This window comes from Myxococcus sp. AM011, from assembly GCF_013372595.1.
In the GTDB taxonomy this organism is placed as follows: domain Bacteria; phylum Myxococcota; class Myxococcia; order Myxococcales; family Myxococcaceae; genus Myxococcus; species Myxococcus eversor.
The window spans coordinates 1-57,671 of the sequence record NZ_JABXEM010000020.1 but is presented as its reverse complement, the minus strand read 5'-3'; the positions used below and the strand labels follow the sequence as shown (position 1 = coordinate 57,671).

General features: G+C 69.4%; 12 protein-coding genes (1 of these 12 running past the window's edge). 7 read left to right on the top strand and 5 right to left on the bottom strand.

Going from position 1 to position 57,671, the window contains the following annotated elements; translation table 11 throughout:
* From HUW62_RS06505 to HUW62_RS48045, 3 genes are all read left to right on the top strand, one after another.
* Positions 1–1,401, top strand: partial view of a TIGR02266 family protein gene (locus HUW62_RS06505; protein ID WP_176433886.1) — the 3' portion only. 957 nt of this gene lie to the left of the window's left edge; only the last 1,401 of its 2,358 coding nucleotides appear in the window; its start codon lies beyond the left edge, outside the window; the stop codon is at positions 1,399–1,401.
* A gap of 152 nt (positions 1,402–1,553) precedes the next feature.
* The gene (locus tag HUW62_RS06500; RefSeq protein WP_176433885.1) at positions 1,554–44,594 is read left to right on the top strand and encodes a non-ribosomal peptide synthase/polyketide synthase; all 43,041 of its coding nucleotides are present in this window, start codon (positions 1,554–1,556) and stop codon (positions 44,592–44,594) included.
* A gap of 291 nt (positions 44,595–44,885) precedes the next feature.
* Entirely contained in the window at positions 44,886–46,400 is a 1,515-nt protein-coding gene (locus HUW62_RS48045; RefSeq protein WP_217911164.1) for a hypothetical protein, read from the top strand.
* Positions 46,401–46,583: 183 nt separating this feature from the next.
* On the opposite strand, the gene HUW62_RS06490 is transcribed toward HUW62_RS48045, so the two are convergent.
* The 3 genes from HUW62_RS06490 to HUW62_RS06480 all read right to left on the bottom strand — a co-directional run bounded on the left by HUW62_RS06490 (position 46,584) and on the right by HUW62_RS06480 (position 49,277).
* Positions 46,584–47,888, bottom strand: coding sequence for a PQQ-dependent sugar dehydrogenase (locus HUW62_RS06490; protein WP_176433884.1), 1,305 nt, complete (start codon positions 47,886–47,888; stop codon positions 46,584–46,586).
* Positions 47,889–48,081: 193 nt separating this feature from the next.
* Positions 48,082–48,447, bottom strand: coding sequence for a hypothetical protein (locus tag HUW62_RS06485; protein WP_163867349.1), 366 nt, complete (start codon positions 48,445–48,447; stop codon positions 48,082–48,084).
* A gap of 17 nt (positions 48,448–48,464) precedes the next feature.
* Positions 48,465–49,277, bottom strand: coding sequence for a DUF2092 domain-containing protein (locus HUW62_RS06480; RefSeq protein WP_163867348.1), 813 nt, complete (start codon positions 49,275–49,277; stop codon positions 48,465–48,467).
* Between the two features lie 424 nt (positions 49,278–49,701).
* On the opposite strand from HUW62_RS06480, the gene HUW62_RS06475 reads away from it, so the two are divergent.
* The 4 genes from HUW62_RS06475 to HUW62_RS06460 all read left to right on the top strand — a co-directional run bounded on the left by HUW62_RS06475 (position 49,702) and on the right by HUW62_RS06460 (position 55,058).
* A complete protein-coding gene (locus HUW62_RS06475) occupies positions 49,702–49,872 on the top strand; it encodes a hypothetical protein (protein ID WP_163867347.1) in 171 nt (56 codons plus the stop codon).
* 146 nt (positions 49,873–50,018) lie between these two features.
* On the top strand, positions 50,019–51,185 hold the full coding sequence (locus HUW62_RS06470) for an aminopeptidase (protein ID WP_163867346.1): 1,167 nt from the start codon (positions 50,019–50,021) through the stop codon (positions 51,183–51,185).
* Positions 51,182–52,447 carry an MFS transporter gene (locus HUW62_RS06465; RefSeq protein ID WP_255203278.1) on the top strand — a complete coding sequence of 422 codons (1,266 nt, stop codon included), beginning with the start codon at positions 51,182–51,184 and terminating at the stop codon, positions 52,445–52,447. Before HUW62_RS06470 ends, HUW62_RS06465 begins: the two co-directional genes overlap by 4 nt.
* Positions 52,448–52,469: 22 nt before the next feature.
* Entirely contained in the window at positions 52,470–55,058 is a 2,589-nt protein-coding gene (locus tag HUW62_RS06460; RefSeq protein ID WP_163867344.1) for a pitrilysin family protein, read from the top strand.
* Positions 55,059–55,125: 67 nt separating this feature from the next.
* Here the strand turns inward: HUW62_RS06460 and HUW62_RS06455 are convergent, their stop codons facing one another.
* Positions 55,126–56,514: an MATE family efflux transporter gene (locus tag HUW62_RS06455; protein ID WP_163867343.1), complete on the bottom strand. Its 1,389-nt coding sequence runs from the start codon at positions 56,512–56,514 to the stop codon at positions 55,126–55,128.
* A gap of 156 nt (positions 56,515–56,670) precedes the next feature.
* Positions 56,671–57,489 (bottom strand): DedA family protein, encoded by an 819-nt coding sequence (locus HUW62_RS06450; protein ID WP_163867342.1) that lies wholly within the window; start codon positions 57,487–57,489, stop codon positions 56,671–56,673.
* Positions 57,490–57,671 lie beyond the last annotated feature (182 nt).

Here is a 57,671-nt window from a genome sequence, read left to right as displayed (position 1 = left end):
AACCAGCGCCACGCGGTGCGCGAGGCCGGCAAGCTGGCGGGTCTCTACGTCGAGCGCATCCTCAACGAGCCCACCGCCGCGGCACTCGCGTACGGCTACGGCCGCAAGCTCACCCAGCGCGTGCTCGTCTACGACCTGGGCGGCGGCACCTTCGACGCGTCGGTGCTGGAGCTGGCCGACAACGTCTACGAGGTCATCTCCACGGGCGGCGACACGTTCCTGGGTGGCATCGACTTCGACAACGCCATCGTCGCGTACCTGCTGGAGGAGTTTCAGAAGAAGACGGGCCGGGCCTTCCAGGGGGACCGGGTGGCCATGCAGCGCATCAACGACGCGGCGGAGCGCGCGAAGTGCGCGCTGTCGGAGCGCTCGGAGATGCGGGTGCACGTGGCCTTCGTCACGATGATTGAGGACAAGCCGTACGACCTGGACGTCACGCTGACGCGGCAGAAGCTCGTCGAGCTGACCGAGGGCCTCGTCGACCGCACCCTCCAGGTCTGCGAAGAGGTCCTCAAGGTGAAGAACCTGGGGCCCAAGGACATCGACGAGGTCATCCTCGTCGGAGGCCAGAGCCGCTTCCCGCTGGTGCACGAGAAGATTACCCGCCTCTTCAGCAAGCCGCCCAGCAAGGGCGTCCACCCGGACGAAGCGGTGGCCCTGGGCGCGGCGCTGCTGGCGCACAGCCTGGGACAGCTCGAGGGCGTGGTGCTCATCGACGTGCTGCCCATGGCCATTGGCGTGGGGCTGCCCGGCGGACGCTTCAAGGCCGTGCTGGAGCGCAACACCGCGCTGCCCTCCACCAAGAGCTACACGCTCTCCACGCACCGTGATGGCCAGACGGAGCTGGAGCTGACCGTGTTCCAGGGCGACTCCGACAAGGCGTCCGACAACGAGTACCTGGGCACGCTGAAGCTCGCGGGCCTGCCGAAGCTGCCTCGCGGCGCCGTGCAGGTGTCGGTGACCTTCGAGGTGAACAACGAGTCGCTGCTGAAAGTCACGGCGCGCGAGGCGTCCACGGCGCGTGAAGTGACGAGCACCTTCTCCACGCGCGACACACCCGACGCGGTGAAGGCGAAGCTGGCCCAGCTCGACGCGGAAGGGACGGCCGCCACCGCGCCAGGTTCGGCGTCCACGCCGACACGCACCACGAGCGCGACGACGAACCCCACGGCGGGTTCGGCTTCCACGTCGACGCGCACCACGAGCGCGACGGCGAACCCCACCGCGAGTCCGGCGCCAATGAGGGCCTCTGCGGGAGCTGCGACCACCTCGGCTCCTCGCATGGCTCCACCCAAAATCACCGCCGCGCCGCAATCCAACGTCCACGCGGTATCACCCGCGGTGAGCACGAAGACGCGAGGCTTCGTGCGCTGGCTCAAGGGCTTGTTCGGTCGCGCCTGAGTCGTGATTTGTCGCTGAGAGTGGATCAGCTCTTCTTCCACTTTCACGCTGGGAATGAAGCTGGGTGTGGGTAGTCGTTGAGGCCCGCGATTGTCGGCCTCGCCTGTTATTAAGCCGCCGGCCGCCATCAGCCCGACGAGCTCCACACCCCCATGCATGCTCCTTTTCGAATCCTCAATGACGCCCTCCGTGCGCGCGCAGTCGGAGAGTCGTCTCGGCATCCGCTCTACACCTTCCTCGGTGAGTCCGACGGAGACGAAGCCGCGCTGAGCGCGGTGGAGTTGGAGCGCCAGGCACGGAGAATCGCCGCCGCGCTGCAAGCGCGGGGTGCCGTGGGACAGCGGGTGCTGTTGCTCTATCCGCCGGGGCTCGACTACCTCGCGGGTTTCTTTGGCTGTCTGTACGCGGGCGCCGTGGCGGTGCCGGCCTATCCTCCGGACCCGACGCGGCTGGAGCGCACCCTCCCCCGCCTGCGCGCCATCATCGAGGACGCGGAGGCCACGGTGGTGCTCACCACGTCGGGCATCCTCGGGCTGGCGGACTTCGTCTTCGAGCAGGCGCCGGACTTCCGAGCGCTCCAGTGGTTGTCCACGGATGACCTGCCGGTGGGTGGCGAGGACGCGTGGCGCGAGCCCGAGCTGGGGCCAGACACGCTGGCCTTCCTCCAGTACACGTCGGGCTCCACGGGGACGCCCAAGGGCGTGATGCTGTCCCACGCGAACCTGCTGCACAACCTGGGGCTCATCTCCGGAGCGTTCCAGGTGCGCCGCGACAGCGTGGGCGTCATCTGGCTGCCGCCGTACCACGACATGGGGTTGATTGGCGGCATCCTCCAGCCGCTGTTCGGCGGCTTCTCCGTGACGTTGATGTCGCCGATGTCCTTCCTCCAGCGGCCCATGCGCTGGCTGGAGGCCGTGTCCCGCTTCCGGGGCACCGTGAGTGGAGGCCCGAACTTCGCCTTCGAGTTGTGCGCGCGTCGTGCGTCGCCCGAGGAGGTGAAGGCGCTCGACTTGAGCTCATGGGAGGTGGCCTTCTGTGGCGCGGAGCCCATTCGCGCCGCGACGTTGGAGCGCTTCGCGGAGGTGTTCGCTCCCGCGGGCTTCCGTCGTGAGGCGTTCTATCCCTGCTATGGGCTCGCGGAGGGCACGCTCATCGTCACCGGTGAGCAGAAGGGCCGCGAGCCTCGCGTGCACCTGCTCGACGACGCCGCGCTGTCGAAGGGCACGGCCGTGCGAGCGGCCCCCGAGGCGGCGGGTGTCCGTGCGCATGTGAGCTGCGGCGCGACGCTGGCCGAGCAGCGCCTGCTCATCGTCGACCCCGAGACGAAGGTGCCGCGCGCGCCGGGCCAGGTCGGTGAGATCTGGGTGTCCGGTGGGAGCGTGGCACAGGGGTACTGGCGCAAGCCGGAGCAGTCGAAGGAGACCTTCCAGGCACGTCCCGTGGGCGCCGAGGAGGGACCGGCCTACCTGCGCACCGGGGACCTGGGACTGCTGCTCGACGAGGGGCAGCTCGTCGTCACCGGGCGGCGCAAGGACCTCATCATCCTGCGCGGTCGCAACCTGTATCCGCAGGACGTGGAGGCCGTGGTGGAGCGCGCGCACCGGCGCGTGCGGCCCGGTGGTGTGGCGGCCTTCGGCGTCGAGACGCCGGACGGTGAGGCGCTCACGGTGGTCGCGGAGGTGGCGCGCGAGCTGGCCGAGTCGGGAGACACCGAGGCACTGACCGCCGTGGCGGACTCGCTGCGACAGACCATTGCCCGTGAGCTGGAGGTCCAACCCAGGACGGTGGCGTTGCTCCCGCCCGGCTCCATTCCGAAGACGTCGAGCGGGAAGATTCAGCGCTTCGCCTGCCGCGCGGGGCTCGCCTCGGGTGAGCTGACCGTGCTGTGGCGCTCGGACCTGAACCTCGGGGCGGCACCCGGGGCAGCTCGGGACGAGCCCTCTGGAGCCGTGGCGTCCTCTGCCACGCCGGAACCGTCCGCGAGGACTTCGAGCCCTTCCACCGCGGAGCTGGAGCGCGCGCTTCGCGAGGAACTGGCCGCGGTGCTCGGTGCCTCCGCGGGCACCGTGGAAGTGGATGCACCGTTGACCCGACTGGGGCTGGACTCCCTGGGCGCGGCGGACCTCCAGGTGCGCATCGAGAAGCGACTGGGGGCTCGAGTCTCCGCCGCCATGCTGCTCCACGACGTCAGCCTCCAGGGCCTCATCGCCGAGCTGTCGAAGGGCGCCCAGGGTGCGCTCGCCCCAAGCTCCGGGCCCGTGGCCCGTGGCAGTACGAACGTGGGGCCCATGCCGGCCTCCTTCGCGCAGCAGCGGCTCTGGTTCATCCAGCAGCTCGAACCGGCCTCGACCGCCTACCACATCCCCCTGGCCTTCACGCTTCGCGGTCCCTTGGACACGGGGGCGCTGGAGCGCGCGATCAACGAACTGGTCCGCCGTCATGACGTCCTGCGGACCACGCTCGCGTCCAAGGACGGCGAGCTGCTCCAACATGTCCACGCGCCGACCACCGTCGCCATCGAGCGCGTCGTCACGGACGCCGATGACCTGGCGGACCGCGCCTCCGTGCTGGATGCCGTGGCCGTGCGCGACGGCCAGCGTCCCATGGACCCCGCGACGGGGCCGCTCCTTCGCTTCAGCCTCGTGTGCTTCGCGGCCGAGGACCATGCCCTCGTCGTCTCCGTGCACCACCTGATCGCCGATGGATGGACGGTGGGCCTGATGGCCCGTGAGCTGGCGACCCTCTACACGGCGTTCAGCGCGGGACAGCCCTCTCCCCTGCCCGAACCAACTCTTCAGTACGGCGACTTCGCCGCGTGGCAGCGCGAGCACCTCACCCCCCAGGCGCTCCGTCAAGAGCTGACGTGGTGGAAGCAGGCGCTCGCGGAGGCTCCATCGCTGCTCGCCCTCCCCACGGACAGGCCTCGACCTCAGCGTCTCTCGTTCCACGGTGCGCGCCGCTCGCGCCTCCTGCCCGCGGCGCTGATGACGAAGCTCCATGCACTGGGGCGACGTGAAGGGGTCACGCCGTTCATGAGCGTGGTCGCCGCGCTGTCCACCGTCCTTCATCGCTGGAGCGGTCAGGCCGACTTCGTGCTGGGCTCGGCCGTCTCCGGACGTGAGGTCCCTGGCATTCGCGGGCTGCTGGGCGACTGCACCAACTTCATCCCGCTGCGGGTGCGGCTCCCGGCCGAGGCCACCGTGACGGGGCTGCTCGCGGCGGTGAAGCAGAGCACGCTGGGCGCGATGGCCCACGGCCATTGCCCGTTCGACCACGTGCTCGCGGCCGTGCAGCCGGGCTCGCAGCGGCGCGAGCTGTACAACGTCGCCTTCGTCCTGGACGACTACGACATTCCGCGCGACCTGGCCGTGGGCAATGGCCTGACGCTGGGTGTGTCGCTGCTGGACAACCGCACCACCGAGCTGGACCTGACCTTCGAGGCGGCGCACGGGCCCGAGGGCCTGCTCATCGGCTGCAAGTACGCGGCGGACCTCTTCGATGCGGAGACCATCGACCGGCTGCTGAGCCACCTGGAAGTCGTGGTGGGCGGCATGGTGGATGCCCCCGGCCAGCGAATCGCCGAGCTTCCGTTGATGACGGGGGCCGAGCGTCAACACGTGCTGCACGCCTGGAATCCGCGCGCCGTGGCTCCGAGTGATGGCACGTTGGTGGAGCGCTTCGAGGCGCAGGTGGACCGCACGCCGGACGCCATCGCCGTCACGTTCGAGTCCAGTCACCTGACGTACCGGGATTTGGATGCACGCGCCAACGGGCTGGCCCAGGTGCTGCTGCGCCATGGCGTGGGCCCCGATGTCCTCGTCGGCGTGTGCCTGGAGCGCGGCCTGGACCTGGTGGTGGCCCTGCTCGGCATCCTCAAGGCCGGCGGTGCCTACCTGCCGTTGGACCCGTCCTATCCGAAGGAGAACCTCGCGTTCATGCTGGAGGACGCGCAGGCGCCCGTCCTCATCACGCAGACCTCGCTGGAGGACCGCGTGCCCGCGCCCGGCGCCGCCGTGGTGCGCCTGGACGCCGAGCCGTCCATCCCCGCCGCCGCGCCGCGCCCGCCGCGCTGCAATGCCCCGAGCGACCTCGCCTACGTCATCTACACCTCCGGCTCCACGGGACGTCCCAAGGGAGTGATGGTGCGGCACGACAACGTCGTGCGCCTCTTCACCGCGACGGATGCGTGGTTCCACTTCGGGCCCGAGGACGTGTGGACCCTCTTCCACTCCTACGCGTTCGACTTCTCCGTCTGGGAGCTGTGGGGAGCGCTGCTGTATGGCGGACGGCTGGTGGTGGTGCCGTACTGGGTGAGTCGCTCGCCCGAGGCCTTCCATCGCCTGCTCGCGGACGAGCACGTCACCGTCCTCAACCAGACGCCCACCGCGTTCCGTCAGCTCATCCACGCCGAGCAGCAGGCCGCCGCGCGCGGTCCGCTCCCCACGCTGGCCCTGCGCTACGTCGTCTTCGGCGGTGAGGCGCTGGACATGGCCGCGCTGCGCCCGTGGTTCGAACGACACGGAGATGCGCGTCCGACGCTCGTCAACATGTACGGAATCACGGAGACGACGGTCCACGTCACCTACCGTCCCGTGCGGATGGAGGACGTGGAGCGCCCCTGGTCCAGCGTGATTGGCGCGCCGATTCCGGACCTTCAAATCTACCTGCTGGACGCGCTCGGACAGCCCGTGCCGGTGGGTGTCCCAGGAGAGATTCACGTCGGTGGCGCGGGCGTGGCCCGTGGCTATCTGCGGCGTCCCGAGCTGACCTCCGCGCGCTTCGTGGAAGACCGCTTCGGCACGGTGAGGGGACGCCGGCTGTACCGCGCGGGAGACCTGGCGCGCCGGCTGGCCAATGGAGACTTGGAGTACCTGGGCCGCATCGACAACCAGGTGAAGATTCGCGGCTTCCGCATCGAGCTGGGGGAAGTCGAATCGGCGTTGAGCACGCATCCCTCCGTGCGCGAGGCGGTGGTGATGGCGCGCGAGGACTCGCCCGGGGACAAGCGCCTGGCGGCGTACGTCGTCCTGGGGGACCTGGACACCACCGGCACCGTGGAGCAGACGGCGCAGTGGAAGGCCGTCTACGACGAGACCTACGCCCAGGGAGAGCGCAGCGAGGACCCCACCTTCGACATCTCCGGCTGGAACGACAGCTACACCGGAGGACCGCTCCCCGCGCCGCAGATGCGCGAGTGGGTGGACACCACGGTGCGCCAGATTCTGGCCCTGCGTCCTCGCCGGGTGCTGGAGCTGGGCTGCGGCACGGGCCTCCTGCTGTACCGGCTGGCGCCTCGCTGCGAGGCGTACTGGGGCGTCGACTTCGCCCGGCCCGCGTTGGACCGCATCGAGCGACAGAAGGAGCGCCTGGGCGAGTCCCTCCGCTCCGTCTCCCTGCTCCACCGGAGCGTGGATGACCTGTCGGGAATCGAGCCCGCCTCGTTCGACACCGTCATCCTGAACTCCGTCATCCAGTACTTCCCCAGCGGCGACTACCTGCTCCAGGTGTTGCGCGGAGCGGTGGCCGTGTTGAAGCCCGGGGGCCGCATCTTCCTGGGCGACGTGCGCAACCTGGAGCTGCTGGAGTCCTTCCGCGCCTCGGTGCGACTGCACCGCGCTCCGCCGAACCTGCCGACGTCACAGCTCCAGTACCGCGTGCAGCGCGACGTGCTGGCCGAGGAGGAGCTGGTCCTCTCGCCCACGTTCTTCACCTCGCTGCCCGCGCGAGTGCCGGGCATCTCCCGGGTAGAGGTGCTGCCCAAGCACGGGCGCTACGACAACGAGCTGAGCCGCTTCCGCTACGAGGTCATCGTCCACGTGGGCGAGGCCACCTCGGCATCGCGTCCCGAGTGGGTGGACGGTGGTGCCCTGACGCTGGAGACCCTGCGCCAGAAGCTCGAAGCCCAGCCCACGTTGATGGCCGTGCGGGGCCTGCCCAATGCCCGCGTGCTCGATGACACCCGACTGGTCTCCCTGCTGTCCGGCTCCGGCCGACCCCCGAATGTGGGGGCCCTGCGCGAGGTGCTCCGAGACTGGCCCGGCTCACGAGGCGTGGAGCCGGAGGACCTCCATGCCCTGGGCGGAGTGCTGGGCTACGACGTGAGGGTGAGCTGGGCCGGCGCGCATGCGGACGGCTCGCTGGACGTTGTCTTCACCCGGGCCGGTGAGGCCGTGCGGCTCGACCTCACGCCGGAGTCTTCTGGCGAGCTGGCTCCCGTCTCGAAGCTCGCGAACGATCCGCTGCGCGGGGCGCGAAGCGCTCGTGAAGTGGCACGCGTCCGTCAGGCCCTCACCGAGCGCTTGCCTTCGCACATGGTGCCGTCGGCCTTCGTCGTGCTGCCGTCGCTGCCGCTGACCCCCAGCGGCAAGGTGAACCGTGGCGCGCTGCCCGCTCCGGAGGCGGACCGCTCCGTCATCGAAGACGAGTACCTGGCGCCGCGAAATCCCACCGAGGAGGCCATCGCCCGCATCTTCTCCGAGGTGCTGGGCCACTCCCGCGTCGGTGCGCGAGATGACTTCTTCGCGCTCGGCGGACACTCGTTGCTCGCCACGCAGGTGGTGACGCGGTTGCGCGCGCAGCTCGGCGTCTCGCTGTCCCTTCGAGCCCTCTTCGAGGCCCCCACCGTCGAAAGGCTCTCCGAGCGCATCGCTCCACTCCAGGGCGCGACGTCGGTCGAGGCAGTGCCCCTGGAGCGACTGGCTCGCTCTGGAGCGGTGGACACGCTCGCCGTGTCGTTCGCGCAGCAGCGCCTCTGGTTCCTGGAGCAGCTCCAGCCCGGACAGGCCGCGTACAACATCCCCGTGGCGCTGCGGCTGACGGGGCGACTCGACGTCGAGTCCCTGCGTCGGACCTTCGCGGAGGTCGTCCGTCGGCACGAGCCACTGCGAACGACCTTCGCCTCACGCGACGGCCAGCCCGTGCAGCTCGTCCACCCGGCGCCCGCGTCCTGGCCCCTGGCCGTCGAGGACCTGAGCACGCTGGAGGCCGCCGCACGCGAGGCCGCCGTGAAGCGCCGTGTCTCCGAGGAGGCGCACCACGCGTTCGACCTGGAGCACGGTCCCCTGCTGCGCACCGCGCTGCTCCGACTGGGCGCCGAGGAGCACCTGCTCCTCCTGTGCATGCACCACATCGTCTCCGACGGTTGGTCCATGGGCGTGCTCGTGCGCGAGGTCGCCATGCTCTATGCGGCCCTCTCCGCGAATCGCCCGGTGGATCTCCCCACGCTGCCGGTCCAGTACGCGGACTACGCCGCGTGGCAGCGACGCCTGCTGGAGAACGCCGCCGAGAGCACCCAGCTCGAAGCGTGGCGCGCGCACGTCCAGGGGACTCCGGTCCTGGAGCTGCCGACGGACTTCTCGCGTCCCGCCGTGCGCACCTCGCGTGGCGCGACCGAGTTCTTCACGGTGCCAGCCGACCTGGTCGCCAAGCTGGAGAAGCTGGGCCAGGCCGAGGGCTCCACGCTCTTCATGGTGCTGCTCGCGGGCTGGCAGACGCTGCTGGCGCGGTACTCCGGCCAGACGGACTTCTGCGTGGGCACCCCCGTGGCCCATCGCACGCGGCCGGAGCTGGAGGGGCTGATCGGCTTCTTCGTCAACACGCTCGCGCTGCGGGCACGGCTGGATGGCGACCCGACCTTCTTGGACCTGTTGAGCCGGGTGCGCGAAGAGTCCCTCGCGGCCTTCGCACACCAGGACGTGCCGTTTGATCGGCTCGTCGAGGCGCTGGGCGGCGAGCGCGACCTGTCACGCACGCCCGTGTTCCAGTCGGTCTTCGTCCTCCAGAACGCCCCGCTGCGGCCTCCGTCGCTGCCAGGCCTGAGCGTGGACCTCCTGCCCACGGCGACGGACACCTCCAAGTTCGACGTCACCGTCTCGCTGATGGAGCGCGCGGGCACGCTCGTGGGTCAGCTCGAATACAGCCTGGACCTCTTCACCCCGGACACGGCGCGGAGACTGGTCGACCACTTCCAGCGACTGCTGCGCGGCGTGGTGGAGGACGCTCGACGCAGGCTCTCCGCGCTGCCGCTGATGTCCGAGGCCGAGCGGCATCAGGTCATCGTCGCCTGGAATGCTACCCGCGCCGAGTACCCCTCGGAGACGACGCTGCATGAGCGCATCTCCGTGCACGCTCGGGCCACTCCGGACGCCGTCGCCGTGGTGCACCAGGGACAGGTGCTCCGCTACACGGAGCTGGAGGCTCGCTCCAACCAGCTCGCTCGCCACCTGCTGGCCCAGGGCCTGGGGGCGGAGCCTCGCGTGGGCTTGTGCCTGCCGCGAAGCACGGAGCTCGTGATCGCGATGCTCGGTGTCCTGAAGGCCGGTGGCTGCTACGTGCCCCTGGACCCGGCCTGGCCCGAGCAACGACTGGCCTTCGTTGTCGCGGACGCCGGTCTCTCCACCGTGCTCACGCTGGAGTCTCTCGCCTCGGTGCTTCCGGCGGGCTCGCCGTCCCGCGTGTGCCTGGACTCCGAATGGGCGCTGATGGCCCGCCAGTCGACGGACGCGGTGACGCTCCAGACGAGTCCGGACCAACTCGCCTACGTCACCTATACCTCCGGCTCGACGGGCATGCCCAAGGGCGTGGCCATCACCCACCGGGCCGTGCTGCGTCTGGCGTCGGGCTTGAGCCTCGCAACGGGGCCCGAGGACGTCGTCCTCCAGATCTCCTCCCCCACGTTCGACCCGCTCGCATTGGAGGTCTGGACCGCGCTGTTGGCCGGCGCTCGACTCGTCGTGTACCCGGCTCAGACGCCCGAGGTGACGGAGCTCGCACAGCTCCTCGTCGAGCAGCAGGTGACCGCCGCCGTGCTCCCCACGGCGTTGTTCGACGTCATGCAGCAACAACAGCCGGAGGCGCTCGCCCAGGTGCCTCGGCTGATCGTCGGCGGTGACGTGCTACCGGTTCCCAGGGCCCGGGAGCGACTGGCGCGGGGCCGCTCGCTCATCAACGCCTATGGCCCCACCGAAGTCTCTGTCGCCACCACGCGACACGCGCTGAATCCCGGGGACACGCTGGGCGACGCCATTCCCATCGGTCGCCCCCTGGCCAACACCCAGGTCTACGTCGTCGACGCGAGCCTGCGGCCCGTGCCCGTGGGCGTTCCAGGCCAGCTGCTCATCGGCGGCGCGGGACTCGCGCGGGGCTACCAGGGACAGCCCGCGCTCACCGCCGAGCGCTTCGTCCCGAATCCCTTCGCCTCCACGCCCGGTGAGCGGCTGTACCGCTCCGGAGACCGCGTGCGCTGGAGTCAGGACGGGACACTCGAGTTCCTGGGCCGCATCGACTTCCAGGTGAAGGTGCGGGGCTTCCGCATCGAGCTGGGTGAAGTGGAGTCCGCGCTGCGTGCGCACCCCGACGTCGGCGAAGCCATCGCGCTGGTCCGCGAGGACGTACCGGGCGACAAGCGATTGGTGGCCTACGTCTCGCCGGCCACGGTGGACACGGGCTCACTGCGCGCCCACCTGCGCCAGCGCCTCCCCGAATACATGGTGCCGAGCGCCTTCGTGGCACTGGAGGCCTTGCCCCAGACGTCCCATGGCAAGGTGGACCGCAAGGCCCTACCAACTCCGGACTTCGCCTCCGGGGCCTCGGACTTCGAGGCGCCTCGGACAGACCTGGAGCGGCAGCTCGCGGAGGTGTTCCGCGAGGTCCTGCGCGTGGAGCGCGTGGGACGGCACGATGACTTCTTCCTGCTCGGAGGGCACTCGCTGCTGGCCACGCAGGTGGTGACGCGACTGCGCGCGCGGCTGGGTGGCGCACTGTCCCTGCGAGCCTTCTTCGAGGCCCCCACCGTGGCGCGGCTCTCGGAGAAACTCGAAGCCACGCGCGCGGAGACCACCGCCGAGCTGCCGCCCCTGTCCGCCCTGCCCCGTGGCTCCGAGGGAATGGAGCCGTCCTTCGCCCAGCAGCGGCTGTGGTTCCTGGACCAGCTCCAGCCGGGCCTCGTCACGTTCAACATGCCCGCCGCGCTGCGCCTGCGTGGCGCGCTCCAGGTGGACGTGCTGCGCCGTGCCTTCGCGGAAGTCACTCGTCGTCACGAAGCGCTGCGCACCACCTTCTCGTCCCGCGAGGGACAGCCCGTGCAGCACATCCATCCGGCGCCCGAGGCCTGGAGCCTGGAGGTCGAGGACCTGAGCGCGCTGGAGCCCTCCGCGCGTGAGGCCACCACCGCGCGTCGCATCAGCGAAGAGGCCCACCGGCCCTTCGATCTGGAACACGGCCCGCTGCTGCGCACCGCGCTGCTGAAGCTCGGGGAGCAGGAGCACGTCCTCCTGCTGTGCATGCACCACATCATCGCGGACGGCTGGTCCGTGGACGTGCTGGTGCGCGAGGTCGCCGAGGTCCACTCGGCGCTCCTGGAGAACCGGAGCGCGGCGCTTCCGGAGCTGCCGGTGCAGTACGCCGACTACGCGGCGTGGCAGCGGCGCGTGCTGAAGGACAGCACGGTGAGCGCGCAGGTCGACTGGTGGCGCGAACGACTCCAGGACGCTCCGGTGTTGGAGCTTCCCACGGACCATGCGCGTCCCGCATCGCGCGGCTTCGGGGGGGCCACGCACTCCTTCACCCTCCCCATGGATCTGGTGTCGAGCCTGGAAGCCCTGGGCCGCGAACAGGGCGCCACCCTCTTCATGGTGTTGATGACCGGCTGGCAGGCGTTGCTGGCGCGGTACTCCGGGCAGCGTGACTTCACCACTGGAACCACGGTGGGTCACCGCGAGCGTCCCGAGCTGGAAGGGTTGATCGGCTTCTTCGTCAACACCGTCCCGCTGCGCTTCCAGTGGAACGACGAGGACCCCACCGTCACCACCATGGTGCAGCGGGTGAAGGAGGTCGCCCTGACGGCCTTCTCGCACCAGGACGCGCCGTTCGACCGTGTCGTGGAGGCCCTCGGTGGCGAGCGGGACTTGTCGCGCACGCCGCTGTTCCAGACGCTCTTCGTGCTCCAGAACACACCGATGAGGGCTCCGTCCCTCTCGGGCATGCAGGTGGACCTGCTGCCGTCCGCGACGAAGACCGCACGCTACGACCTCACGCTGTCCCTGATGGAGCGCGAGGGCTCGCTGGAGGGGCAGCTCGAATACAGCACCGAGCTCTTCACCGAAGCCACGATTCGCCGGATGGCGGACCACCTGCGCGTGGTGCTCGACTCGGTGGCTCGAGGGAGCCGGGAGCAGCGCCTCAGCCAGTTGCCCCTGATGACCGAGGCCGAGCGTCATCGGCTCCTCCACGTGTGGAACGACACGCGGGTGGACCTGCCCGCGGTGGCGACGATTCCCGCGCTGTTCTCCGCGCAGGTTGCCCGCACTCCGACGTCTGTGGCCGTGGAGCATGAGGGCCGGACGCTCACGTACGCGCAGCTCGACGAGCGCTCCAACCAGGTCGCGCATCACCTGCGCACGCTGGGCCTGGGCTCGGAGTCGCGCGTCGGCGTGTGCCTCCACCGAAGCCTGGAGATGGTCGTGGGGGTGCTCGGCATCCTCAAGGCCGGTGGGTGCTACGTGCCGTTGGACCCGTCGTACCCGGCCCACCGGCTCTCCTTCCTGTTCGAGGACTCGAGCGTGGCGGCGGTGCTCACGCAGGAGTCGCTGGCGGACGAGCTGCCCGCGGGCTCCCAGCCCCTGGTGTGCCTGGACTCCGAATGGAGCGTCATCGCGCGGCAGCCCACGCACGCGGTGAGCGCGGACATCGGACCGGACCACCTCGCGTACGTCACATACACCTCCGGCTCCACGGGAACGCCCAAGGGCGTGGCCATTCCCCATCGAGGCGTGGTGCGCCTGCTGACCGGCGCGCGCTTCGTCGACCTGGGCCCCAAGGAAGTGGTGCTTCAGCTCGCGCCGCTGGCGTTCGACGCATCCACGCTTGAGCTGTGGGGCGCGCTGCTGCACGGCGGACGGCTGGTCATCTACCCGCACGCGGCGACGGACCTGAAGGAGCTGGGCCAGGTGCTGGTCCAGCACGAGGTATCCCTCCTCTGGTTGACGGCAGCGCTGTTCGACCAGATGCAGCAGCACCAGCCGGAGGCCCTGGCCCGGGTGCCACAGCTCCTCGCGGGAGGCGACGTGCTCTCCGCGCCCCGCGTGCGCGAGCGGCTGGCCAGCGGACGGGGCCTGGTGAACGGCTACGGCCCCACCGAAGGAACCACCTTCACCGCGTGCCATCGGCTGGCACCAGATGACGAGGTGGGCGCGTCCGTCCCCATCGGCCGGCCCATCGGAAACACCCAGGTCTTCGTCCTCGACGAGTCCATGCAGCCCGTGCCCGTGGGCGTGCCGGGTGAGCTGTTCATCGGCGGAGACGGTCTGGCCCGAGGCTATCTGGGTCAGCCCTCGCTCACGGCCGAGCGCTTCGTTCCCCACCCCTTCGCCTCCACGCCGGGCGCGCGGCTGTACCGCTCCGGAGACCGGGTGCGCTGGGCCGAGGACGGCGCCCTCCGCTTCCTGGGCCGCACGGACTTCCAGGTGAAGGTGCGTGGGTTCCGCATCGAACTGGGCGAGGTCGAAGCCTCGCTGCGGGCCCATCCGGGAGTGCTCGAAGCCACCGCGGTGGTGCGCGAGGACTCACCGGGCGACAAGCGACTGGTGGCGTACGTGGTGCCCTCGACGGTGGAGAGCGGCGCACTGCGTGAGCACCTGCGTCGGCAGTTGCCGGAGTACATGGTGCCGACCGCGTTCGTCGCGCTCGACGCCCTGCCCCTGTCGTCCAACGGCAAGGTGGACCGCAAGGCCCTGCCGGCACCGGAAGTGTCCTCTGCTTCACCGGTGTCCGAGGAGGCACTCCCCCTCCTCCAGCAGCAGCTCGCGGCCCTGTTCCGCGAGGTGCTGAAGGTGGACCGGGTGGGACCGGATGATGACTTCTTCGAGCTGGGAGGCCACTCGCTGCTGGCCACACAGCTGGTGACGCGAGTGCGCGCGCGGCTGGATGTGGACCTGCCGCTCCGCGTGCTGTTCGAAGCCCCCACGTTGGCGGGGCTCGCGCAGCGCATCGAAGCCCTCATGCTGCATGCCTCGCGCACGTCGATGCCGCCGCTGCTGACGGTGGCCCGCGACGAGGCGATGCCCTTGTCCTTCGCCCAGCAGCGCATGTGGCTGCTGGACCAACTCCAGCCGGGCCAGGCCGTCTACAACGTGCCCGTGGCGCTGAAGCTGTCGGGCACGCTCGACGTGGACGTGTTGAGGGAAACCTTCGCCGCGCTGGTCCTCCGGCACGAGGTGCTCCGCACCACCTTCGCCGCCCGGGAGGGACTGCCGTTCCAGCGCATCCAACCGGCGCCGACGCGTTGGTCTCTGCCTGTTGAAGACCTGAGCGCGCTGGAGCCGACCCAACGAGAGGCCGCGCTCCGCAAACGAATGGTCGAGGAGGCGCACCACCGCTTCGACCTCCAGCAGGGCCCACTGCTGCGCACGGTGCTCGTGCGCACCGAGCCCGCGGAGCATGTCCTGTTGCTGTGCATGCACCACATCGTCTCGGACGGCTGGTCCATGGGCGTGCTGGTGCGAGAGGTGGCAGCGCTCTACGAGGCCATCGCCGAGGGCCGCGAACCCACCCTGCCCGAGCTGCCCGTGCAGTACGCCGACTTCGCGGCGTGGCAGCGGCAGTGGGTGAAGTCCGAGGGCATCCAGGGCCAGCTCGAAGCCCTGCGCGCTCGCTTCGTCGGAGCTCCCGCGCTGGAGCTGCCAGCGGACACCGTGCGTCCCGCGACTCGGACGATTCGAGGCGGCAGTCACTTCTTCACGCTGCCGCCGGAGCTGGTGGTGGAGCTGGAGAAGCTCGCTCGCGCCGAGGGGGCCACGCTGTTCATGGTCCTGTTGGCCGCGTTCGAGGTGTTGCTGGCGCGCTACTCCGGGCAGCAGGACTTCTGCGTTGGAAGTCCCGTGGCCCAGCGCACCCGGTCCGAGCTGGAGCCGCTCATCGGCTTCTTCGTCAACACGCTGGTGCTGCGCGCCCGCGTCGACGGCAACCCGACCTTCACCGAGCTGGTGGCACGAGTCCGTGAGGAATCGCTGGCCGCCTACGTCCACCAGGACGTGCCGTTCGACCAGCTCGTGGAGTCGCTCGGTGGTGAGCGCGAGGGCCGAAGGTCTCCGCTCGTCCAGGTCATGTTCGCGTTGCAGAACGCGCCCATGCAGCCCCCCGCGCTGCCCGGCGTCCGGGTGGACGTCCTGAAGACCACGACGGACACCGCGCGGCTCGACCTCACGATGTCGCTGATGGAGCAGCAGGACGGCGGACTCGACGGTGCACTGGAGTTCAGCCTCGACCTGTTCTCCGCCGCTTCCGCCGAGCGACTGGGCCGACACTTCCGCGTCCTGTTGGAGACCGTGGTCCGTGATGCCAGCCGGCCCATTGGACAGCTTCCGTTGATGGGCGAGGAGGAGCGGCACCAGGTGCTGGTGGAGTTCCAGGGCCGCGCCGAGGCCTACCCGCGCGACGTGTCCCTGCACTCGCTCATCGAGGCCCAGGTCCTTCGTACTCCTGGCGCGGAGGCTGTCCGCTTCGAGGACTCCGCTCTCTCCTTCGCCCAGCTCGACGCTCGCGCCAATCAGCTCGCGTGGCACCTGCGCTCTCTCGGTGCTCGCCCCGGTGTCCTCGTTGGTGTCTGCCTGGAGCGCTCGCTCGACCTCGTCGTCGCGCTCCTCGCCGTCCTCAAGTCCGGCGCCGCCTACGTCCCCCTGGACCCGGCCTACCCCCGCGAGCGCCTCGCTGGAATGCTGGAGGACGCCGACGCTCCCGTCCTCGTCACCCACGAGCACCTCAAAGCCGTCCTCCCTCCTCACGCCTCTCGCGTGCTGTGCCTCGACTCCGACTCGGCCGCCCTCTCTCGCCAGCCCACCACGACTCCTCCGCCCCTGGCCGGCGCTGACTCCCTCGCCTACGTCATCTTCACCTCGGGCTCCACTGGCCGCCCCAAGGGCGCCATGAATGCCCACTCCGGCATCGTCAACCGCCTGCTGTGGATGCAGCAGCAGTACGAGTTGACGGCTTCAGACACCGTCCTTCAGAAGACTCCCTTCTCCTTCGACGTCTCCGTCTGGGAGTTCTTCTGGCCCCTCATCACTGGGGCGCGACTCGTCCTCGCGAAGCCCGGTGGACACCAGGACCCCGCCTACCTCGTCCGCCTCATCGCCGAGCAGCGCGTCTCCACCGCCCACTTCGTCCCCTCCATGCTCCGCGCCTTCCTGGAGGAGCCGGGCATTGAGAAGCTCTCCGGACTGCGTCGCGTCGTGTGCAGCGGTGAGGCCCTCACCGCCGACCTCGTGACTCGCGCCCACTCGCGCCTGCCGGCTTCCGCCGAGGTCCACAACCTCTACGGCCCCACCGAGGCCGCCGTCGACGTCTCCTTCTTCCACTGCGCTCGCGGCTCCTCCCGCTCCTCCGTCCCCATCGGCGGGCCCGTCGCCAACACCCGCCTCTACGTCCTCGACTCCCACGGACAGCCCACTCCCATTGGCGTCCCAGGGGAGCTCTTCATCGGCGGCGTCCAGGTGGGCCTCGGCTACTGGCGCAGGCCCCAGCTCACCGCCGAGCGCTTCATCCCCGACGCCTTCTCCGACTCGCCCCAGGCGCGCCTCTACCGCACCGGTGACGTCGCTCGCTGGCTCCCCGACGGCACCCTGGAGTACCTCGGCCGCTCCGACTTCCAGGTGAAGCTGCGTGGCTTCCGCATCGAACTCGGTGACATCGAGGCCGCGCTCCTCTCTCACCCCTCCGTCCGTGACGCCGTCGTCCTTGTTCGCGAGGACTCTCCCGGTGACCAGCGCCTCGTCGCCTACGTGGTCCAGCAGTCTTCCTCGTCCGACACGACCGGGTTGAAGGACCACGTCGCGGCCCGCCTGCCCACCTTCATGGTGCCCTCGGCCTTTGTGTCCCTCCCGGCCTTCCCACTGTCCCCGAGTGGGAAGCTGAACCGGAAGGCACTCCCGGCCCCGGTGACACCGACCGCTTCGGGAGGCACGCCCGTGCCCACCGCACCAGAACGACTCACGCCCTTCCAGCAACGCGTCGCGACCGCCTTCCGCGAGCTGCTGCGTGTCGAGCACGTGGGCCTGCATGACGACTTCTTCGCGCTCGGCGGACACTCGCTGCTGGCGACCCAGCTCGTCTCTCGCATCCGCACCACGTTCGGCGTCGAGCTTCCCGTGCACGCCCTGTTCGACGCCCCCACCGTGGCCCGCGTCACGGAGCTGGTTGAAGAGGGAATGCTCTTCCGGTCGACACCCTCCCAGGTGCCGCCGCTGCGTCCCATTCCTCGCGATGGGGAGCTGCCGCTGTCCTTCGCGCAGCAGCGGCTGTGGCTGCTGGACCAGGTCCAGCCCGGAGGCACCCAGTACAACGTCTCCGGCGCGGTTCGGCTCGAAGGCGCGTTGAACCCCGAGGCGCTGCGACAAGCGCTGGACCTCCTCGTCTCCCGTCATGAGCCTCTGCGCGCGACCTTCGCATTGAAGGATGGCCAGCCCACCCAGATCATCCATCCGCACAAGCCCTGGAGCCTGCCGCTCGTCGACCTCACCGACGTCGCTCCGGCGGAGCGCGACGCCGCGGCCCGCAAGTACGCCGCCGAAGAGGCCAGCCAGCCCTTCGACCTGAGCGCGGGGCCGCTCTTGAACACCGTGCTGCTCAAGCTCGACGCGGAGCTGCACGTCCTCGTCCTCGTCATGCACCACATCATCTCGGACGGCTGGTCCCTGTCCGTGATGGTGCGCGAGGTGGCCCTGGCCTACGAGGCCTTCTCCACCCAGAAGGCCCCCGCGCTGTCTCCGCTGCCAGTGCAGTACGTCGACTTCGCGGCGTGGCAGCGCCAGTGGCTCCAGGGCGAGACGCTCGCCAAGGAGGTCTCCTGGTGGAAGCAGCGACTCGAAGGCGCGCCTCACGTCCTCGACCTGCCCACCGACCGACCGCGCCCCGCGCTGCGCACGCCGCGGGGTGCCTCGCACGCCCTCCAGCTTCCACGCGAGCTGGTGAACCGCGTCGTCGCGCTCGGACGACAGGCCGGGGCCACGCCCTTCATGACCTTGCTGGCCGCGTGGCAGACGCTGCTCTCACGCTACAGCCGGCAGGAAGACCTGCTCGTCGGCTCCCCCATCGCGGGCCGCCGCCATGGAGAGCTGGAGGGACTGGTCGGCTTCTTCGTCAACACGTTGGTGCTGCGCGCGCGGGTGCGTCCGGAGGACTCGTTCCGCGCGATGCTCGCCCAGGTGCGTGAGACGACCCTCGCGGCCTACGAGCACCAGGACCTCCCCTTCGAGCGCCTCGTTGAAGAGCTGCAACCTCAACGAGACCTCGGACGCGGTCCCCTCGTGCAGGTGGTCTTCGCGCTCCAGAACACGCCCACTCCGACGATGAGCGTGCCGGGCCTGACGCTGCGTCAGCTCGACGTGGACAACGACACCGCGCGCTTCGACCTCGGCCTCGTCCTGGTGGAGGAGGCGGACGGGCTGCGCGGCGTCATCGAGTACAGCACGGAGCTGTTCAACGCCCCCACCGTGGCTCGGCTCGCGAGCCATCTGCGCAACCTGCTCGAAGCCGTGGTCGCGGCTCCGGACCGCGCGCTCTGGACCCTGGACCTGGTCTCCGCGGAGGAGCGCCGTCAGCTCGTCGTCGAGTGGAATGACACCTCGCGGCCCTACCCGGCGGAGGCCACCTTCGTGGACGGGTTCTCGCGACAGGCGAGCCTGCGTCCGGAGGCCATCGCCCTGGAGTCCGGTGACCAGAGGCTGACATACGCGGAGCTGGAGGCACGGGCCAACCGCCTCGCGCACCTGCTGCGCTCTCGCGGCGTGGGGCCCGAGGTCCTCGTGGCCGTGTGCCTGGAGCGCGGCTTCGACGTCGTCGTGGCCATCCTGGCCATCATGAAGGCCGGCGGCGCCTACGTGCCGCTCGACGCCGCCTACCCCGCCCAGCGCCTGGCCTTCATGGTCGAGGATGCGCGGCCGAAGCTGCTGGTCTCCTCACGCGCGCTCGGACAGCGGCTCTCGCTCCCCGACGCGGGGATGGAGCGCCTGTTCCTGGAGGAGCTGAAGCTGGACTCGTGGCCCGCCACGCCCCCCGGCTCCGGAGCCGGTCCCCGCGACCTCGCGTATGTCATCTTCACGTCTGGCAGCACGGGGCGGCCCAAGGGCGTCGCCATCGAGCACCGGGGCCTGCTGCGCCTGTGCCACGCGGAGCGGTATGCGCGGTACGGCGCTCATGAGACGAGCATCCTGCTGGCACCCATCTCGTTCGATGGCTCGGTGCTGGAGCTGTGCCCGTCGCTGCTGCACGGCGGCCGAGTGGTCATCTACCCGGCCAACGCCGTCCCCAGCGACCTGGACACGCTGGGCGAAGTCATGGCGCGACACGGCGTCACGTTCACCCACCTGCCGTCGGGACTCTTCGCGCAGCTCGTGGAGCACCGTCCCGATATCCTCGCGCGCCTGAAGGAGATTCACGTCGGCGGCGAGGTCCTCTCCGCGCCCCATGCGCATCGCGCGCTGTCGTCGGTGCGTGGGTCGATGACCAACGCCTACGGCCCCACCGAGGTCTCGGTCATCTCCACGACCTACTCCCTCCAGGGCCCCATGCCGGGGGGCGTCTCGTTCCCGATTGGCACGCCGATCGACAACACGCAGGCGTATGTCCTGGATGCCCGGCAGCAACTGGTGCCCGTGGGTGTCCCTGGCGAGCTGTATCTCGGTGGCCCGGGTGTGGCCCGAGGCTACGTGTCGCGTCCGGACCTCACCGCCGAGCGCTTCGTCCCGAATCCCCATGGCGGCGTTCCGGGTGAGCGGCTCTACCGCACCGGAGACGTCGTCCGCTGGCGGAGCGAAGGGGTGCTGGAGTTCATCGGTCGCACGGACCATCAGGTGAAGATCCGTGGCTTCCGTATCGAGCTGTCCGAAGTGGAAGCCGCCCTGGCCGCGCAGCCCGCGGTGCACGAGTTCGCCGCCATCGTTCGCGAGGACGTCGCGGGTGACAGGCGACTGGTGGCCTACGTCTCCGCGCGGGAGGGCCAGACGCTGGACACGGCCGACCTGCGCGCGGGGCTGCGCCAGCGGCTCCCCGAGTACATGGTGCCCTCGGTCATCGTCACGCTGCCCACCCTCCCGCTCAGCTCCACGGGCAAGGTGGACCGCAAGGCGCTGCCGAAACCGGACGCCGCGTCCACCGGGCGACAGGGCCGCTTCGTGGAGCCCGCCAATCCGCTGGAGCAGCGCATCTCCGCCATCTGGGCGAAGGAGCTGGGCACCGAGCGCGTCGGCGTGCATGACCACCTCTTCGAGGAGCTGGGCGGCACGTCGCTCTCCGTGGTGCGCATCGCCGCACGCTTGAGGGAAGAGCTGGGCCAGCCGCTGCCCGTGGTGTGGCTGTTCGAGCACCCCACCGTGCAGGGCCTCGCCCGCGTGCTGGAGAAACAGGGCGCGCAGTCCGAGGCCGCTGCCACGACACCGCAAGCGGAGCCCGAGCCTCGGCGTCCCCTGTCCAGGCCTTCCACCTCCGGGGCCATCGCCATCATCGGCATGGCGGGTCGCTTCCCCGGCGCGAAGTCCGTGGACGAGTTCTGGCGCAACCTGCGCGGAGGCGTGGAGTCCATCTCCTGGTTCAAGCCCGAGGAGCTGGAGCGCATGCCCGGCCTCCCCGAGGGCATCGACCTGAACCAGCACCCGGCGTTCGTCCCGGCTGGAGGAGTGCTCGAAGGCGCGGACCGCTTCGACCATGCGTTCTTCGACATGTCGCTGCGCGAGGCGCAGTGGCTGGACCCGCAGCAGCGCCTGTTCCTCCAGTCGGCCTGGACGGCCCTGGAAGACGCGGGCATCGACCCCGAGCGCTTCCCCGGGGCCATCTCCCTGTACGCGGGGGCCATCGACTCCGGCTACACGGAGGCGGTGCGCGCCACGGTGCCGCTGGATGGCGCCGCGCTCTTCGAGCTCTACGGCACGGCCACCCACGAGAGCCTGGCGACGAAGACGTCCTTCAAGCTGGGCCTCACGGGTGAGAGCGTCCTCATCCACACCGCGTGCTCCACCGGGCTGGTGGCCGTCCACCTGGCCTGCCAGAACCTGCTCGCCGGCATGTCCGACGTGGCCATGGCGGGGGCGACTCGGCTGTCCGTGCCGCAGCGCACGGGCTACGTGTACCAGGAGGGAATGATTCTCTCGCCGGACGGGCACTGCCGCTCGTTCGACGCGGCGGCGCAGGGCACCGTCTCCGGCAACGGCGTGGCCTGCGTCGTCCTCAAGCGCCTGGAGGATGCGCAGCGGGACGGCGATGCCATCCACGCGGTGATTCGCGCGACGGCGACCAACAACGACGGGCGCGACAAGTCGGGCTTCACCGCGCCCAGTGTGCAGGGCCAGTCCGCGGTCATCCGGCAGGCGCTCGCGCGCTCCGGGGTGTCGGCCTCGGACATCGGCTACGTGGAGGCGCACGGCACGGCGACTCCGCTGGGAGACCCGATTGAAGTGACGGCGCTCCAGCGCGCCTACGGCCTGGGGCCCGAGCACCGGGGCACCATCGCCCTGGCCTCGCTCAAGTCGAACGTCGGCCACCTGGATACCGTCGCGGGGCTCGCGGGCCTCATCAAGGTCGCGCTGTCGCTTCGGCACGGGGAGATTCCTCCGAGCCTGCACTTCGAGCGCCCCAATCCGCAGATTGATTTCGACACCACGCCTTTCTTCGTCAACACCACCCTTCGGCCGTGGCCGAGGAGCGAGACCCCGCGGCGCGCCGCGGTCAGCTCCTTCGGCATTGGCGGCACCAACGCCCACGCCGTGCTCGAGGAGTCCACGATGTCTCCGAGCGGCAGCAGCTCCCGCACGCATCACCTGTTCGTCCTGTCCGCGCGCACGCCCGAGGCGCTGGATGCGGCCTCCAAGCAGCTCGCCTCCCACGCGGAGACGCATGCCGAGGCCCTGCCCGTGGCGGATGCGGCCTTCACGCTCGCGGTGGGCCGCAAGGTCTTCGAGCACCGCCGCGTGGTGGTGGCTCGCGACGCGGCCGAGCTGACGCGGCAGCTCCTCAAGCCCTTCACGCCGACGAAGGTGAAGGACCCGGAGGCCGCGCGGCGCCGCCGCATCGCGTTCATCTTCCCGGGCCAGGGGAGCCAGCAACTGGGCATGGGACGTGAGCTGCTCGACACCGAGCCCACGTTCCGCGCGCATGTCGAGGCGTGCCTGGAGCTGCTGACGCCGACGCTGCGCGCCCAGGTCCGCGCGTTGCTGACCTCCGCGCCGGGTCAGGAGGCGGAGCACGCGGGGTTGCTCGCGGATACTCGCGTCGCGTTGCCCGCGCTGTTCACCGTCGAATGCTCACTCGCGCGGATGTGGATGGACTGGGGCATCAAGCCCCACGCCGTCCTGGGACACAGCTTCGGCGAGTACGCCGCGGCCTGCGTCTCCGGCGTGCTGTCGCTGGAAGATGGGTTGAAGCTGGCCGTGGCCCGAGGCGAGTTGATGCACCGGATGCCTCCGGGCGCGATGCTCGCGGTGGCGCTGCCAGAGTCGCAGGTGCAGCCGCTGCTGACGGGGCGGTTGTCGCTGGCGGCGGTCAACGCGGTGGACCGCTGCGTCGTCGCGGGCCCCGTGGCGGAGGTGGAGCAGCTCCAGGAGACACTGAAGCGCCGGGATGTCGGGGTGGTGCGGATGCCCGCGCCCCATGCGTTCCACTCGGCGGACGTGGAGCCGCTGATGCCCGAGATGTCGCGGGTGGTGGCCTCGCTGCGCCGGTCCGAGCCGACGGTGCGCTACGCCTCCAGCGTGACGGGCGCGTGGGCGCGGGCGGGAGCACTGGCCGAGCCTCAGTACTGGGCCGACCAGATGCGCCAGCCCGTGTTGTTCGCCGATGCGGTGGGCGTGTTGCTTGAAGAGGGTTGCAGCGTGTTGCTGGAGGTGGGGCCGGGTCAGGATTTGACGCCGCTGGTGCGCGCGTCGCTGGGCCAGGACAAGGACAGGGTGAAGGCGCTCGCCACGCTTCGACGGGGCAGCTCCACGCCGGAGCACGCGAGCCTCCTTGCGTCAGTGGGTGAGCTGTGGACCCAGGGCGTGGAGGTGGAGTGGTCGGCATGGTTCGCGCACGAGCAGCGCCACCGCCTGCATCTGCCCACGTATCCGTTCCAGGAGAAGCGCGTCTGGGTGGAGGCGAAGCCTGGGACCGCTCCCGTGCAGCCCCTGGTCGTCTCGGAGGCAGTGCAGATGAAGGCCGCTTCCGGGGCACCGACTCCGGTCGCGGGACCTCCGTCTGGAACGGTGATGGCCTCCGGGTTGGAGCCTCGCCATAGCGCGACGACGGCACCGATGCCTCCGCCCGCGTTGGTCACTCCGTCGGAGTCGTCTGCGTACCGGACCACTCACGTGGCTCCGGCAGCGCCACCTCCGCCACCCATCGCGTCCGAACCTGAGCCCGTGTCCGTCACGCCGGCTCGCGAGGATGCGCCGCGCGGTGCCATCGAGGAGCGACTCGCGGGATTGTGGCGCGAGCGTCTGGGCCTGGAGTTCGTGGGTCGCGATGACGACTTCCTGGAGATCGGCGGCAACTCGCTGATGGCCGCGCAGCTCCTCAATCAGGTCCGCGAAGCGTTCGGCGTACAGCTTCCGCTGGCGGCCCTGTTCGAGGCCCCCACCGTGGCCGGCATCGCCCTGCGCCTGGAGCCTCTCCTGCGACAGGCCCCCGTCGCCGCGCCGACGCGAGAGCTGCCCCTGGTCCCGCTGCCCCGCACGGGCGAGCTGCCACTCTCCTTCGTCCAGGAGCGGGTCTGGCGCCTGGAGCAGCACCTCCCCGGCCTCTCCGCGTACAACATCCCCTTCGTCCTCCGGCTCGAAGGAGACCTGGACGCGGCCACGCTGGCACGCGCGGTCCAGGAGGTCGTCCGCCGACACGAAGCCCTGCGCACGACGTACGACGTGGTGGACGGCCGGCCCGTCCAGCGCTTCCACGATGACGTGCGAATCCCCCTCCCCGTCGTCGACGTGCACGGCACCACACCCGAGCTGCGCGAAGCCGAGGCCATGCGCCTGGCTCGCGAGGAGGCGATGCTCCCGTTCGACCTGGTGAACGGTCCCGTCATCCGGACCTCGCTGCTCCGGCTGGAGCCTCGGCACCACCTGCTCTTGGGCAGCATCCACCACGTCGTCTGCGACACCCTCTCCACCGCGCTCTTCATCAACGAGCTGGTGCAGCTCTACGGCGCCTTCAAGCAGGGCCGCCCGTCGCCCCTGCCGCCTCTGCCCATCCAGTACGCGGACTTCGGCGCGTGGCAGCGCGGAGGCATCCGCGAGGGCCGCTTCCCCGAACAGGAACAGTGGTGGCGCCAGCGGCTCGCGGGCATGCCGCGTCAGCTCGAAGTCGCCACGGACCGCAAGCGCCCCGCGAGCTGCCCGCTCACCTCCGTGCGTCTGCCCGTGGAGTTCCCACGCGCCCTCGCCCGCGAGCTGGGCGCGTTCGGCAAGCGCGAGGGTTTCACGTCGTACATGCTGGTGCTCGCCGCGTGGCAGACGCTGCTGCACCGCTACAGCGGGCAGACGGACATCATCGTCGGCACGCCCCTGGGCAACCGCACCCGCCCGGAGCTGCTGCCGCTCATCGGCTACGTGGCACACTCCGCTGCGTTCCGCACCAGCTTCGCGGACGACCCCACGTTCCGCGAGCTGCTCAACCGCGTGCGCCAGGAGCTGAACGAGGTCCAGTCCCGTCCGGACGTGCCCTTCGAGTACCTGGTCGAAGCGCTCGTCCCCGGCAAGGACATCGGGCGTGGACGCATGACGGACACCGTCTTCGTGTTCCACAGCGGCATCGGCGGCGGCGCGGCGGCCCTGGAGATGACCGGGGTGCGCGGCTCCATCGTCGAAGTCCCGGACGGCCCCGTGCAGTGGGGCACCACCCTGTCCGACCTGACGCTCGTGCTCGGTGACGAATCCGGCCGGGTCCACGGCGCCCTCGAGTACGCGACGGAGCTGTTCGACGCGGAGACCGCCGGTCGGATGGTGGCCCATCTCCACGTGTTGCTCGCGTCCGCGATGGCTCGGCCGGATGAGCGCGTCTCGCGGCTGCCCCTGGCCACCGAGGCGGACCGCGCCACCTGGCCCGCGCCGCGTCCCGTGCGCGCCTCCACCTCCATCCCGGCCCAGCTCGCCGAGCGCTCGAAGCAGAACCCGAGCACCGTGGCCGCCATCATCGGCGACCAGTCCTGGTCCTGGGCGGAGCTGACCCGGCGCGCGGACAATGTCGCCGCGCGGCTGCGCGCCACCGGTGTGACTCCGGGCGCCCCCGTCGCCGTCTGCCTGCCTCCCTCCCCCGCGAAGCTGGCGGTCCTCTGGGGCGTCCTCGAAGCGGGAGGCGCGGTGGTGGCCCTCGGCGCCACCGACCTGGGTGGGCTCGCGACCTATGCGCATCAGGGTGCCGGTTCGCCCCTGCTCATCACCTGGCGTGGGGTCGTCACCTCCTCGAAGCTCGATGCCGCGCGCACGCTGTATCTGGAGGACCTCCTCGATGCCTCCGTGCCCGCGAGCACGGGCGCTCGCGGAACCCGCGCGGACGCGGCGGCCTGGCTGCTGCCCTCGGGTGCGGGCCAGCCGGCGTGGACGTTGGACCACCACGCCCTGGCGGAGCTGTTCACGGCGATGGATGAACGCCTGCGTCCGTCGGAAGGCGGCACGTGGCTCGCGGCAGTGGATACGTCGACGGAGCGTCCCGAGCTGGAGCTGTTGTGGGCGCTCTCACGCGGCCTGCGCGTGGCGTTCCCCTCCGAGCAGGTGTCCGCGCGACTGGTGCGACTGCAAGGCGGCGGTCCTCGCACCCAGCCGATGGACATGAGCCTCATCTACTTCGCGAACGATGAGGACTCGATGACGGGTCCCAAGTACGAGCTGCTCGTCGAAGGCGCGAAGTTCGCGGACGCCCATGGCTTCTCCGCGGTCTGGACGCCCGAGCGACACTTCCACTCGTTCGGCGGCCTCTATCCGCAGCCGGCGGTGGTCGCCGCGGCGCTCGCCACCGTCACCAAGCACATACACCTGCGCTCCGGAAGCGTCGTGTTGCCCCTGCACGACCCGATGCAGGTCGCCGAGCAGTGGTCCGTGGTGGACAACCTCTCCGGTGGACGCGTGGGCCTGTCGGTGGCCACGGGCTGGCACGTGGCGGACTTCTCGTTCGCTCCAGGCAACTTCGAGGACCGTCGCAGCATCCTGATGAAGCACCTGGCGACGCTGCGCTCGCTGTGGCGGGGCGAGAAGATGAAGCGGCTGGGTGGCGGCGGAGTCACGGTGGAGGTCGGCCTGCGTCCGAAGCCCGTGCAGAAGGAGCTGCCGGTCTGGCTCACGGCCGTGGGCAATCCGGAGACGTTCCGACTGGCCGGCGAGGTGGGCGCGGGCGTGCTCACCGGCCTGCTCGCGTTGTCCATCGACGAGCTGAAGCAGAGGGTCGCCCTGTACCGTGAGGCCTGGCGTCGCAACGGCCACCCGGGCCGAGGCCACGTCACGGTGATGCTGCACGCCTTCATCGGAGACGATGAACAGGAAGTCCTTCGCACGGTGCGCAAGCCGCTGCTCGGCTACTTCCGCAGCTCGGCGGAGATCACCGCCACGCTGCTCGCGGCCCAGGGGCACCAGGGTGAAATCGACAAGGTCTCCGAGGAGGACATCAACACCCTCCTGGAGCACACCTTCGAGCATCACGCGAAGGGCACGGGCCTCATCGGCACGGTGGAGAGCGGCTTCAAGCGGCTGCTCGACGTGCGCGTGGCGGACGTGGATGAGATCGCCGCGCTCATCGATTTCGGGCTGGAGACGCCCGTGGTGCTCAAGGGGCTGGAGAAGCTCTCCGCCATTCGAGACCGGCTGATAGAGGAAGCCGCGACACGCCAGGAGCAGGTGCTGGTGGAGGGCGACCAGGGCGTGGGCGAAGTGCTGGAGCTGGCGCGCCAGTCCAGTCGCGTCCTCCTGCACACCTCCGCGCGCCTGGCGCGCACGCTGACCGAACTGCCCGGGGCCCGTGAGGCGCTGGGCCCCGTGGGTGCCCTGGTGCTCGATGGGGCGTCCCCCGAGCTGGCCGCGACGCTGCATCAGAGCTCCGGACTCCAGGTCCTGCTCGCGGGCGGCGCACGTGAAGGCGCGCTGGTGCCCCGAGGCCCCGAGGAGCGCATCCCCTCCGGCCTTCGTCCGTGGATTCTCGACGGCGCGGGCCAACCCGTTCCTGTGGGAGTCGTCGGCGAGCTTGCGCTGGAAGGCGCGGGCCTGCCCTCGGGCCTGTGGCGCTCCGAGGACGAGGAGCGTCGCCGGCTGGTGGCGCATCCGTTGGGAGGTGCATCGCAGGTGTTCCGCACGGGCCGCCATGCGCGCCTGCGCGCGGATGGCCGAGTGGAGAACGTCCAGGTCCAGGTGCCCAAGCCACCCGCGCCCGCCGCGAAGTCGCCCGCACCGAAGGCGGAGAGCTCCGCGTCCCGAGCAGCCACGGTGTCCACCCCGTCCACGGGGATTCCGAGGGCACGGCGAGACAGGCCGCTGCCGTTGTCCTTCGCGCAGCAGCGCCTCTGGTACCTCCAGCAGCTCGACCCGACGAGCACCGCGTACAACAACAGCTCCAGCTTCCGCCTCGTGGGCCCCTTGGACACCGACGCGCTCCAGGCCGCGCTGAACACGCTGGTGCAGCGTCACGAGGTGATGCGGACCACGTACCAGCTCACCGAGAACGGCGCGGTGCAGATCATCCATGCCGGCGGTGGCCTGCCCATGCCGTTGGAGGAAGTGGCCGGAGCCACGCCTGAAGAGCGCGAGTCCGAGCTGCTGCGCCGCTGCCAGGAGAACGGCGCGAAGACGTTCGATTTGGACAAGGGCCCGGTCATCCGCGCGGTGTTGCTGCGCATGGGGCCTCAGGACCACGTCCTCAACATGGTCATGCACCACGCCATCTCGGATGCATGGTGCTCGCTGGTGCTCGCGCGAGAGATGTCGGTGCTCTACGCGTGCTTCAGCGCGGGCATCCCCAATCCCCTGCCCGAGCTGCCCGTGCAGTACGCGGACTACGCGGTCTGGCAGCGGGAGTGGCTGGAAGGCGCGATCCTCGATGGTCAAATCCGCTGGTGGAAGGACCAGCTCGTCGGCGTGCCCGCGCTGGAGCTGCCCGTGGACCGGCCGCGTCCGGCGGTGCAGTCCTACGAGGGCGGCAGCCTGCGCTTCGTGTTGAGCCGCGAGGTGGCGGAGCCCCTGCTCGCCCTCGGTCGCAAGGAGGGCGCCACGTCGTTCATGGTGATGCTGGCGCTGTACCAGGCGCTGCTGGGCCGCCACGCGGGCCAGGACGACTTCGCCGTCGGCATCCCCATCGCGGGCCGTACGCAGCCGGAGACGGAGGGCCTCATCGGCTGCTTCGTCAACACGCTGGCCATGCGCTCCCAGCTCGAGGGAGCGCCGACCTTCCGCGAGTTGCTGGGGCGCGTGAAGAAGCAGTCACTGGGCGCCTTCTCGCGCCAGGACGCGCCCTTCGAGCGATTGATTGAAGTGCTCCAGACGCCGAGAGACCAGAGCCGCACGCCGGTCTTCCAGGTCGTCCTCAACGTCATCAACACGCCCCCCGCGGAGACCTCGCACCAGACGCTCAAGCTGAGCCAGCTCGACATCGCCACGGGGACGTCGAAGTTCGACCTGAGCCTGGAGGTCGTCGAAGGCCATGGCGAACTCGCCTGCCGCTTCGAGTACGCCGCGAAGCTCTTCGATGACGCCACGATGGAGCGGCTCGTCGAGCATCTCAACGTGCTCGCGCGCACCGTGGTGGCCTCACCGGACCTGCCGGTGCAGCGCCTCCCGCTGATGGGTGAAGCGGAGCGGCGCCAGGTGCTGGTGGAGTTCCAGGGCCGCGCCGAGGCCTACCCGCGCGACGTGTCCCTGCACTCGCTCATCGAGGCCCAGGTCCTTCGTACTCCTGGCGCGGAGGCTGTCCGCTTCGAGGACTCCGCTCTCTCCTTCGCCCAGCTCGACGCTCGCGCCAATCAGCTCGCGTGGCACCTGCGCTCTCTCGGCGCTCGCCCCGGTGTCCTCGTTGGTGTCTTCCTGGAGCGCTCGCTCGACCTCGTCGTCGCGCTCCTCGCCGTCCTCAAGTCCGGCGCCGCCTACGTCCCCCTGGACCCGGCCTACCCCCGCGAGCGCCTCGCTGGAATGCTGGAGGACGCCGACGCTCCCGTCCTCGTCACCCACGAGCACCTCAAAGCCGTCCTCCCGCCTCACGCCTCTCGCGTGCTGTGCCTCGACTCCGACTCGGCCGCCCTCTCACGCCAGCCCACCACGACTCCTCCGCCCCTGGCCGGCGCTGACTCCCTCGCCTACGTCATCTTCACCTCGGGCTCCACTGGCCGCCCCAAGGGCGCCATCAATGCCCACTCCGGCATCGTCAACCGCCTGCTGTGGATGCAGCAGCAGTACGAGTTGACGGCTTCAGACACCGTCCTTCAGAAGACTCCCTTCTCCTTCGACGTCTCCGTCTGGGAGTTCTTCTGGCCCCTCATCACTGGGGCGCGACTCGTCCTCGCGAAGCCCGGTGGACACCAGGACCCCGCCTACCTCGTCCGCCTCATCGCCGAGCAGCGCGTCTCCACCGCCCACTTCGTCCCCTCCATGCTCCGCGCCTTCCTGGAGGAGCCGGGCATTGAGAAGCTCTCCGGACTGCGTCGCGTCGTGTGCAGTGGTGAGGCCCTCACCGCCGACCTCGTAGCCCGGGCCCACTCGCGCCTGCCGGCTTCCGCCGAGGTCCACAACCTCTACGGCCCCACCGAGGCCGCCGTCGACGTCTCCTTCTTCCACTGCGCTCGCGGCTCCTCCCTCTCCTCCGTCCCCATCGGCAGGCCCGTCGCCAACACCCGCCTCTACGTCCTCGACTCCCACGGACAGCCCACTCCCATTGGCGTCCCAGGGGAGCTCTTCATCGGCGGCGTCCAGGTGGGCCTCGGCTACTGGCGCAGGCCCCAGCTCACCGCCGAGCGCTTCATCCCCGACGCCTTCTCCGACTCGCCCGAGGCGCGCCTCTACCGCACCGGTGACGTCGCTCGCTGGCTCCCCGACGGCACCCTGGAGTACCTCGGCCGCTCCGACTTCCAGGTGAAGCTGCGCGGCTTCCGCATCGAACTCGGTGACATCGAGGCCGCGCTCCTCTCTCACCCCTCCGTCCGTGACGCCGTCGTCCTTATTCGCGAGGACTCTCCCGGTGACCAGCGCCTCGTCGCCTACGTCACTGGAGACGCGGAGCCGCTGAACGCGGCCCTGCTCAAGGCCCACCTCCAGCCGCGCCTGCCCGAGTACATGGTGCCCTCGGCCTTCACGCACCTGGGCGTGTTGCCGCTGTCGCCCAGCGGCAAGGTGGACCGCAAGGCGCTCCCCGCTCCGGAGGCTCCCGTCGCACAGCCCGGCCGGTACGTCGCGCCTCGGACGCCTCTTGAAGAGACCCTCGCCACCCTCTTCGCGCAGGTGCTCGGCATCGAGCGCATCGGGATTCACGAGGGATTCTTCGAGATGGGCGGCCACTCGCTGCTCGCCACGCAGGTGGTCGTCCGCGTCCGGGCCGCGCTCGGTCTGGAACTTCCCCTGCGCACGCTGTTCGAGGCCCCCTCCGTGGCCGCGCTCGCGGCGCGACTGGATGCCCGTTCCCAGGGCTCCAAGCCCGGAGAGGAGCTACCGCCCCTGGTCCGCGTGGACCGCACGGGACGACTCCGGCTCTCCTTCGCGCAGCAGCGCCTCTGGCTCATCAGCCAGTTCGCCGGCGCGGTCAGCGCGTACAACATCCCGCTCGCCCTGAAGCTGGAGGGTGAGCTCGACCTCTCCGCGCTCCAGCGTGGCTTCGACGCGCTGATGGAGCGTCACGAGGCCATGCGCACCACGTTCCGCGTGGACAACGATGAACCCATCCAGGTCATCCACCCGCCCTTCCCGCTCCCGTTCCAGTTCGTCGACCTCACGTCCATCACCGACGCCGAGGCGCGCCAGACGGAGTCCGTGCGACTGGCCCTGGAAGAAGCGCGACGTCCGTTCGACCTGCTCAGCGGCCCCCTGGCCCGCGCGCTCCTGCTGAAGCTGGGCGAGTCCGAGCACGCGCTGGTGCTCAACATGCACCACATCGTCTCCGACGGTTGGTCCACGGGCGTCCTCGTCCGCGAGATGGCCGCGCTCTACGCGGCCTTCCATGCGGAGCGTCCGTCCCCGTTGCCCGAGCTGTCGGTGCAGTACGCCGACTACGCCGCATGGCAGCGCGCCTGGCTCCAGGGGCCGGTACTGGAGAAGCAGGTCGGCTACTGGCGCGAGAAGCTCGCGGGCGCGCCGACGCACCTGGACCTGCCCACGGACAAACCCCGTCCACCGCAGCAGACCTTCCAGGGCGCCGCGGCGCTGATGCACCTGCCCCTCCCGCTCACGGAGGCGCTGGAGTCCTTCGCACGCCAGGAAGGTGCGACTCCGTTCATGGTGTTGCTCGCGGCGTTCCAGCTCGTCCTGCATCGGCACTCCGGTCAGGACGACATCGTGGTCGGCTCGCCCATCGCCGGCCGGCGGCTGACGGAGTCCGAGGACCTCATCGGCTACTTCGCGAACACCCTGGTGCTGCGCACGCGAATCCAGCCCCAGGCCACGTTCCGCGAGCTGCTGAAGCAGGTCCGGGACACGACGTTGGAGGCCTTCGAGCACCAGGACGTCCCCTTCGAGAAGCTGGTGGAGGAGCTTCACCCCGCGCGTGACGCCAGTCGCACGCCGCTGTTCCAGGTCTCCTTCACGCTGCACAACGCGCCCCTGCCGACCCTGTCCCTGCCAGGACTGTCGCTGCGGCCCATGGACCACCACCACGGCGTCATCCGCTTCGACCTGGAGCTGTCCTTCCACCGCGAGGAGACCGGCTTCCGGGGTGGCATCAACTACGCCACCGCCCTGTTCGACCCGGACACCGTGGAGGCGATGGCCAGCCACCTGCGAGTGCTGCTGGAAGAGGTCATCACCGCGCCGGAGTTGCCCCTCACCCAGGTCTCGATGCTCACGGCCGAGGAGCGTCGTCGCGTGTTGGTGGAGTGGAACGACACCGCCGTGCCCACGCCCCGGCCCGCGTCGATTCACGAGGGCTTCGCCCGACAGGTGGCGAGCACACCCGATGCCGTGGCCATCAAGTACGCCGCGGGGCAGCTCACCTATGCGGCGCTGGCCTCGCGAGCCCACCAGCTCGCCCACCATCTCCACGGCATGGGCGTTCGGCCCGGAGCGCGCGTGGGCCTGTGCGTGGAGCGCTCGCCCGAGCTCATCATCGGAATGCTCGGCATCCTTCAGGCTGGCGCGGCCTACGTACCGCTGGACCCCACCTATCCGGCCGAGCGCCTCACGCACATCGTCCGTGAAGCCGGCGTCAGCGTGCTCCTCACCCAGGAGCACATCGCGAACGAACTGCCCGAGCTGGGCTGCCTGCCTGTCCTCCTGGACGCGGAGTGGAGCCACATCGCGACGCGGCCGACGTCCGCGCTCGCGAGCACCGTGGGCGAGGAGCACCTGGCCTACGTGATGTTCACCTCGGGAAGCACGGGCACGCCCAAGGGCGTCTGCGTGCCCCACCGGGGCGTGCTGCGACTGGTGCAAGGCAACACGTTCATGCGCTTCGGTCCCCGGGAGGTCTTCCTCCAGCTCGCGCCCGTGGCGTTCGATGCCTCCACCCTGGAGATCTGGGGCGCGCTGCTCAACGGTGGCCGGCTGGTGCTCGCGCCGCCGAAGGCGCAGTCGCTCGAAGCGCTGGGGGCGCTGCTGAAGGACTCCGGCGTCACCGCGCTGTGGCTGACGGCGGCCCTGTTCGACCAGGTGGTGCAGCATCAGGGCGAGGCCCTGGCGGGCGTGCGACAGGTGCTCGCGGGCGGCGATGTACTGCCAGTGCAGCGAGTGAGAGAGCACCTCGCGCGGCTGTCTCCCGAGGCCGTGCTCATCAATGGCTACGGCCCCACGGAGAACACGACCTTCTCCGCCACGCACACGTTGAGGGCCGGGGACTCACCCGAGCGCTCGGTCCCCATCGGCCGACCCCTGTCGGCTTCGACGACGTACGTGCTGAACGAGACCTTCCAGCCCGTGCCGCCAGGAGTCCCGGGAGAGTTGTTCGTCGGAGGCGACGGCCTCGCCTGGGGTTACCTCAACCGCCCGGACCTGACGGCCGAGCGCTTCGTCCCGCATCCCTTCGCCACCACTCCGGGCGCGCGGCTGTACCGCACCGGAGACAAGGTGCGCTGGCGCGCGGACGGCACGTTGGAGTTCCTGGGCCGCGTCGACTTCCAGGTGAAGATTCGCGGCTTCCGCATCGAGCCCGGCGAGGTGGAGGAGACGCTGCGGCGCTTCGCCGGCATGCGAGAGGTCATCGTCGTGGCTCGCGAGGACGTCCCCGGTGACAAGCGGCTCGTCGCCTACGTCGTGCCGGAGGTCGCGGGCGTGGACCTGGCGGCGCTGAAGACCTTCGTCCAGCGCCAGCTCCCCGAGTACATGGTGCCCTCGGCGTTCGTCGAGCTGGCCGCCCTGCCCCTCTCGGCCAACGGCAAGGTGGACCGCAAGGCCCTGCCCCTGCCGGAGCAGCCCGTCACGACGGCCGAGGACGCGGCGCCGCGAAGCCCGCTGGAGGCGCGGCTCGCGGCCATCTGGGCGGAAGTCCTGCACCTCGACACCGTGGGCATCCACGATGACTTCTTCGAGCTGGGAGGCCACTCGCTCCTGGCGACGCAGGTGGTGTCGCGAATCCGCGCCACGCTGGGCGTGGAGCTCCCGCTGGGCGAGCTGTTCGGCGCGTCCACGGTGGCGACCCTGGCCGCGCGGCTCGGCTCGGCCACGGGAGTGAAGGCCCCCGCCCTCACGCGAGTGCCGCGCACGACGGACCTGCCGCTGTCGTTCGCCCAGCAGCGCCTGTGGTTCATCGACCAGCTCGAGCCCGGGTCCACGCTGTACAACAACCCGTTCCCGCTGCGCCTGGAGGGCACGCTGGATGAGCGCGCCCTCCGGCGCACCTTCGACGAGCTGGTCCGGCGCCACGAGTCGCTGCGCACCACGTTCCGCTCCGAGGCGGGACAGCCCGTCCAGAAGATCCACCCCGCGACCTTCGTGCCCGTGCAGAAGGTGGACCTGTCGCGCATCGACGAGGAGGACCTGCGCACCGCGGAGGCCTACCGGCTGGTGAACGAAGAGGCCCGTCGTCCATTCGACCTGGCCCGGGGCCCGCTGCTGCGGACGCTGCTGCTGAAGCTCCGGCCCCAGGAGCACATCCTGGTGCTCCACGTGCACCACATCGTCTCGGACGGCTGGTCGCTCGGCGTGTTCGTGCGCGAGCTGACGGCGCTGTACGAGGCCTTCCGTCGGGGCCTGCCATCGCCGCTGCCGGAGCTGTCCATCCAGTACGCGGACTACGCCGTGTGGCAGCGCTCGTGGCTGCGAGGCGACACGCTCAAGGCGCAGGTCGGATGGTGGAAGCAGCAGTTGGAGGGCGCGCCCTTCGCGCTGGACATGCCCACGGACAAGCCGCGTCCGGCCGTGTTCAATCACCGGGGCGCCGTCCTCGACGTGCGCATTCCGCTGAAGCTCTCCCAGGCGGTGGAGGCGCTGGCGAACAAGGAAGGCGCCACGCCTTTCATGGTGTTGCTGGCGACGTTCCAGACGTTGCTCTACCGGTACTCGGGGCAGGACGACATCCTCGTCGGCTCGCCCATCGCCAACCGCAACGTGGGAGATACGGAGGGGCTGATCGGCTTCTTCGTGAACACGATGGTGCTGCGCGCGAGCTTCGGTCCGAAGCAGTGCTTCCGCGAGCTGCTGGCGCAGGTGCGCGACAGGACGCTGGGCGCGTACGAGCACCAGGGCGTCCCGTTCGAGAAGGTCGTCGAGGAGCTGACGCCTCAGCGCGACGCGAGCCGCACGCCGCTGTTCCAGGCCATGTTCACGCTCCAGAACGCGCCCCTGCCGGAGATCGTCCTGCCGGAGCTGTCCGTGTCGGCGGCGGACATCGACGACACGGGCCTCGCCATGTTCGAGCTGGGCTTGGACCTGTTCCGCGCCCCCGAGGGCTTCGGCGGAGCGTTCAGCTACAGCACCGACCTCTACGAGCGAGCGACCCTGGAGCGTTTCTCCGCGCACTTCCTGCTGCTGCTGCGCGCCATCATCGCGTCGCCGGAGACGCCGCTGGCGGAGCTGCCGTTGTTGCCACCGGAGGAGCGCCAGCAGTTGATCCTGGAGTGGACGGGAGAGCGCGAGGACCTGCCCGCGGATGCGCGCATCCACGCGCTCATCGAGGCGCAGGTGGCCAGGACGCCGGACGCGACGGCGGTGGTATCGGGCGAGGACTCCGTCACCTATCGCGAGCTGGACGCCCGGGCCTCGCGACTGGCGCGGAGGCTGCGCGAGCTGGGTGTCGGCCTGGAGGCGCGCGTCGCAGTGTGCATGGAGCGCTCGGTGGAGTTGCTGGTGTCGCTGCTGGGGGTGCTCAAGGCCGGCGGCGCCTACGTGCCGTTGGACCCGGAGTACCCGGCGGAGCGACTGGCCTTCATGTTGGAGGACAGCGGCGCGCGAGTCGTGGTGTCGCGCGGACTGGTGCGCGAGAAGCTGGGAGACGCGGCCGGGCGCATCTGGCTGGACGTGGACACGGTGCCTCGTGACGGTGACGTGGCTCCCCTCACCGTGGACGTGCCTCCAGAGGCGGCGGCGTACGTGCTGTACACGTCCGGCTCGACGGGGCGACCCAAGGGCGTGGTGGTGCAGCACCGCTCGCTGGTGAACTTCACGCAAGCGGCGTGGAAGACCTATCCCGTGGAGCCGGGCGACCGGATGCTCCAGTTCGCGTCCATCAGTTGGGACACGAGCGCGGAGGAGATCTACCCCTGCCTCACGCGAGGCGGGACGCTGGTGCTGCGCACCCCGGACATGCTGGACGCGCCGGAGGTGTTCCTCGCGAAGTGCGAGGCGGCGGGCGTGACGCAGCTCAACCTGCCCACGGCCTTCTGGCACGAAATCACCGCGAGCCTGGAGGAAGGCCGCGCCCACCTGCCGATCCAACTCAAGTGGGTGGTGATGGGTGGCGAGCGCGCGGCCCCCGAGCGGGTCGCCGCGTGGCGGCGCACCGTGGGCACGGCCATTCCCCTGCGCAACACCTACGGGTTGACCGAGGTGACGGCGGTGGCCACCGCTGTGGACCTGATGTCCATCGCGTCCTCCCAGGGCGCACAGGAAGTGCCCATCGGTCGGCCGCTGACGAACGTGACGACGTACGTGCTCGACAGTGCCTTCGTGCCCGCACCGACGGGCGTGGTGGGCGAGCTGTACATCGGCGGCGAGGGCGTCGCGCGGGGCTATCTGGGACGCGCGGACCTGACGGCGGAGCGCTTCATCCCCAGTCCCTTCGGACAGGGAGCGCGGCTCTACCGCACGGGCGACAAGGCCCGCTGGAGACGGGACGGAGGCATGGAGTACCTGGGCCGAGGCGACACGCAGGTGAAGCTGCGCGGCGTCCGCATCGAGCTGGGTGAAATCGAGGCCGCGCTCCGCGCTGTCCCGGAGGTCCGGGACGCGGTGGTGCAGGTGCGAGAGGACGTCCCCGGCGACAAGCGCCTGGTGGCGTATGTGGTGCCCGCCGGAGCGACACCGGAGGCGATGCCGGAACTGGACGTGCTGGCCCTGCATGACCACCTCCAGCGACACCTGCCACCGTACATGGTGCCGGCGGCCTTCATGCCGCTCGCGGTGCTGCCGCTCACGCCCAACGGCAAGGTGGACCGCAAGGCCCTGCCCGCGCCGGACGCGAACCTCCATCGCGTCACGCGAGAGTTCGAGCCGCCCGCGACGCCCACGGAGGAGCGACTGGCGGAGCTGTGGCGCGAGCTGCTGCGAGTCCCGACGGTGGGCCGCCGCGACAACTTCTTCGAGCTGGGAGGCCACTCGCTGATGGCCACGCGGCTGGTGGCGCGCGTCCGCGAGGACTTCAACGTGGAGCTGGGGCTGCGAGCGTTCTTCGAGGCCCCCACGCTGGCGGGACTCGCGGAGCGCCTCTCCGGAGCGACGTCGAGCACGTCCCTGCCCGAGCTGGGAAGACATCGCGGACAAGGCCCCGTGCCCCTGTCCTTCGCGCAACAGCGCCTGTGGTTCCTGGACCAGCTCCAGCCGGGCACGTCGCTCTACAACATGCCCGTGGCGCTGCGCCTGTCCGGACGCGTGGAGCACACCGCGTTCGGCCGGGCCGTGGATGAGCTGGTGCGCCGCCATGAGACGCTGCGCACCACGTTCCACGCGGTGGCGGGAGAGCCTCATCAAGTCATCCACCCCGCCCTGCCCGGAAACCTCCGGGTGGTGGACCTCACGAGCAGGTCCGCCGAGCAGCGGTCGGAAGAGACGACGCGGCTCGCGATGGAGGACGCGACGCTTCCGTTCGACCTCGCCTCGGGTCCGCTCATGCGCACCACGCTGGTGGTGCTGGAGCCGGACGAGCACGTGCTGCTCTTGTGCATGCACCACACCATCTCCGACGGCTGGTCCCAGACGGTGCTGGTGCGCGAGCTGGTCCAGCTCTACGAGACGTTCCGCCACGGCCTCCCATCGCCGCTGCCGGAGCTGCCGATGCAGTACGGGGACTACGCCCGCTGGCAGCGCGACTGGCTCCAGGGAGAGACGCTCCAGACGCAGCTCGACTGGTGGAAGGGACAACTGGCGGGAGCGCCCGGAACCATCGACCTGCTCACCGACAAGCCTCGCCCGGCGGTGCTCTCGCACCAGGGCGCGAGCGTTCCCCTGAACATGTCACGCGCGCTCAGCGACGCGCTGGAGGCCCTGGCGCGCCGTGAACGCGTCACGCCCTTCATGTTGTTGATGGCCGGGTTCCAGACGTTGTTGCACCGGTACTCGGGGCAGGACGACATCCTCGTCGGCTCGCCCATCGCGGGGCGACACCACGCCCGGACGGAGGGCCTCATCGGCTTCTTCGTCAACACGCTGGTGCTGCGCGCCCGCTTCGCGCCGGACCTCACGTTCCGGCGCCTGCTGGCCCAGGTCCGCGACATGACGCTCGGGGCCTACGAGCACCAGGACATCCCCTTCGAGCGCCTGGTGGAGGCGCTTCAGCCAACGCGTGACTTGAGCCGCACGCCGCTGTTCCAGGCCCTCTTCGTCTTGCAGAACACGCCGACCGCGGAGATGGCGCTGCCGGAGCTGACGCTGCGGAGCGTGGACGTGGAGCACACCGTGAGCCGCTTCGAGTTGGAGCTGGCCCTGGTCCGGTCGCCAGAGGGCTACATCGGAGGCCTCTCCTACAAGACGGAGCTGTTCGAGCGCTCGACCGTCGAGCGCCTCGGGGCACACCTGCTGCGCTTGCTGGAAGCGGCCGTCGCCGAAGCGGACGCGCCACTGTCCACCCTGTCGTTGATGACGGAGGCGGAGCGCCAGCGAGTCCTCGTCGAGTGGAATGACACCCGCGCGGCCTACCCCTCCGAAGCCACCCTGCCCCAGTTGTTCTCCGAGCAGGTCAAGCGGACGCCCGAGGCCATCGCCCTCCAGTTCGAGGGCCAGCGCCTCACCTACGCGGAGCTCGACGCACGCTCGAACCAGCTCGCTCGGCATCTGCTGTCCCTGGGGCTGGGTCAGGAGCCGCGCCTCGCCGTGTGCATCCCGCGCGGCCTTGAGCTTTACGTGGCGCTGCTTGGCATCCTCAAGGCGGGCGGCTGCTACGTCCCACTCGACGCAACCCATCCGTCGCGGCGAATCGCCTTCATGCTGGAGGACTCCAGCGTCGCCGGGGTCCTCACCGTGAGCGCGGTCCAGGGCGTGCTGCCCTCGGGCGCGTGGCCCGTGGTGGCGCTCGACACCGACGCGGTCCGCATCGCGAGCCAGTCCACGGAGCCGCTCTCCGTTCCGCTCGGCTCGGACAACCTCGCGTACGTCACGTACACGTCGGGCTCCACGGGAACGCCCAAGGGCGTGGCCATCACCCACCGGGGTGTGCTGCGCCTCGTCTTCGGCATGGGCTTCGCGTCCCGCGAACCGGGTGAGGTCATCCTCCAGGTGGCGCCGCTGACGTTCGACCCCACCGCGTTGGAGATCTGGAGCGCGCTGCTCACGGGTGCCCGGCTCGCCGTGTACCCGCCGAGCACCCCAGAGGTGACGGAGCTGGCCCGGGTCATCGACGAGCACCGTGTCACCACCGCGCTGCTGGCGACCGCCCTCTTCGACGTCATGCAGCAGCACGAGCCGGAGGCCCTGTCCCGACTGCCCCGGCTGTGGGTGGGTGGCGACGTGCTGCCCGTCCCCACGGCTCGCGAGCGGTTGGCGCGAGGGCTCGCGCTCACCAACGCGTACGGCCCCACGGAAGTCACCGTGGTGACGACGCAGCAGGCGCTGTCACCCGGCAAGGTCCAGGGCGACTCGGTCCCCATCGGCAGGCCCATTCCGAACACCCAGGTCTACGTCCTGGATGCATCGCTGCGGCCTGTCCCGGTGGGCGTGCCCGGAGAGCTGTTCATCGGAGGCCCTGGCCTCGCGCGAGGCTACCAGGGACGTCCGGCGCTCACCGCCGAGCGCTTCGTTCCGCACCCCTTCGCCACCATGCCGGGCGAGCGCCTCTACCGCACGGGAGACCGCGTGTGCTGGACGGAGGACGGCGCGCTGCGCTTCCTCGGACGCATCGACCTCCAGGTGAAGGTGCGCGGCTTCCGCATCGAGCTGGGAGAAGTCGAGTCCGCGCTGCGCACGCATCCCGAGGTGCGAGAGGCGGCCGTCATCGTCCGGGAAGACATGCCGGGCGACAAGCGCCTGGTCGCCTACGTCGTCACGACTGACGGCAAGGCCCCCACGGGCGAGGACCCGAGAGCGTGGCTGCGGCAGCGGCTGCCCGAGTACATGGTGCCCGCGCACGTCATGTACCTGTCCGCGCTGCCGCAGACGACGCACGGCAAGGTGGACCGCAAGGCCCTCCCGGTGCCGGACGCGTCGGGCTTCGACACGGGGCGGCCCCACGAGGCGCCCGCGACGCCCTTCGAGTCGAAACTGGCCGAGCTGTGGACGGAGCTGATCCAGGTCCCCCGCGTGGGCCGTCACGACAGCTTCTTCGAGTTGGGTGGCCACTCGTTGATGGCGACGCGACTGGTGGCGCGCATCCGCGCGGACCTGGGACTGGAGCTGGGCGTCCGAGCCCTCTTCGAGTCCCCCACCCTGGCGGGCCTCGCGGAGCGGCTCCAGCAAGGGCTGTCCACGGAACACAAGCGGATGGTGCTGCCGCCGCTGGTGCCCGTGCCGCGCGAAGGGCCGCTGCCGCTGTCCTTCGCCCAGCAGCGACTGTGGTTCCTGGACCAGCTCCAGCCGGGACAGGCGCACTACAACATCCCCTGGGCGCTGAAGCTCCAGGGCGCGGTGAACCTGGCCTCGCTCCAGCAGGCCTTCGACGCGCTGGTGCGGCGTCACGAGTCACTGCGCACCACGTTCCGCATGGAAGGCGGCGAGCCACGACAGGTCATCCACCCGGCGGTGAGCCAGTCGTTCCACACGGTGGACCTGACGACGCTGTCTCCCGAGCAGCGTGAAGCCGAGGTGCTCCGCCTCTCCACGGAGGACGCGCTCCGGCCGTTCGATCTGGCCACGGGGCCCCTGCTGCGAGTCACCGTGCTGCACGTCACCGGGACGGAACACGTCCTGCTCGTGTGCATGCACCACATCGTCTCGGACGGCTGGTCCATGGGTGTGCTGGTGCGCGAGCTGACCCAGCTCTACGAGGCCTTCCAGCGAGGAGCCCCGTCGCCGTTGCCTGAGATGCCGGTGCAGTACGCGGACTACGCGGTGTGGCAGCGTGGCTGGCTCAAGGGTGAGGCCATGAGCGAGCAGCTCGGGTGGTGGAAGCGTCACCTCGATGGCGTTGCCCCCGCGCTGGAGCTGCCCACGGACAGGCCCCGTCCAGCGGTCCTCTCGACGCAGGGCGGACTGGCGTCCTTGAGACTGTCTCCCGCGCTGAGCGATGCGGTGGACACGGCGACCCGGCAGGAGAAGGTCACCCCCTTCATGTTGTTGCTGGCCGCGTTCCAGGCCCTGCTCCAGCGGTACTCGGGGCAGGACGACGTGGTGGTCGGCTCGCCCATCGCGGGGCGGCGTCATGCACGGACGGAAGGCCTGCTGGGCGTGTTCATCAACACCCTGGCGCTGCGCGCGCGCTTCACGCCGGAGCTGACGTTCCGAGGCCTGCTGGCCCAGGTGCGTGACACCACACTGGGGGCCTACGAACATCAGGACCTCCCCTTCGAGCGATTGGTGGAGGAGCTGCAGCCCGCCAGGGACTTGGGCCGCACGCCCCTGTTCCAGGCCATGTTCGTGCTGCAGGACACGCCGACTCCGGAGCTCGCGCTGTCGGACCTGACACTCAAGAACGTGGACGTGGAGCACAGCTCGACCAAGTTCGAGCTCAACCTCCACATGACCCGCGCCGCCGACGGCTACCAGGGCGGACTCGCCTTCAGCACGGACTTGTTCGAACCGGCCACGGCCGAGCGACTGCTGCATCACTTCCAGCATCTGCTGGAGCGCGCGCTCGCCACGCCGGATGCACCGCTGGCAACCCTCTCGTTGCTCACGGACGAAGAGCGGAAGCGACTGCTCCCGAATGCCGTCAACGAGACGGCCCGGCCGGGACTGCCCTTCCCTCGACTCTTCGAGCAACAGGCGGCGCGGACGCCCGAGGCCCCAGCGCTTCGTTGCGAGGACCAGGAGTGGAGCTACCGCCAGCTAGACCAGCGCGCCAACCAGCTCGCGCATCACCTGCGTGCGTTGGGCGCCGGGCCGGATGTGCCCGTGGCCCTGTGCCTGGAACGAGGTGTGGAAGTGGTCGCCGCGCTGCTCGCGGTCCACAAGGCGGGAGCGGCCTACGTCCCGCTGGAGCCGTCACAGCCCGCGGCGCGACTGCGCGGGCTGGTGGAGGAAGTGTCGGCGCCCATTGTCGTGACGGAGGCGCGCCACGCGGGCGCCTTCGACGGACTCGCGGTCCGGTGTGTGCGGATGGATGCGGACGCGGCGGTGCTCGCGAACGAGCCCCTTCATGCAACGGGAGTGGAGGTCGGTCCGGAACACCTGGCCTACGTGCTCTTCACGTCGGGCAGCACGGGGCGGCCCAAGGGCGTGGCGGTGCCACATGGCCAGCTCATGAGCTACGTGCACGCGGCCATCGAGCGACTGCGGCTGACCGCGTGCGCGAGCTTCGCGATGGTCTCCACCTTCGCCGCCGACCTGGGCAACACGGTGTTGTTCCCCGCGCTCGTCACGGGTGGGCTGCTGCACGTGTTGACGCAGGAGCGGGCGCGGAGTCCGGAGGGAGTGGCCGAGTACTTCCAGCGCCACGCGGTGGACTGCATGAAGGTCGTCCCGTCGCATCTGGCCGCGCTGCTCACGGCGCCGGAGCCCCGATGCGTGCTGCCACGCAAGCGACTGGTGCTGGGCGGAGAGTCGTCCTCGTGGGCGCTCTTGGAGAAGGTCCATGCGCTCGCGCCGGAGTGCGAGGTCTTCAATCACTACGGGCCGACGGAGACGACGGTGGGAGTCCTCGCGGGGCGGGTGGAGCTGCCGCCCGGTGACCATGCTCCCGCGCAGGTCCCGCTCGGTCGGGCCCTGGGACAGACGCGCCTGTACGTGCTCGACGCGGCCCTGCGACCCCTTCCCGTGGGGATGCCCGGCGAGCTGTACGTGGGAGGGCCCCAGGTGGCCCGAGGCTACTTCGGGCGTCCGGACCTGACGGCGGAGCGCTTCCTCGCGGACCCGTTCAGCACGGCGAGCGAGGCGCGCATGTACCGCACGGGAGACCGGGTGCGCTGGCTCGCGGATGGGCGCATGGAGTTCATCGGACGCATGGACTTCCAGGTGAAGGTGCGCGGCTTCCGGGTAGAACCCGGTGAGGTCGCCGCGGTGCTCCGCGAGCACGAGGCCCTGCGAGACGCCGTCGTGGTGGCACGAGACGATGGCGCGGGAGACCGGAGGCTCGTGGCCTACGTCGTGGCCTCCACGCCGTCCGCACCGGATGCGATGACGCTGAGGACATGGCTCCAGCAGCGCCTGCCCGAGTACATGGTGCCGTCCGCCTTCGTCGCCCTGCCCTCCCTGCCCCTGACGCTCAACGGCAAGGTGGACACGAGGGCCCTGCCGGAGCCGTCCCTCGACGCCTCTGGAACGGAAGCCACGCTCCCGCCGAGGACACCGCTGGAGTTGAGGCTGGTGCGCATCTGGGAAGAGGTGCTCGGAGTCCGCGCCGTCGGAGTCCGCGCCAGCTTCTTCGAGCTGGGTGGCCACTCACTGATGGCCGTGCGCCTCATGGCGGCGGTGAGCGAGGCGGTGGGCCGTCCGGTTCCGCTGGCCGCGCTCTTCCAAGCGCCCACTGTGGAGCAGCTCGCGGTGCTGCTCAGCGGCAACGCCCCGCTCACCTCGTCCACGCTGGTGCCCTTCGGTGCCCTGCGTCCGGATGGGAAGACACCGTTCTTCTGCGTGCACCCGGTGGGAGGCAACGTCCTCGCCTACGCCGAGCTGGCCCGCCGACTCGGAGCGGACCGTCCCTTCATCGGCCTCCAGGCGCGAGGTGTGAATGGAGAGGCCACACCGCGAGGCTCCGTCGAGGAGATGGCGCGGGCCTACGTGGAGGCGATGCGTGAGGTCCAACCCTCGGGGCCCTATCTGCTGGGAGGCTGGTCGCTCGGCGGCGTCATCGCCTACGAGATGACCCAGCAGCTCCGCGCGCGGGGAGAACAGGTGGAGCTGCTCGCGCTCATCGACAGCTACGCCCCGGACGTGACGCGGGCCCAGGAGCCGTCGGAGCTGGACCGGTTGCAGATGGTCGGCCTGTTCGCGAGGGACTTGCTCGGGGCCTCGCTGACGAACCTGGAACTCGACTTCGAAGCGCTCGCCACGATGGAGCCGGACGCGGCCCTGGAGCACCTGCTCGCGGCGAGCACGCGCGCGGGAGTCCTGCCGCCCGGAACGGACCCCGAGCAACTGAAGGCACTGCTGCGGGTCTTCGAGGCGAACCTGGGCGCCGCGCGTCGCTACGTGGCGAAGCCCCTGTCCACGCGCGCGCTGCTGTTCAAGGCGACCGAGCACGACGCGGAGCTGCCCGCGGATGGAGGATGGTCCTCTCTCATCGGAGAGGGTCTGGAGCGGCACCCGGTGCTGGGAGACCACTACGGCCTGCTGCGTGAGCCCGGCGTGCGCACGCTGGCCGAGCGACTGAGCGACGCGCTGAAGTCCGCGCGCTGAGCTGGGACAGACGGTGGCTGCCGCGACTCGGACTCACGGGTCCGACGCGGCAGCCACTCGAGGTGGCGGGACGACTACGGCGTCGCGGGTGTGCGCTGATGACTGGAGCCAGTCCCCTGATGACTGCAGTCATCGGCTGGGGGCCCGAGTGGAACGCTCTGCTCCAGTAAAGTCGCGGGGTTGCGGGTCCGGGATGGCTGGCATTCGCGCTGCAATGAGGGAGAGCACGGGCGAGACGACGAACTCCTCGCCGCGGCGGTCCCCCATCGCTTTCCTGAAACAGGTGATCCCATGGTCAAGCTCAAGCCCTCGTCCCTCTCCTCCCCGAAGCTGAACAAGAACCCGGCGGACTCCACCTCGGTCACCCCGCCGAAGAAGACGCCCTCCTCGGTTCCCACGCAGCAGGACGTGAAGTTCCGCAACCCCACGAATGCGCCCTCGCAGTCGCAGCGGCCGACGGATGGGTTCGATGGCAGGAACCCCGCGGCCGGCGGTCGTGGCACGCGCGCGCTGGATGCGCTCTCGAACGTGTCGGGGGCCGTCACGCCCGCGATGGAGACGCTCGCGAACGTGTCGGGGGCCGCCCTGCCCGCGATGCAGGCGTTCTCGCCCATGATGGGCGGAGGACTGCCCGCCATGGGAGGGGCGCTCTCGCCCATGATGGCCGGGGGCCAGCCCGCGATGCAGGCGTTCTCGCCCATGATGGGCGGCGGACTGCCGTCGATGGAGCAGTTCTCGCCCATGAACGCGCCCATGCCGAGGGGCCTGCCCTCGATGGACGGGCTCCCGCAGGATCTCGGGTTCCCCACCGCGCCGCCGATGATGACGCGGGACATGCTGGAGGGCATGCAGGTGCCCTCGCTGCCGGGCCCCGTCGACTTCGCGCCCCGTGGGCTGCCCTCGCAGCTCCAGGACTTCGCTCCGCTGCCCTCGCAGCTCCAGGACTTCGCTCCGCCGCCCTCGCTCCAGGCGCCCGTCAACCCCGCGCCGCGCGGGCTGCCCCCGCAGTTGAGGGACTTCGCGCCGGCCCGTGAGGCCACGCCACTCGCCGCGCCGCAGGCCGAGCCGGAGTCCTCCGGCATCCCGAGCGCCAATGACAAGCGCCCGGCCGGGGACAAGCGCTCGGCGGCGCAGATCGTCGACGACTCGCCCGCGCTGAAGAACCTGGGCCGTCAGAAGGACATCAAGTTCGACCAGCTCTGCAAGCAGACGGGCATCGACCCCAAGCTGGACCTGAAGGACGCGAAGCAGAACCCGGACGCGGTGTTCCGCCTGGCCAAGGTGCTGGAGTTCATCGACAGCGCGAAGGCGTCGAACGGTGGGGACCGGGACAGCAAGGTGAAGAACGGCAAGGGTGACGGCAACATCGAGGGCATCACGAAGAGCGGTGATGCGCGGCACGGCACCGAGGCCGGCATGGTGAAGGACTTCGCCGAGCAGGGTTACTCATTCCTGGGCGAGCAGCAGCTTCCGACGACGAAGGACACGCACGTCAAGGCGGACGGGAGCAACAAGGACAACTTCCAGTGGGCCGCGGGTGAGGCGGGCAAGCACCTGTGGTTCCTGCCGGCGGTGAGCAACGTGCTGACGGGCATCGGCGACTCGGAGGGTGGCGTGAAGGGCGTCTTCGAGGGCGCGGCCAAGGGCTACGTCAACACGCTGAAGGGCGCCGCGGAGGGTGTCCTCGGGGCCGTCACGACGGGCCGAGTGAACCCGGCCTCGCTCCTGCTCGGTGGCGCGGCGGGCGCGCTGGCCAACACGGAGGCCGCTCCGCAGGTGGTGAAGGACATCGCCGGCATGCTGTGAGCTTGAATCGAAGTGGGTGACCCGAGCGGGGGAGCTGCTCGGTAGAGGGGCCCTCGGAGCAACCTTGCGGCGGCAGGGAAGCTCCGAGGGCTTTTCTATTCGACCGTTCCACCACGACAGGCCGCGCTCCCCAAGGACCCAGTCCCTTGGGGAGCGCCAATCATGCCGTGGTGAGCGGGAACCTCAGCGCGGTGTGACCTTGAGCAGCTTGCCGTTGGTGGCGTCGGTCAGCAGGTAGAGGGCGCCATCGGGCCCCTGCACCACCTCGCGGATGCGCTCGGCGCGGTCCTTGAGCAGGTGCTCCTCGCCCACGACGAGGTCATTGCGCACCATGAGCCGCACCAGGGCCTGGCTGACCAGTCCTCCCACGAAGATGTCGTTGCGCCACTCGGGGAACAAGGTCCCCGTGTAGATGGCCATCCCCGAGGGGGCAATCACCGGGTCCCAGTAGTACACGGGCTGCTCCATGCCCGGGCCCTGGGGGCTGTCGTGGATCGGCGCGCCGCTGTACTCCTCGCCATACCCGATGGTGGGCCAGCCGTAGTCCTTGCCCTTCTCGGGCCGGTTGAGCTCGTCGCCCCCCTTTGGCCCCATCTCCACCGTCCACAGCCGGTTCTGGCTGTCGAGCGCCGCCGACAAGACATTGCGGTGGCCCACCGACCAGATTTCGGGCTTCGCGCCCGCGGTGTTCACGTATGGGTTGTCCTGGGGCACGGAGCCGTCGGGATTGATGCGGACCACCTTGCCGAAGTGGCTCTTCACGTCCCGCGCCTGCACCCGGCCCGCGAGGATGGAGCGCTCTCCGAGCGTGACGAACAGCTTGCCGTCGGGGGTGAACACCAGCCGTCCGCCCGAGTGCAGCGTCGACTCGAGCGTGGGCATCATGCGGAAGATGACCTGAACCTCCTCCACGCGAGGCTGCGCGCCATCCACGAGCTGCGCGCGCGCCACCGCCAGTCCGTTGCCGCCCGTGCGTGGCTCGGCATAGGTCCAGTAGATGAGTTTGCTTTGCGCGTAGTCGGGACCGACTTCCACGTCGAGCAACCCGCCCTGGCCACGGGCATCCACGGCGGGCAGCCCCGCGACGGCGGGCGACTTCGCGCCCTGCGGAGTGACGATGTAGAGCGAGCCGGTGGCCTTCTCCGTCACCAGCATGCGCTGGTCGGGCAGGAAGGCGATGGCCCAGGGGTTCCTGAAGCCGGATGCAATCTCAGTGACCTGGATTGCCGTCTGCGATTGGATGGCCGGGGCGCGTGTCTGCTGGGGGAAGGCCGGAGAGAACTCGGGCACGTTGGGCGGGCCCTGCGGAACCGGGGGGCCGCTGGGAAGAACGCCCGCGTCTTCGGGCGGGACACCCGCGTCTTCCGGCGGGACACCCGCATCCTGCCGCGGGACGCCCGAGTCTGGGGGCGTCGGCGTGGGGTCGGGGTCATCGCTGCAACCGACGAGGAGGGCTGCGACGATGAGGGGCATCGACAGGACTCGCATGCGACTCTCTCCTGGGGGAATGAGGGGGAGGAGAAGTTGCTGTCATGCGTCCTGACGCGCAAGTCTCGTCGCGGGAAGGCCGCGATTCAGCCCGAGACCGTGCGGCGCCGGGCATCCGACGGTGGAAAGTTACGCTGCTCACGGCCCGTCCCGCCACCCGAGGGTTTCACTGCCCCCCTTCGCGAACTGGAGGTCACCTCGGCGGGTTCACCACGAGGTAGGAGACCTCGGTGCCGGAGTAGCGAGGCTGGTACCAGGTGCCTCCGCAGTTCTGGTACGTGACGCCGCCGACCACCGCCGTTGAACACGACGGAGGAAGCGAGCGAGTCACTGAGCCGATGGCAGCCGCGGTCGCCGTCACGGCGGCGGCCGTCGCCACCGGGTGATAGTTCCGGTCGACATCCACGTCGATGTCCCGGTGCACGTCGACATTCCGGTTGACGTTGTTGTTGACGTGGGTCGTCGTCGTGGTGCGGACCTCACGCGCCTCGGCGCTCCCGGCGAGCAGTCCGAAGCCGAGGACGACCGCGAGGGTCTTCAGGGTTGAAAAGGGGCTCATGGGTTCACGCTCCTTGCTCACGGGCTTCTTCCGGGATTCGACGGGCCTGTATCGAATTGAATCCGGTGGGAATCCTTCGGGGGGTTGAACGCAAACACGGCATTGTTGACATTGGGCTTCAGGTTCCAATCGAGGACCGCGACGTGCTGCGGCTGCGCGGGGTCCTGGGTATTCGTGATGACGAGCTTCCGGGGCAGGGGCTTGTCCCCCTTCTCGATCCACACCTGCCAGTCCACGCCTTGCTGCTTGAAGGCGTACTGCTCGGTCTCCACCCCGTCGATGGTCGCGGGACCCACGTCGATGGCCGACTGGATGTCCTTGATGCCGCTCTTGTCCGTCCCCCAGTAGAAGAGGTCGACCAGGGGAATCTCGACGTCGTAGCGATGCTCGGCGGTGGCGATGGTCTCCGCCAGCGTGGGAGGCGCATCGAACGAAGCGTAGTAGCCGCCCTTCGGACCGTTCACCGTGAAGGTCTTCCCGTCATAGAAGAGCTGGCGCTGCTTGCGGTCAGACTTGATGTCGACCCTGAGCTTGTCGGGGCGGCGCGCCCGAATCTCGGCTTCCGACGACAGTTGGATTTTCTGACCACTGACCAGGACCTCGTCCGTGGTCGTCTCCGCCGTAATCGCGAACGCAGGCAGGCTCCGCAGGAAGCCGCCCATCTTCTCCAAGGCCTTGATGGCCTGGGGGTCGACCGCGGGCGCCTTCTGCTCCCCCGCCGCTGCCTGCCCTGGCGCCGCGAGCGCGGGCGAGAGACCACTCACCAGTCCGCCCGCGCAGAGCGCCAGCGAAAGCAGCCGCTTCCTCGAGCCCATGTTTCGAAGCCCCATGCCGAACTCCTCCCCTATGGATGTCCAGAACTCATCTTCTTCATGAACTTGGAGATGCGTGGGGCATGAGCAAGTCCAGGCGGGCCTTGCTCACTTCAGGCAGCCACCCCTGGAGCAAGCCCCCGCCGCGCACGCCTGCCTACGGCCTCGTGATGCGGAAATCCCTATCACGGAAATCCGCTACGGCAGCGAGCATCGCCCAAACAAAGCACGACACACCTCGACAAATCACAATGGCACCATGTTCAGCCACGAACGGCGCAAGCGCGCCACGCCACTGAAGCTCAAGAACCCCAAGGCCGGACACTGTCCGAAATCCACAACAAGCAATGCGCTCACAACAGGGCGCATGGCCCGAAAAGACAATTGTGATAGCAATTAAGGGCGCCAATTCAGGCGTGACCGACATGCCGGGAGGTTGCACATGGAAAATTCGAACCGTGATGAGATCCTTGCGCAGACCCTGATGGAGATGCAGAGCGCGGAGCCGGAAGGCTTCGAGAATTCCGGGCTGAACTCATGCAACCAGAGCGGCGCCCATGTCGAACACACCATCGGCATGTGGGACATCTGGAGCACCGGACAGAATAACTGATCGTCCCTCCGCAGGACCTTGCACATACCTGTCCCAGGCACGGATGGTGGCCTGGGACAGGCGTAAGGATTGCGCAGTTCATTCGGCGTGAAGTGAACCATGGGCAATCTCAACCTGCTGCCGCAGCACGTCAAGGGAGTCGCGAGATGAGCAAAGTGGACGAGCGAGTCTGGGCTGGCATTGATGTCCTGCTTGGCGATTATGCGCGCCTCATGCCCGAGGACCAGGTCCTCGTGGCGTACACGCCCGAGAGTCGCGAGTCCGCCGCATGGATTGCCACGGCGTTGAGGATGCGTGGGATGGAGGCCTGCCTGTTGGGGATGCGGCCCCGGCCCCTCAAGGACGAGACGTTCGCGGAGCGGCTGGACGCGGCGCTTCCGCATCCCGAGCGCCTCCGAGGCAAGCTCATCCTCATCACCGTCGAGCGCGACTCGATGTCGCACATGCAAATCATCCGAGATGCCCTGATGCGCTACGACCTGGACAAGTGGCTGGTGGTCCGAATCATCAATGCCTCCCAGGAGTTCTTCATCAAGGCGCTGAACGTCAAATCCGGGACCCTGTCGGAAATCAATTCCGGCCTGCTGGACAGGTTCATGAAGGCGCGTGAACTGAGGGTGAAGACGCCCTCGGGAACAGACCTGCGCATCGGTCTCGACTCCGACCGGTACCGGTGGATCAGCAACCGCGGCGTGTGGCGGCCCGGGAGTTTCCTCATCCTTCCCGCGGGAGAGGTGGCTACATTTCCCAGCACGGTGGATGGGGTCCTGGTCGCGGACGGGGCCTTCAACGTCAACGCCATGACCCCAGTTGATGCACGCCTGGCCAAGAACCCCATCCGCATCCGCATCAAGGACGGCCAGGCCGTCGACCACGAGTGCAACAGTCCGGAAGTGAGCCGCCTGGTGGAGGCGGTCTTCGCCCAACCCCACTCCCGGCGTGTGGGCGAGGTGGGTTTTGGAACGAATGGCGGACTGGGCGACTTCATCCCCATGAACTCGCACCTCAACGAACGCCAGCCAGGCGTGCATCTTGGCTTTGGCCAGCACAACCAAAGCATCCATGTCATGGACTATTTCTCGCCCATCCACATGGACCTCATCTCCCCTGGAGGCCATGTCTGGGTGGATGATGATCCGGTGCCGCTGGACCTGCTGAAGCTCACCCCCTCGCAGTTGCCCCATCCCAGGTTGGTCTTCAACGAGGACATCGACGGAAACTGCTGCGGGTTGACCGGCGAAGATGAGCTGCGCGAGCTGTGCCCGCTGCCGGTGCGCGAGAAGGCCGTCCCCCGGACACAGCAGGCAGGATGAGCCTGGGCCCTCCGCCCGATCTCTGGCGCAACGCCCCCTTTCTGCGGCTTTGGGCGGCGCAGACGGTCTCCTTGTCGGGTTCAGCGGTGACGAAGGTGGCGCTGCCGCTCGTCGCGGTGACCCTCCTCAACCTCACGCCCCATCAGATGGGGTTGTTGCTGGCCGTGGAGATTGCTCCGACGTTGCTGCTGCGGCTCCCCGCGGCGGCATGGGCGGATGCGAGCTCGCGCCATGTGCCCGTCATGGCGGCGTGCAACCTGCTGAGCGGCCTGCTCATCACCGCCATTCCGGTGCTCTGGTGGATGGGCCTGCTGAGCTTCGGGGTGCTCCTGGGGACGGCCTTCTGCCTGACGTCTGTCAGCGCCATTGGTGGGATGTTCGCGGCCCCCCTCCTCTCGGCCGTGGTGGGAGATGGGCAGTTGGTGGAGGCCAACGGCCGGTTTGGCGTGACGCGCAATCTGGCCGACGTCTCGGGGCGCAGCCTGGGGGGCGTGCTGGTCTCCGTGCTCTCCGCGCCGGTGGCGCTGTTCGTGGATGCGGCCTCCTTCATGGTGGCCGCGGGCCTGACGATGGCCGTGCGTGTCCCCAGGAAGCCACGACATGACCTGGCGAGGGACACGGCGAGCGTGAAGGGGCTCACCCTGGGTTTCTCCTTGTTGCTCCAGCGGCCCTTCCTGGGCCTGGGGCTCGGCATCGTCGGGTATCTCTGTCTGGCCAACGGCGTGGTCTCCGCCTTGCTGGTCCTCTTCATGTCCGAGCACCTGGGCATGTCGCCGTCGCTCATCGGACCCATCCTGGGGGTGGGTTCCGTGGGGGGCATCATCGCCAGCCTCCTCGTGGGGGCCTTCCACCGTCGCCTGGGCGCCCAAAGGACCTTGGCGATGGCAGTGGCCACGCTCACCGGCTCGTTCGCGCTGCTGCCGCTGGCCCGGCCCGGGGCGCTGGGGCTGCTGGCCTGTCTGAACTACGAGTTGATGGGCAGCTTCGGCGCCTCGCTGCTCCTCATCACGCTCTTCGCGGAGGTCCCCCGGCAGGTCCCCTCCAATGCCCTCGCCCGCGTCATGGCCGTCGTCAGCCTGATGCCCGAGGTCTCGACGATGCTGGGCGCAATCCTGGGGGGAACGCTCGGGGCGTCTCTGGGCGTCCCCCGGACCTTCGCGGTGAGCTTCGTCTTCGCGCTGCTGTCGGGAACCGCGCTCGTGCTGGGGCTCGCGTGGCGTCGTCGCCTGGTGCTCAAGCGGCAGGCCATGGTGGGAGGTTAGGACCCTGACGGCACAAACCTACATGCTGGACAATGGGCTCACCGTCGTCTTCGAGCCACGACACACCACCCGCGCTGTCGCGTTCCAGGTCTGGGTCCGGGCTGGCAGCGCGGATGAGCGCCCTGACCAATTGGGCCTGGCCCACCTGCATGAACACATGCTCTTCAAGGGCACGGCGCGGCGGGCACCAGGGGAACTCGCCCGGGAGGTAGAAGCCCATGGCGGGCGAATCAACGCCTGGACGAGCTACGACCAGACCGTCTTCCATGTCGTCATCGCCAGCCGGTTCGCCCGGCTTGGGCTGGACATCCTCGCGGATGCGGTGCGCGGCTCCTCATTCGATGCGGGTGAGCTGGTGCGTGAAATCGAGGTGGTGTGCGAGGAGATCAAACGCAACGACGACCTTCCCGCGCGGCGTGCCTCGCGGCAGTTCTTCGAAGCGGCCTACGCTCAGCACCCCTACGGCCGCCCCGTGATTGGCACCGCCGCGAGCGTGCGCGGCTTCACCCGGGAGCAGGTGCTCGAATTCTACGCGCGGCACTACACCCCGCGGAATCTGGTGCTCAGCGTGGCGGGTGATTTCGACGAATCACAGCTGCGGGAATGGGTGGACGAGTTTTGGGGGGGTGACTGGGGCCAGCCCTGTTCGGAGCCGGTGCGGCGCCCCGTGGAGCCGGAGCGCACCGCGCCACGGGTGTGCCTGCGAGAAGATGGTGCGAAGGAGGCGTGGCTGCACCTGGGCTTCTCCATCCCGGACATCTCGCATCCGGACGTGCCGGCGCTGAACGTGCTCGCGCTGCTGACGGGACTGGGGGAGCGCTCGCGGGTCATCCGGGAGTGGAAACACAAACGGGGGCTCGTCAGGGCGTTGGAGTCCTCGGCCTACACACCGTTGGACCCTGGCCTCTTCTCCCTTCGGTTCACGCTCGCGCCAGACACGCTGGTGGAGGCGCTGGCGGAGGAACTGCGAGTGCTGGGCCGTCTGCGCGCGGAACTGGTGCCCACCGAGGAGCTGCTGCTGTTGCAGACCCACTTCGAAGCACGGGCCGTCCAACAGCGCGAGGAGGTGCAGGAGCTGGCGCGGCGGCTGGGCTACTACCAGTTCATGCAAGGAGGCCTGGAGGCGGAGGCGCGCTACCAGGAAGCCATCGCTCGGCTCACCCCGGAGCGTTTACAAGAGGTGGCGGAACACTATCTGCGCTTCGACCGGGCGATTCTCACCGGGCTTCTCCCCGAGCGTCGCGGTTTCCCTGCCGCGAAGGCGGAGACGTTGCTGATGCGGGCCGCGCGTGAATGCACCCCACTCGCACGCGCACCCGTCTCCCAGCTTGGGAAGCCAGCGCCGTCGACCCGACCCCTTCCCTGGAAAACGGCCGTGACGGCGCGAGCGGTGGTGGAGGCCCGGCTGCCGTCCGGGGCGCGGGTGTTGGTGCAGCAAACGCGTGCGGTGCCGCTCGTCGCGATGCGAGCAGCCTTCCCGGGTGGCGTGCGTTACGAGACCGCGGAGACCAACGGGCTGACAGCCCTGCTCTGCCGGTGCCTCACCCGTGGCACCGCCACTCGCGACGCGGAGGCCATTGCCCAGCAGATCACCACCATGGCGGGCTCGCTCCAAGGTGCTCAAGGGCGCAACCTGGTGGAGCTTCGCGGCGAGTTCCTGTCACGCCACTTCCAACCCGCGTTCCGACTCTTCGCGGACTGCCTGCGCGCCCCGCTGTTTTCCGAGCACGCGGTGACTCGCGAACGCGAGAACATGTCGAGGGAGCTGGGTGTTCGCGAGGGAAATCCCGAGGGACGGGTGTTCGATGCCCTCGCGAGCACCCTCTACCGCACGCATCCCTACCGGCTGCCGGTATTGGGAGCGCGAACCGCGGTGGAGCGGCTGGGGCCCGAAATGCTGCGCGCCTGGCACGCGGCATACATGACACCCGCGCAGATGGTGCTGAGCGTGGTGGGAGACGTATGTGCGGATGAGGTCCTGGCTCAGGCACACGAGCTCTTCGGTGAAGCCCCGGCAGGAATGGCCGCGCCACCTTCCGTGGCTCCAGAGGCGCTGCCCGAGTCGCCGCGCGAGCACAGGCAGGTGCTCGCGCGCGCATTGACCCATCTGGCGTTGGGATTCCATGGGGCACGAGTGACCGACTCATGGCGCCACCCCCTGAAGGTGCTCAGCACCCTGCTCTCGGGACAAGGCGGCCGGCTGTTTCATGAACTGCGCGACACGCGCGCCCTGGCCTACAGCGTGAACAGCCACAGCGTGGAAGGCGTGGACCCGGGCTACTTCGCCATCTCTTTGGGGACGAGCCCAGAGAAGGCGACATCCGCGCTGGCGGTCATCCGCTCCGAGCTTGAGCGGGTGAGGGACGAACGGGTGAGCGAGAAAGAGCTCGAGCGGGCGCACCAGCACCTCATCGGGGTCCATGAACTGGGGCTCCAGCGCAATGCGGCCCGCGCGGCGATGCTGGCAATGGATGGATGCCTCGGCGTCGGCCAGGAGAACTTCCAGCACTATGCGCAGCGGGTCTCCGAGGTCACGGCCGAGCACGTGCGTGACGTGGCCCAGCGAGTCATCGACTTCGAACGCAGCTCGCTGGCGATGATGGGGCCCTGACGCGCTCCGTCCCAGTCTTCTAGAGGCAAGGAGCCCATCCGCATCACGGAGGGCTCCTCGCACGGGCCTACGCGCTCACGACCGCCACGACAGCGGGAGCATCCACCGGGTCGACCAGGGACTTCTGCTCCCACGCCCTGCTCTTCCAGCGAATCCACATGGAGATGCCTCGCAGCCATTCATCGGCTGCAACCGCCAGCCACACGCCGGCGAGCCCCAGGTTCAGCTTGAAGACCAGCACGTACCCCAGGGGCAGGCTCATGCAGACCATGGACAAGAAGCCCATGTAGACGGTGAACGGAGCATCTCCCGCGGACCGCAGCGCGTTCACCAGCACCAGGTTGAAGGAGCGCCCCGTCTCCAACAGGAGCCCCAGGACGATGACCTGGGACGTGAGCCGGACGATGTCCCCGTCATGGGTGAACAACCCCACCAGCGGCGCGCGGACCAGGATGGCCACCACGTCCACGACGACGGTGATGGCCACGGCCCACTTCAGGCTCTGGAGCACGCGGCGGTACGCCTCGTCCGCCTGCCCCGCGCCCACCAGCCGGCCCACGATGATGGCCGTGCCCATGCCGACGGCGAGGCTGAACAGGAAGATGTATTGGGAAATCGCATTCGCGTACTGCCGAGAGGCCAGCGCCGTGGGCCCCAGGAACGTCACGTAGTACAGGAACACCGCCTGGCAGCACTGGTAAGTCCCCTGCTCCACGGCGGAGGGAACGCCCACCCGGAAGATCTTCCGGAGCGTGTCCCGGGTGAATGTCACGTAGTCACGCGCGCGCATCTTCACGTCCATCACCCGGTACAACAGCCAGGCGAACACGACGAGCGCCACCGCGCGACTGCCCACCGTGGAGATGGCCGCGCCGGCCACTTCCAGTCGAGGAAACCCGAGCATCCCGAAGATGAGCAGCGCATTGCCGCCCACGTGCAACGCGTTCATCCCCAGCGCGATGAACATCGACTCGCGCGTGAAGCCATAGGTGCGAATCAGGCTGGAGCACACGTTGATGAGCGCCTGGAGGAAGATGAACCCTCCGGCGATTCCCATGTACGTCCGAGCATGCTCCAGCACGATTCCGTGCAGGTTCATCCGCGACAGCAGCGCATCCCCGAACAGCAACAACCCCGCGCTGACCGTCACGCCGAGCAGCAGATTCAGGGTGATGGCCACCGCGGAGATGCGCGCGGCCTCCGCTGAGCGACGCGCGCCCAGGTACTGGGACACGACGACGGAGGCGCCGTTGCTCACCACCTCCATGATGAGGATGCAGATGAACAGGTACTGATTGACGACCCCCACCGCGGAGACCGCGTCGTCGGACACACCGCTGAGCATCAGCGTGTCCGCCGTGCCCATCGCCATGAAGAGGAGGAGCTCCAGGAAGATCGGCCAGGTCAGCCGAAACAACCCCATCCGGGTGGGGCCCTGCTCAATCGTGTCTGACATGGTCCGCCGCGCTGAACGCGGGCGAGGGACTAACAGCCGCCGCACCGCGTCGCCAGCCCCTTCGAACCTGCCTGCCACACACTCAACGAGCCTCGCGGCTCCTATGAGTTCAAATGACAGACCGACGCACGTGACGGACGCGTCACGCGCGCCCCCTCAGTGCTTCATCAGCTCGCGCGAGGAGGCCGTCACCGGCGACTTCTCGGAGGAGGTGGAGCTCACCTTGAACAGCGGCTCGGAGCCACCCTTCACGTTGTTGCGAGCCGCGGTCGCCTCGGAGGAGGACTCGTCGGAGGAGGAGTTCGACGGAGTCGACACGGGCGTGAAGGGCGCCTCGCTGGCCTGGGCCTTCTTCGCCGCCGCGCGGCTGCGACGCCACAGGAAGTAGCCGATGGCGGCCACCGCGAGCACGCCCATGACGGCGTACTGGCCTTCCTTGAACTTGGAGATGAGCACGTCCAGTTCGCCACCGAAGTGGAAGCCGAGCCACACGAAGACGGGCGCGGACAGCAGCGCCGCCAGCCCATCCCAGAAGATGAACTGCCAGTAGGGCATGCCCACCGAGCCCGCGGTGAAGTACGTCACCGCGCGCACGCCCGGCATGAAGCGAGCGATACAGACAATCTTCTGTCCGTGGCGCGTGAAGAGCCCTTCCACCCGGGCGCGCTTCTCCGGCGTGACGATGCGCGCGAAGAAGCCCCCACCCTTGCCGTCACTGCCGCGCCCCAGCTTCCCGCCCAGCCGACGGCCGGCGAGGAAGATGAGGCTGTCACCCACGAGGATGCCGGCGAAGCCCACCGCCATCATCACCGGAAGGCTCGCGGCGCCCTTGTGCGCCAGGAAGCCACCCAGGATGAGCGAGATGTCCTCTGGCAACGGGACCCCCAGGCCACAGGCCACGAGGATGCCGAACACGGTGGCGTAGGCGATGAAGCCCTGTGAGTCGCCAAGCAGTTGGGTGAGAAGGTCTTGCACGCGTTGTCCCGTCCGTTCACTTCCGAGGGGCTTGCCAGGTCACCGCCCGAGCCAGCCCATCCAGCGCCCACACATCAACCGGGCGCGCGTCCTCAAAACTCCGCGACAGGGTCTTCAACCCGAAGTACCCCTCGCGACTGGCGCTGTCTCTTTATACACATCTGACGCTGCCGACGACTTAA

Coding starts and splice junctions, on each gene's coding strand:
- HUW62_RS06500 (WP_176433885.1), top strand. CDS start 1,554: ATGCATGCTCCTTTTCGAATCCTCAATGACGCCCTCCGTGCGCGCGCA.
- HUW62_RS48045 (WP_217911164.1), top strand. CDS start 44,886: ATGGTCAAGCTCAAGCCCTCGTCCCTCTCCTCCCCGAAGCTGAACAAG.
- HUW62_RS06490 (WP_176433884.1), bottom strand. CDS start 47,888: ATGCGAGTCCTGTCGATGCCCCTCATCGTCGCAGCCCTCCTCGTCGGT.
- HUW62_RS06485 (WP_163867349.1), bottom strand. CDS start 48,447: ATGAGCCCCTTTTCAACCCTGAAGACCCTCGCGGTCGTCCTCGGCTTC.
- HUW62_RS06480 (WP_163867348.1), bottom strand. CDS start 49,277: ATGGGGCTTCGAAACATGGGCTCGAGGAAGCGGCTGCTTTCGCTGGCG.
- HUW62_RS06475 (WP_163867347.1), top strand. CDS start 49,702: ATGGAAAATTCGAACCGTGATGAGATCCTTGCGCAGACCCTGATGGAG.
- HUW62_RS06470 (WP_163867346.1), top strand. CDS start 50,019: ATGAGCAAAGTGGACGAGCGAGTCTGGGCTGGCATTGATGTCCTGCTT.
- HUW62_RS06465 (WP_255203278.1), top strand. CDS start 51,182: ATGAGCCTGGGCCCTCCGCCCGATCTCTGGCGCAACGCCCCCTTTCTG.
- HUW62_RS06460 (WP_163867344.1), top strand. CDS start 52,470: ATGCTGGACAATGGGCTCACCGTCGTCTTCGAGCCACGACACACCACC.
- HUW62_RS06455 (WP_163867343.1), bottom strand. CDS start 56,514: ATGTCAGACACGATTGAGCAGGGCCCCACCCGGATGGGGTTGTTTCGG.